Origin of the sequence: Pseudomonas sp. HN2-3, assembly GCF_020691745.1 — a bacterium.
Lineage (GTDB): Bacteria > Pseudomonadota > Gammaproteobacteria > Pseudomonadales > Pseudomonadaceae > Aquipseudomonas > Aquipseudomonas capeferrum.
The window spans coordinates 5,745,441-5,803,111 of record NZ_CP085704.1; the positions used below are offsets into that span (position 1 = coordinate 5,745,441).

Genomic DNA, 57,671 nt, shown 5'->3' on the forward strand with positions numbered 1-57,671 from the left:
TGCCCCCTCAATCGCCTCGTAAAGCACAGATTCAGTGGAATCCAACTCAGCCGCTAGCCTAGGCGGGCATCCATCAGAAAGGTCATGAACGAAGCGCTCCTGCGCGACCAGAATTCTCTCGACGTCGGCGTAATTGTATTGGCGAACCACCTTGAGGCCGCGGTCGATCACCTTGGCAACCTCCTGCAGATGATCGCCCATGATCAACGAATCAGAAACCAGGTGGTTGCATGCGTAGCAAGCCATTGCTAAGTCGCCGCTGAGGTGCCCTGTATCGAATGCCTCTGAAGCTTTCTGCTTGGCATACTCCATCGGGGCCGTCCAAGCGCTTACCTGATCAAGCGCAACCAGAGCCCCAGTGAGATCAGCCTCAAACCCATAGCGTTCGATCATTTTGATGGCGACTAAGCAACACGAATACCCGTCGTGATACTCGCCGAACCGCTCAGCGATCATGACTCCATACCAGGACAGACCATAAGTACTGCCAGGTGCAATGCCGTACTGAAGTGAGAGCTCAATGATCTTGGCAAGGTGCAAGAATCGGATATCGTCCTCAACGAAGAATGATGAACCGAGAGTAGAGAGGAGCTCGATGGCAGCCTCGGCTTCTGGGTCCGCGATTCTCGGTAGAGACTCCAATCCAAACAATCCGCGCTGGCTGATCAGCTTCTGAAGCTTGGCGTGCTCGGCAGCAGCGAGATCGGGATGGATTCCGCGGGGTATCCTAATTCCAAGCTCTGCGAGTCCTTCGAGCGCTTCGTCGATTGCAGATTCATAATCCGAGTGAAGGGTGAGGAGCTTGGCTTTAAGTTTGCGCCCCCGAGCGCGCTCAATCACATTGCCCGCACGGCGCATGCACTCTGCAATTTTTTGTTCAGCACTGACCATTTCCGATAGCTGCATGTCGCATTCAGCGGCTTGATACATAATCGCGAACGAGAACTTGCTTCGGAGGTCATCGGAGCTGCTCGACTGCTGTAATTGCTCGGCCGATACAAGGTAACCCGCCGCCTGATCGAACGCTGCCGCATCACGCGCTCGCGCAGCCGCTTCAAGAAGCAACGTGATGAAGTCCTCAGCCTGGTCTGCCTGATACGCACCTTTTTCTGACAGATGCACCTGATTGGCAATTTCGAAGGTGGCTTGAGGAAGCTCATCTCGCCAAAGTTTATGCATGCTGATGGCAATTTCTGCGTGCTGCTTCGGCCGCTGCGCCGGCGGAGTCAAGTCGTATGCTGCTTCAAGCACACGGTCGTGAGTAAAGAGAATGCCCCCCTGGTCCAATGAAACGAAACCGGCGCTGCTCAGACTTTGAAGTCGAGTACTTAATAGCTCTGGATCAATCTTGGCCAGTGCTGCCAGCAGCACCTCATCGCATTTCCCTCCCACAGCAGCAATAAGCCGAAGGATCTCATGGTGTGTGGGCGGCAGCCGCCGCAACCGCTGGATCATAAGATCGGCCACGTTATCCGCATAGCGGTGCTGCGCGACTGCCTCTAGAGACCACGTCCAGCCCATCTGATTACTGTCGAATTCGACCAGCTTGTCTTCGATCATCACCTTCAAGATCTGGTTGACGAAGAAGGGGTTGCCGGCGGTTTTCTCATGAACGAGCTTGGCGACTTCGACGACGCTCTCGCCCGGGGTATGGAATCGTTGAGCGATCAGCGCTGTCACTGCCTCTACCGAAAGGGGGGGAAGTGAAATGTGATAGGAAAGAATCGAGCAAGCGCCCAATTGCAGAAGGCTCGAGTCCAATACCTGCAATGCGTTCTGGTCTTCTGTACGGAAGGCCAGCACCAGAAGCGTGTTGCGCAGCGGCCGGGAGAGATACTCCCTCAGCAAGCAATGGGTTGAGTCATCAGCCCACTGCATGTCATCAAGAAAAATCACCAACGGCTTGCCTGGCGTGCCGAAGAATTCCAAGAAATCTAGAATCGCCCTGTTCTCTCTTTCAAGCGCGAGCCGCGTAGGCTTTTCAGGGAGTTCGGCCATCGGGCCGATGATGAGCTTCAAGTAAGGGGCTAGCTTCGCGAGTAGCTTGCCACGGCCTTTGAGTCGGCTCGTGATATCAGCTCGGATTGAGTCGAGGTCACTGCTGTTTTTGACCAGCAGCTGGGTAGTCAGAGATCCCAGGATCTCTCTCCATGGGCCATACGGAATCGCCTGGTCAGAGGTGTTGCACTTCCCTGCGGCCCAGTAGCTTTCCGTATGCGCACGTAGCGACGAGATCACCAAAGAGGACTTTCCGCTACCGGCAGGACCAGAAACGGTTAGCACGCGAGGACCGCTGTCGCGCCGCAAGACACGAAGGGTGCTTTCTACCTTCGCCTGTTCTTCACCTCGACCAAACAAAACATCGCCGCCCATCGATGTGACATCGGCAGTCCCCAGGACGAACGAGGATATATGCAGATTTCCTAACCACTGACGCAGACAGTGCTCGAGGTCTACTGCCAACGCTTTAGCTGACTGATACCGTGCGTTCGGCTCTTTGGCCAAGGCCTTGAGCAGAATGTCACTCACCATGGGAGGAACGTCAGTTTTGATCTCGGCAGGTGGCTTGGCCTGCACGCCTGCGTGCAGTTGTCGCCAATGCGATTTGTCCCGGCCCTCTAGAGGCAATTCACCAACCAGCAATTGGTACAGCGCTGCACCCAACGCGTAGATGTCGCTTCGCTGATCAGTTAAGGACCCATGCGGACACACCTGCTCTGGAGCAAGGTAGTTCCAGTGATCTGTTGTGGCGCTTTCCGTGTTGATCAGCTCCAGCGTGTCGGCCCTGAAACAGCTGAGTCTGACCGAGTCGTCATCCCTCACAACGATATGCTGAGCTTGCAGAGAACCGTGCGTTACTCCCTTCTCGTGAGCAAGAACCAGAGACTTTGAGGCGTTAGCGGCTAGACGGAGGAAACGCTCATGAGATACGCCTCCTGCGCTCACCAAGTCTTTAAAGGTTAGGTCGCTCGACGGCGGATAGATCATCAATGGTCCCTCCGCGGAACGGACGAACCCCACCGGAAGGATGGCCCAGTCGGGCTCTAGTCGGATGCGGTAGTCTCGCTCGAGCCGCTGACAAGCGGCAGGAGATTCAATCGGTGCACGAACTGCTATCCAGACCTTGGAGGTCTCTGGATCAAAGAAATCACAATAAGTGAGCTCACCCTCATGCCTCCGAAGAGAAACGCTGCATCGATTCAGCCAATCCTCATCAAGCATTATTTCTTCGCGCAAAAGCATGTGAGGGAGACGTTCTTCTAGCATCGTGCCACCATTAATGAACCATTCATTTCGTTCCGCGGTCGAGTATACGCACGGCGTTGTGGTTGTAGGACGACACTGGTAGGTTTGGCTGAATGAGATCCCCTGATGACCGTCAAGTGCCCCTAAGGGGGTTTACACTATGGCGGTGGTTACAGGTGCAGATGGCAATTCATAAATGAATACTATCCCCTGGCATAATTGTATTAAGGAAAGATTAAGCTTACGGTCGCGTGGTCTTGCTCCGGCCGACGTCGGTTAATCAAAAATGTTGAGAACATCATGATCCGATTAGGCAACGCGACAATTTACCTAGAGCGCCGGGAAGCATTCCTAAACGGCAAGCCGGTCCGCATCGGCGGCCGTGCATTTGACATCCTCGCCGCCCTCATCAGCGCGAAAGGTCGGATCGTTGAGAAGGATGATCTGATCAACCAGGTATGGCCTGACACCGTCGTTGAAGAAAACAATCTTCAGGTGCAGATCTCCACGCTCCGTAAAACGTTTGGTTCTCAAGAGCTGATCCAGACTGTGCCGCGGCGTGGATACCGCCTGTCAGCTGAGATTGATATCGATGAGACACCACTGCATCGGGATGAAATAATCCTGCCGACCGAGACAGGTTCGGCTTTGGATGTGTCTAGCGTGAGGGTTTTCGTCATCGACGACGACGTTTCAGTCAGCGGCGCGCTGTCCCGCTTGCTGCGCGCTGAAGATATTCCACACACGCTTTTTGGATCTGCTGAAGAGTTTCTGAACGCTAAATGGGAAAGCCCATACGCGTGTATTTTGCTCGACATTAACTTGCCGGATAAGAGTGGCTTGGATCTGCAAGAGGCCTTGAGGAAAATTAAGGCACCTTGGCCAATCATATTCATGACCGGTAACGGCACAATTCAAATGACTGTACGGGCAATGAAGGCAGGAGCTCGGGAGTTCCTGACGAAACCATTTGATGATGGACACCTACTTGATGTGCTGGCAGGTGTACGTCAAAAAGCAGTAGAGAGCGGTGATGCATATCTTTACATGAAAACGGCAATCGAGAAGTACGCCAGACTGACAAGCCGTGAAAAGGAGGTTTATTCGCTAGTGGTGAGCGGCCTGACCCACAAAGAAATATCCAAAGAGATAGGCACTAGCGAAGTTACAACGAAGGTCCATAAAAAGAATATCATGTTAAAGATGCAGTCGAGATCAATAATAGAATTGGTATCGATGTACAACACGATCAAATTGAACCGCCATCCTGAGGATCAGGAACCTGCATGAATAGACACTCTGAGTGCGGAGCATTCAGTCCTAATACGTCAGATTTGATTGTCGTCTGCATCGTTGACGATGACTCATCCGTACGAAGGAGCCTTTCGAACCTGCTGCGCTCTGCCGGCTTTGACACCTTGTCCTTCGCGTCTGGGGAAGATTTTCTTGCCTCGCCGCAAGCACTCGGTGCAGGTTGTGCTTTGCTCGACTTGAAGATGCAGGGGCTGTCTGGTGCGGATGTCCAGAGAGAACTCATTCGCCTGGATAACCCATTGCCGGTGATCTGCATGTCCGCACACTGGGACGATAGTGCTCTGTCGGAGTCGATTCGCCAGGGAGCCGTTGCCTGTTTGTCTAAGCCCTTTACTGAAGAAGCACTGCTCGATGCTGTCGATGAAGCCACGAAGGGCACCAAGCACTGAGCCGTAATCCGCAGTTGACCTCTGTTCTCAGAGCACAGCTCTGCAATAAATATGACCGATGGCTAGATACCCTCATAGGCTCATCCGTTACTCCCAGAGCTGAAAATGGCTAGCCTCCGAATCCTTTGCATTTCTGCTGCACTCTTGAGTGCAAACATCTCCTGGGGCAAACGAGAGGCTGTGACCCTCACCCCAGTTCCAGCATGGGCTGTATACGAGTGCCGTTGAATCATCTTTGCTCGAATGCGCCAGTCCAGCGCCTCCACATCTCGATAAGGTCCGATCGGCTTTCAGGCCGAGACTTGTGGCGAAACCTAGCTGCAAACGAAAACAGCCCGTGCATATCCGCAGGGGCTGTTATGGGGGCGCCGTCGAAAAAATTAGGACAGGGTTCGCTGAGGCGCCTTGTGCACCATGGTGTAGGCGTAGTCAACGCCCATGCCATATGCACCACTGTGTTCCCGGACCAGGTCCATGACCGGCTGGTAGGTGTCCTTGTGAGCCCAGTCACGCTGATACTCGAGCAGAACCTGCTGCCAGGTCACCGGAATTGCGCCGGCCTGAATCATGCGCTGCACCGACATGTCATGAGCCTCTTGGGTGGTACCGCCCGATGCGTCGGTGACTATGTACACCTCGTAGCCAGCTTCCATGGCTTCCAGTGCTGGGAAGGTCAAGCAGACCTCGGTCCACAGCGCCGCCATGATCAGTTTCTTGCGGCCGGTGGCCTTCACAGCTTCTACCAGCTTGGCGTCTTCCCAGCTGTTCATCGAGGTGCGTTCGATGGGCTGAGCACCTGGGTTCACCGCCAGCAGCTCCGGCCAGATGTAGCCGCTGAAGCTCTCGGTTTCGACCGAGGTGTAGATGGTCGGAACGTTGAAGATCTTGGCGGCTTTGGCCAGACCAACAGTGTTGTTCTTCAGCGTCTGACGGTCGATCGACTGAACACCGAAAGCCATTTGCGGCTGGTGGTCGATCAGGATCAGAGCGGAGTTGGATGGGTTCAGCAGTTCACGTTTGGACATGGTCGTAATCTCTTCAGAAAGGTTGAAAGCATTGAGTTTTAAAAGGGTCACCGCTCTGAGCCGGTGGCGTTTGTCTGCGGTATGGGTGCCATTCTGAAGTTGGTGCTGACTCAAGACAATTAGGCAAAAACAAGAATCATTGATTCAAAAAAAGGGACAATTTCGTGGATCGAATTGAATGCATGCGGACCTTCATCGCCACCGTAGACGCGAGCGGATTTACCGCCGCGGCTAGGATTCTGCATGTGCCACGTTCAAAGGTGAGTAAGCAAATCCAAGCTCTGGAAGAAGCGCTTGGCGTTCAGCTGTTGCACCGTACGACGCGAAGCCTGCATCTGACTGAAGCCGGTTGCGAGTACTACGAAGCGTGCCGAGAAGTAGTGGCTTCGCTTGAGGAAGCAGAGCAACGAGCACGTAGTGGCTTGGCAGAGGTTCAAGGCGTTCTGCGTGTAAACGCCCCAATGTCCTTTGGGCTGTGTCGCCTAGGCCCATTGCTGCCTCAGTTTCATGCCCTCTACCCCAAGGTGGAGCTGCAGCTTGTATTGAGTGATCAGCAGGTCGACCCTATCAAAGGGGGATTCGACGTGACGATCCGAATTGCGAGCCTTACGGACTCATCGCTTGTTGCCCGGCATCTCTCCCCGGCACCTAGGGTGTTGGTCGCGTCGCCAGGATACTTGGCACAGCATGGGGTTCCAGAAACCCCCAAAGATCTTGCGTGTCACCAATGCCTAAACTACGGCTACCTACAAAGTGGGGCTAGCTTGCAGTTGTGCAATGGTAAAGAGACACAGCGGGTACACGTGACGGGGCCTCTGCATGCGAATAACGGCGATCTGCTTGCGCAGGGGGCTGAGGCTGATATGGGGATTGCCTTGCTGCCTCTTTTCATTGTCGAGAAGGCTTTAGCTGAAGGGCGGTTGATCCAGGTCCTGGACGAGTGGGAGGCACCTCCAATCTCGATCAACGCTGTTTATCCAACGGCTCGTCGAGTACCTCTGAAGACGCGAGCGTTTCTGGACTTCCTCGCTGCGGAGCTACGGATTCCCGAGACAGCCGCAGTTCCATAGAAATCAGATAGAGGAATCGCTGAGATTACCTGAAGGGTTTCTGAAGGCAGGCGCAACAAATAAGCGTAAAGCCGTTAGTCTGAGCAAGGTCGTTGCTCAGACTAACGGCTTTACGCATTTCGGTCAGGATAGGTGAAGGCCATGCCTCAACTCAGATGTAACAGACGAACAACCTATCTCTATAAACGGCAGAGCCTTTAAAGCTCTGCCACAAGGTTGCTTGGTGTTATCGCAAGTTCACTTTCAGTTCAGCCGCTGCCTGACGCATTGCGGCCTTGACCGCCGGCACTTGGCTCAACGGATTGAGCAGACCATAATCATGGATCATCCCGTTGTACCGCACCGAAGTCACGGTCACGCCAGCCGCATTCAACTTGCGGGCATACGCTTCACCTTCATCACGCAGTACATCGAACTCGGCTGTTTGGACCAGCGCTGGCGGCAGGCCTTTGAGCTGTTCGCTGCTGGCCCGCAGCGGCGAAGCGTAGATCTGCTCCCGAGCCTTGGCATCGGTGGTGTAGTTGTCCCAGAACCACTTCATCATACCGGTGGTGAGGAAGTGCCCCTCGGCGAACTGCTTGTACGAGCCGGTTTCGAAGCTAGCATCGGTCACCGGCCACAGCAGCAGCTGGAAGCGCAATTTCGGAGTACCGGCCTCTTTGGCCTTGAGCGCGACCACGGCCGCCATGTTGCCGCCGACGCTGTTGCCGGCCACGGCCAGGCGCTTGCCGTCGACGCCGATTTCCTTGCCGTGCTCGGCAACCCACTGGGTCGCGGCGTACGCTTGGTTGATCGCGGTCGGGTAGTGCGCTTCAGGCGACGGGGTGTAGTCCACGTAGACCGCTACCGCACCCGAGCCGACCACCAGGTCACGGATCAGCCGCTGGTGGGTTGGGAAGTCGCCGAGCACCCAGCCGCCGCCGTGGAAGAACATGAACACCGGCAAGTCGCCTTTGACATTGGCCGGGCGCACCACCTGCAGCTTGATCGACTGGCCGTTGGCCTGGATGGTGCGTTCTTTGACCTCGATACCGGACAGGTCGACCTTCACCGAGGCCTGGGCGCCGGTCAGCACCGCACGGGCGTCTTTCGGGCTGAGCTGCTCGAGCGGCTTGCCGCCGCCTTGTTCCAGCGCTTCCAGGAAGGCCTGGGTGTGCTGTTCGACGCCTGGGCTGCCGGCCGCAAAGGCGCTGGACACGGACAGAGCGAGAAGAGAGGCGGTAAGGGTTTTGTGGACAATGTTCATGAGCGAATCCATTTCTTTGCAAGTATTGGTAGTGGGCGTCTTGCCTGGCCTTCAGGGCCATCGCTGCGACTTGTGCGTAGATTAAAGAGATACGCAGATGGGAAAAAGCCGCCAAACATGGTTTCACTGTCGCTTTTAAAGAGACAATCGATAACTACGAAGTCATGCGCCTTGTATTGCGGGGTCTTGGTCGTCTCTGTTGGGGAGGACATACATGAGCTCGGGGGCACGCCGATCTCATCCATGCGGATCACTGGAGAAGCTCAAGAACTCAGTCCAGTGGCATATACAGTTCTAAATGCCTGCCTTGGAAGACGCCCGCCTCGCCGCTAAATACAATCATCTGGAAGAGCAGATAACAGCCAAGCTTCTGATCATCACCGGCTACCAGGAGAAGGATTGCTGCTCTGCAGTATTCGTCGCAAAGAGAGTTTGCGCGCTTGCAGTTGGTGAGCCAGTCAGAACTTCCCAACTGCTCGGGTGCGTTGATTCGCAGAAATCATCCAGGCAGAACACCCCTGTTTTCTCGGGCCGTTAGGCATGACGTCCTTGCCCTGGCGCAGGTACCGGGCAATAAATCGGGGCTGAGCGCTGCACTGACAGCGCCCGGGGTAGTCGATCAGGCTGGATGAATCATTACGTTGATGCGGCGACGTTCGATGACCTTCTGAGCGCCGGGCGCACCGGTGAGCTTGTCGAAAGTGACGGTGGTGTCGGCGTTGACCGAAGGGTTTGGCACGACGCGTATGACCTGATAGGCCTGGCCTTCTTGAGCTTGTGGCTGAAGTTCGACGGTGCCGGCGTCCGGGGTGCTGGCGACCCAGGTTTCTCCGCGGGCCACTGCGAGCCTCGCGGCATAGGTGTCACCGGCCACGCTGTGGAAGGTGCAGCCATCGACGACCTGCGGCTGCGCTGGGCAATGGGCGGCTTTGGCGCCGGGGCGCAGCGGGTTTTCGATGGCGTAGGTGATGGCTTGAGTGTCGGCGAATGCCAGCGAACTGAGAGTGCTTGCCAGTAAGGCGACGGCGATTTTTCCACGCATTGCAGTGCTTCCTTGTGCGCAAATTTGTAATGTATACAGACCGTATAATCCTCCGCAGTTCTGCGTCAACGGTCCGCACAGACCAGCAAGCACTGCCCTAGTCGTATCTATTTTGATAAGGATCCATCGGAATAGGGAATACTCTGAAACGCCGGGAAAGCGTGAACTGGTTATGCACTCCAAGGGCTTGCCCACCGGGGTTTGCTAGCCCTTAAAGAGGTTCATTCCGCCTGTGGCTTTCATGAAGCGAGATCATGTGCCTCTGATGGGTCATGCGATAGTGCGTTTTGCAAAGAGCGCAGGAGTCTTGATGGCCCAGGCTCCTGGACCAGTAATGGCTAGCCCCGCATACAGCACAGCGAACAGCCATGCGAATTGAGCTTCTTCCAAAGTCCATTCAGGATGAACCACCACCAGCGCAATCCCGAGCACGGCGAGTACAGGTAGGCAGGCGAGTCGTGCAAACACGCCAAGGATCAGCAACACCGGGCAAACCACTTCAGCGAACACCGCCATTGCTAGCGTCAGAGTCGCCCCTAAGCCAAATGGATCTTCGATCCGCTGCAGTTCCGTACTCCAGTTGAGCAGTTTCGGAAGGCCGTGAATTTGGAGCAGCAGTAGAGCGGCAGACACGCGTAAAAAAAGCAGGCCGAATGGCACTGAGATGTCAGCCAAGGTCTTTGGCCTGTGTTGAATTTCTGGAGTAGCCATGTCGCGAATCCTCTTTCCTAGATGTTAAAAATCCTTGGATCAGTCATCGCCATACGGCGATGGATCGTTGTTTTCGTTTCGGGCGTGATGCCACAGACAGCTATTTGATAATCGGACGCCGCATCGCCTGCTTCAGCGCAGAGAGCGCGGCTTTGAACGCTAGAAGCGTTAAGACGCCAACACCGATACCTGCCAGTCCGAGCACCAGGTACTCTTTCATGCTGTCAAAGGCGTACAAGATCGGTCCACCGAAGCCAGCACCCAGCGCAAGTGCACTGCTACACCAGAGCAGCGAACCCAAAATGCTGTAGCCAACGAAGTGTGCTTTGGGCATGGCCATTTGACCGGCTAGCAGTGTTGAAACTGCTCCCGCTCCGGGAATGAATTTGGCGAAGACCAACACCACCGGCCCATAACGTAGGTAGGCTTTACGCCCCTGAGCAAAGGCAGCACTCATCTTTGGTGAGCCTCGGCAAATCCTGCGGGTCAGGGCATCGCCGAATCGGGCGCCCATGAAGTACCAGATGCAGTCAGCAAGCAGACAAACGACCAGAGCCATCAAAACGACGAGCCCGGGATCCGGTGATCCATGCTTACTGGCAAATGCCCCCGCAAGAACAAGCGAAGGGTAAGACGGAATGGGTAAGCCAATTTGATCGCCGAATACGTTCAGGGCGAGCAGGACCAACGGGTGATTTACTGCAAAGCTCTCAACAGGACTCATGGCGGCACCTCTTCTGGGCTCGACTGTAGTCGGATCGCTGAAGGCAGGGTGCGACGAGTGAGCGTAAAGCCGTCAGCCTGAGCGCAGTCATGGCTCAGGCTGACGGTTTACGTCTAACGGTCAGGACACCTTACGTTGGGGGGCTTTGTGCACCATGGTGTAGGCGTAGTCGACGCCCATGCCATAGGCACCACTGTGTTCCCGAACCAGGTCCATGACCGTCTGGTAGGTGTCCTTGTGAGCCCAATCACGCTGGTACTCGAGCAGAACCTGCTGCCAGGTCACCGGAATTGCGCCGGCCTGAATCATGCGCTGCACCGACATGTCGTGAGCCTCTTGGGTGGTACCGCCCGATGCGTCGGTGACGATATACACCTCGTAGCCAGCTTCCATGGCTTCCAGTGCTGGGAAGGTCAAGCAGACCTCGGTCCACAGCGCCGCCATGATCAGTTTCTTGCGGCCGGTGGCCTTCACCGCTTCTACCAGCTTGGCGTCTTCCCAGCTGTTCATCGAGGTGCGTTCGATAGGCTGAGCACCTGGGTTCACCGCCAGCAGCTCCGGCCAGATGTAACCGCTGAAGCTCTCGGTTTCGACCGAGGTGTAGATGGTCGGAACGTTGAAGATCTTGGCGGCTTTGGCCAGCCCAACAGTGTTGTTCTTCAGCGTCTGACGGTCGATCGACTGAACACCGAAAGCCATTTGCGGTTGGTGGTCGATCAGGATCAGAGCGGAGTTGGTTGGGTTCAGCAGTTCGCGTTTGGACATGGTCGTAATCTCTTCAGAAGGTTGAAAGCATTGAGTTTTAAAAGGGTCACCGCTCTGTGCCGTTGGCGTTGTCTGCGGTATGGGTGCCATTCTGATTTGTACGACCTATCTGCACAATTACCTCAATCTTGACTTATCTGTTTCCAAAAAAGGGACAGTGGATAAGTTAGATGAGCATTGGCGCCAAAACGCCTGGAGTCTGCGCTCCGAACACAACAGTGTCTTTGATTCGGAATGAAGGAATAACACGCCCCGCCCATGACGCAACCTTGGCTTCAGTGTCCAGCAGTTCCTCACTAAAGGTGTCACTCAGCATGAATTCATGAAAGTCGTTGAAAGACGCCATTTCTCTGCTCAGCAGCTTTTTCATAACGGCCACATCACCGATGTCCTGGCCATGGGAATACAAGGCTGCAAATACGCTTTCTATAAATTGTTGAGCGGACTTCCCGCTGCGCTGCAGCCAGAGCACAGCCGCAAGCGCGGGAAGTACATCCGGAAGTGTGACGATCTTGCTGAACGCCGGTTCGATGCCAAGCTTGCGCATTTCTGCCGCGACGAGTGATTGATGAATTACAGCTTGTGTCCCGAAGCGGCGCTCTAAAAAATCACGGTAGCTCATGCCAGTTGCTGATTGGCTCAGCGAGGAACGGCACGGTTGAAAGCTCACGTCCAGTTGCTTGCCGGCCTGGTTCATCGCGATTACTAGCCGGCGCTCTGCTACCCAACCCCAAGGGTCAAAAAAATCGAACGCTAATATGGGTGGCGGATGCATAATATTTACCCTCAAGAAGACCTTAATCTTAAGGGTACGAAGTTATATACATTGATAGAAGCCATGAGGTGCGCAACAGAGCATTGCGTGTAGTGCTACGCAATGCTGAGCAACTCTTTCATGAATTGCGTGAATGCCTTAATTCGTGTTGATTCGCGGTTAATTGGCAGATAGATGATATTGATCGATGAGTTCACCGACATGGGATTTACCTCATACTCTGGTAGCAAGCGAGTAAGTCGTCCGTGTTGAACATCTTCCGCGACCAGCCAGTCCGCCAATAGCGCTATGCCCTGTCCAGCGACTGCCGCTTGCATGAGAACGTCTGCGTTGTTGCTCTGCATCCGACCCTGAACCGAGACCGGTACGGTCTCGTCATCAACTTCAAAGTGCCAGTCCAGCAGTGGTCCACCGTAATCGAAGCGCATGCATGAATGGTCTGTAAGCTCACCGGGTTGCGTCGGAGTTCCATGCTGCTCCAGGTAGGATGGGCTCGCCACCAGCCAGCGCTGAAAGTGGCCAATGGTGCTGCAGATGACTTCTTCGCTGGATACGGTTGACCCTAGACGGACGCTCAGATCGATCCGGTCTTTGTACAGGTCGACCCTCTCATCGCTGAGATTCAGGCTCACCTCCAACGCTGGATGGGCTGCAAGAAATCGCCCAAGGTGGGGCGAGATCAAGCGCCGTCCAAACTCCACCGGAACGCTAATGCGAAGCTTGCCTTTCGCTTCAGTCCCTCTATCCGTCACCATGCTGTCAGCCGCAGCCAGAGCATCTAGGATGCTCACGGCATTATCGAAATAGGCTTGGCCCAAGTCGGTTGGGCTGTTTCGCCGTGTGCTGCGAGTAATCAGCGTAGTGCCCAGTTCCGACTCCAATGCTGCAACCTGACGCGCCACGGACGATGTCGCCACACCGAGCTTTCTTGCCGCTGCGGAGTAGCCACCGCAACGCACTGTCTCTACAAACATACTCAGGGCAAGAAATTTATCCATATGTCCGACTCTGTTGAAAATCCATGATGTGAGCGGGTGTCGTCACAACTCAGGGTTTCAGGCAGTGTGGATCATAGGCAGATGAACTGGCCCTGAGCTTGGACGGGTGTGCTTGTTCAGCGCTTGCCCATGTGTTTTGCGAGAAACATCACAAGGGCCACTGCAGGGATCACCGCAGCCGTGAAAATGGTCGTGGTCCAGCCAAATCGCTCGTAGAGCGGACTTGCGACCATCGAACCCAATGCCCCACCTACAAAGATACTGGTCATGAACACTGCGTTCAGACGTGCCCGACTATTGGGATCCAAAGCATAGACCTCGCGCTGGCCAAGGACCATGTTCAGCTGGACGGCGAAGTCCAAGGCTATCGCGGCAGCAACCAGTCCCAGATAACCCAGGCCGGGAATACCGCCAATCAGGAGTGCTGCCGGCGCCAATACCAATGCCACCAGGGTGCTCACGTGGCCATGACCGGCATCGGCCAGGCGGCCAGCGATCGGGGCCGCAATGGCACCCACTGCACCGACCAGAGCGAACAGCGCAACCCCGTTCTGACTGAAGCTGTAGTGACGGATCAACTCGATCGGAACGACAGTCCAGAAGAAACTGAAGCTTGCGAACAGCAACCCTTGATATAGCGAGCGCTCCCGGAGAACAGCATATTGCTTGGCCAGACCGAAGACAGAGCCAATCAGGCGACCATAGGTGGTGTGATGGTTCGGGATACGCTTTGGCAACAGTACCGCCACGAGCACAGCAATCACGACCATTAGCACAGCGGCACTGAAGAATACTCCTCTCCAGCCAATGTACTCCGATACGAGGCTCGACACCGGGCGGGCCAGAAGGATCCCGAGTAGCAGACCACTCATGATATTACCCACTACCCGGCCACGACTGCTTTCAGGCGCCATGTGCGCGGCCAACGGTACTAGGATCTGCACGGCAACAGAAGTCAGCCCTATCATCAGTGACGCGACCAGGAACAGCGAAGGCGATTCGGCCAATCCTGCAGCCGCTAGAAACGCACCTACAACCAGGGTAAACCCGATCACCAGGCGCTTGTTTTCCATCAGATCGGCCAAAGGCACCAAGAAAAGCAGACCGGCGGCATAGCCGAACTGGGTCAACGAAACGATCAGGCTGGCGTGTTCTGGAGACAAGCCAATGCTTGGGGCGATGAGCTCAACAATTGGCTGTGCGTAGTAGAGATTTGCAACTACGGCACCACAGCAAAATGCAAGAAAGACCACCAATGCCTTTGATAGCGTCGGTGTTGCGTCGGCATGCACCGACGTTGAAGCAAGTAGATCTGGGCTGCTCGCTGACATGGCGACATCTCCGTATCGGTTGAGATAAATCAGGAGCTAGCCTATGGGTGACGCAGAGTTGTTGGAATACGAACTTCTAGCAATGAACTTATGCAGGTAGCGCAAAACTGCCAGCGTTGCGTGAAGAGCAAAGCTTCCTTGCGCGACGGAGCCATACCCTCAAAAGCCGTGCTCTTTTAGGCTCACGCCATCAACTGATCGGCAACGAATAAGCCGATGTTGAAGATGAGGAGACCTTCAATGAATTCGGCTCAATTAGCGCTTGCCACCTCTATCACCCGCAGCTTTGGGCGTAAGTGGTCGACCTTGGCGACTAGCGAGGTGGCCATCAATGTCACGTAAGAATCTTTGGGTATCAGCCGCAGTTTCGCTTGGTTTAGTAGGGGTGGCTGTAGCGTTCGGACTGATGTGGCGGCCTACAATCGACCCGATTGAACGACCTACTGAATTCGATAGCGCCCAAATCGCTCGTGGCGCCCAGGTTATTACAGCCGGAGACTGTGCGGTTTGCCATACGCGCCCTGGTGGAAAATACCTAGCAGGTGGCCTGCCGCTCGTAACGCCGTTTGGTACGCTCTACAGCACCAACATCACGCCTGATGCTGATACCGGTATCGGAAAGTGGCCGCTGGAGGCCTTCGAACGCGCGATGCGCGACGGGATATCTCGAGATGGGCACTTTCTTTATCCAGCCTTTCCCTACAAGCACTACCGTCTCCTCAGCGACAATGATCTCGCGGACGCCTACGCCTTCCTTATGACCGGGCCACCGGTTTATGAACCTGCAACCCCAAACCGCATGAAGTTTCCCATGAACATCCGCCCTCTGGTCTCGGGGTGGAACCTGATGTTCTTGCGTTCAGAGCCGTTCCCGCCGACGGCGCAAGAATCGCAGCAGTGGAATCGCGGTCGCTACCTTGTTGAAGGCGCAGGCCACTGTGGTGGTTGCCACACTCCATTGAATTTCCTCGGTGCTGAAAAGGACAGCCACGCGCTCTCCGGTAGTGTGGTCGACGGCTGGGAAGCACCTTCCCTGCTTGGTCTGGCCGGCCGCGAGAAACCTTGGACACAAGCACAACTGGTGGGTTACCTGCAGGCCAAGGTCGTGGACAGCCACGGTACGCCGGCCGGCCCGATGCGCCCAGTCAGCCAGGAGCTTGCGCGGCTACCGGTGACCGACGTCGAAGCCATCGCGGCATATTTGCTGAGCTTACCTGCAAGCGATTCCACATCGAACGCAAACAGTGTGCGAACTGCAGTCGCTGAAGAGTCGGCCAGTCTCGGTCGCGACCTTTTCCAAGGAGCCTGTGCCGGATGCCACGGCACAGCGGCCCCCATGCGCAGCATCGACGGCAGGCCTGCGCTGACCGCCACGTCTGCCGTCCAGGCCAGTGAACCAGTCAACTTCATCAAGACCGTGCTGGAAGGCATCGCGCCAACGCCCGGGGAACCGGGTCCTGTGATGCCGCCATTCGCTGCCAGTTTGAACGACCAGCAGCTCACCGCCCTAGCTCAATTCGTTCGCAATCAGGCAAACCCGGCCCAGCCGTGGAGCGATTTGAACGCAACTATTCAGGCTCTGCGCCAGGAGACTCCATGAGCATCGTGAATCTCACAGTCAACGGCCAGGTGCACAGCCTGGATATCGATCCCGACATGCCATTGCTCTATGCCTTGCGCAACCACCTGGAACTCAATGGCGCCAAGTATGGCTGCGGGCTGGGCCAATGCGGGGCATGCACCGTCATCGTCGACGACAAACCGGTGTTTTCATGCTTGACGCCATGCTCTGGCATGGAAGGCCGTAAGGTGCGAACCGTTGAGAGCCTGGGCACTACAGAACGGCTAAGCCCCTTGCAAAAAGCGTTCATAGATACTCAGGCCGCTCAGTGCGGTTACTGCATCGCCGGGATGATCATGCGGGCCCAGGCCTTGCTGGAGAAAAATCCGCAGCCCGCCGTGGACACCATCCGTACCCACATGGCGACTAACCTGTGTCGCTGCGGTACCCATCTTCGCATCATTGAAGCGATTACCCACGTAGTTGAAAACGGTGGACTCCATGTCGTCCAAAACTGAATTCAGCCGCCGCGCATTTCTTCAGGGCAGCAGTCTGCTAATGGCATTCACATTGATGCCAGCAGCTCGCAAAGCCCTTGCCGATACTGAAGTAGATACGCTCGGTACTGTCGTACTTGCCCCGGACCTGCCTGGCAGCTTGCGTACCAATCCTTATCTAGACGCATGGATCAGAGTCAGCGCCGAAGGCATCACTGTGTATACCGGTAAAGTGGAGCTGGGTACTGGGGTAAAGACCGCGCTTCTGCAAATTGCTGCGGAGCGACTGGATGTCGCGCCGGGAGCGGTCAACTTCCTTACGGCTGACACCGCCCTTACGCCAAACGAAGGCTACACCGCCGGCAGCCACACGATCTTCGACAGCGGTACGGCTCTGTTCAACGCCGCCGCGCAGGTTCGCCAGATGCTGATGGAGTCCGCTGCCAGACACTGGAACGTTGATGTCGCATTACTGAAAACAGGTGATGCAATCATCACCGCCCCATCCGGCGCCCGTATGAGTTATGCCGAGGCGGTGGCCGGTGTGGACCTGCATCAGTATGCCCAGACCAGATCTCCAGAATCTTCGCCAGATCAGTTCAAACTCATCGGTCATGCCATTCCACGTCTCGATATTCCTGGAAAGGTCACAGGTACCGCTGCGTTCGTTCAAGACATGCGCTTACCGGGCATGCTCCACGCCCGCGTCATACGCCCACCGCGGCCAGGCAGCAAGCTCAACGGTTTCGATGTGCACGCCATTGAGCGCCTGACGGGCGTAGTAAAAGTAGTCAATGATGGCAACTATCTCGCGGTAGTAGCAAAGGATGAATGGCAAGCCATCAAAGCCATGCGGGCCGGCTACGCGGCAGCAACATGGAGCGGTGGAAACGTCATTCCAGATCAAACCGTTATCCACCAGCTATTACCCAAGCTGCAATCTAAACGCTACCCGATCAAGCATACAGGCGCCTCGACACCCTTCTCTGGAAAGACTTATCGGGCACGCGCCACCAAGCAGTACTTGATGCATGGCTCGATCGGACCATCGTGTGCAGTGGCTTGGTTTAACGACGGTATGCTGACTGTCTGGACGCATACCCAAGGTGTATTCCCGCTGCGTGACGGCATTGCAGAAATGGTAGGCCTGCCGGTAACCGCCGTCCGTTGCATCCACGCTGAGGGATCTGGCTGTTATGGGCACAACGGTGCCGATGACGCCGCAGCGGACGCAGCGCTTATCGCGATGCGACTGCCGGGGGTACCGGTGCGGGTGCAGTGGATGCGTGAGCAGGAAAATCTGTGGGAGCCATACAGTTCGGCCATGATCACCGAGCTCGAAGCCGATCTGGACACAAATGGCCGAATCAATAATTGGAAATACGAGCTATGGACCACGCCGCATAATGAGCGTATCACCAATGCGGGCCGCTTGGTGCCCGCGCGCATGCTCGCCCGGCCCTTCACGTCCACTCCCTCGATTCCTATAGCTCAACCCGAAGGGGATGGCGACCGTAACGCGATCCCTCTGTACGAAACGGGCGCTAGCAATATCGACATGAATTTCATCACTGAAATGCCTTTCCGGACTTCAGCGATGCGCTCGTTGGGAGCGCACATCAATATCTTCGCCATCGAGGCCTGTCTGGAAGAACTGGCTGATCAGGCGGGCGTGGATTCTGTCGAGTTCCGCCTGAACCATCTCAGTGATCCCAGGGCACGAGCTGTCGTCGAGCGAGCGCGGGACGAATTTGGCTGGCCACAACGATCACCCACGCCGGGCACAGGTATTGGCATGGGCTTCGCCCGCTACAAGAACATTATGGGCTACTGCGCGGTCGCCGTGCAGATTCAGGTGCACCCTCAAACCGGTGAAATCGAAATCCAGCGGGTGGTCACGGCGGTGGACGTTGGCCAGATTGTGAATCCCGATGGGCTGCGTAACCAAGTGGAGGGCGGCATCGTTCAGTCAACTAGTTGGACGCTCTACGAAGCGGTCAGTTATGAGGCTGGTGGTGTGCGCAGCTACGACTGGAGCGGCTATCCGATACTTCGTTTCCCGCAGCTTCCAAAGCACGTGGAAGTGCACATGATCGACCAGCCTGGCCAGCCCTTCTTGGGGGCAGCCGAGATCGTGCAGGGTCCAATGGCGGCGGCCCTCGGTAATGCGGTCGCGGATGCTACCGGGCACCGCCGGCTTGCCCTGCCGCTTGCACGGAAGGTGTGAATAAAGCTCTCCGTCGGCGCTCAAGCCGGTTCTTGCAAAGGTAGCGACAGATGCAACATCTTGATGTGACGGTCCTTGAACAGGCGCTAGCTTGGGCTGATGAAGGGAGAAGTGTATGGCTGTGCACGGTCCTCTCCACCTTCGGTTCGGCGCCTAGATCTCCAGGTGCAATGCTGGTGGCAGTCCAGTCCGGAGCGAACAGCGGCTCGTTATCAGGCGGTTGCGTCGAGGAAGAGTTTCTCAATGCGCTCAGCCGTGGCGAGCACTCTGCACCGGCGCAGGTCATCAGCTACGGACGTACTCCTGAAGAGCGAAGCCGCTTGCAGCTGCCATGTGGCGGTAGCCTGGATGTGCTGGTCGAACACAGATACCCAAGTGCAGAGTGGCGCGCCCACTTGAGCCAGTTGCTTGACGCGCTGCGTGGCCAACGTCGACTTACGCGGGTGATCGACTTAGAAGAAGGCCTTTTCAAAGTCAAGTGCCATGCCGAAGGTGCGGAAACCGTAGTCCGTATTGAAAGCCGATTGGAGATAAACCTAGGCCCAGCACTACGATTGTTGCTTGCAGGCGTATCACCAGTCGCCCAGGCATGCGGTCAGTTCGCCAGGGCGCTAGGGTTTGAAGTGATTGCCTGTGACCCGCGAGAAGAAGCGACTTCGATGCCGATCGAGGGCGTCACTGTGATACCAATTCTGCCCTCGATGTTCATCGCCAACGGCGGCTGCCACGAGGCGACCGCTGTCGTAGCGCTTACACATGACCCCAAAATCGATGACCTGGCATTGATGGAGGCGGTGAACACACCGGCCTTCTATATCGGTGCCATGGGATCTCGGCAAACCTCAGAAAAACGTGCTGAGCGGTTACGGCGGATCGGCGGCTTATCGTCTAAAGATGTCGGCCGTCTGCATATGCCCATCGGCCTGGATATCGGCTCCAGGACTCCTGCCGAGATTGCCTTGTCGGTAATGGCCGATGTTCTGCGGGTGTACCGAGGTAAATCCCGAACGGCACTTTGAAACACTCACCCCAAGCTTTGCGATTTGCGCAACGCACTTGCTCTAGGTCGGGTGATTATCAAATTCTGCTTCGAACATTAACCTAAAAGCTCATCACCCGCATTGATATCGCTGCAACTCCATACAGTATTCAGACTTACTTAAAAAGGAACCGAGTAATGACCAGTCATCTGTTCAATCCTATCCGCGTGGGCGCTTTAGAGCTACCTCATCGTATTGCTATGGCACCGCTGACGCGATCACGTGCGGGTCAACCAGACGATGTCCCAACTGCCATGGCTGCTGAGTACTACGGCCAGCGAGCCAGCGCAGCGCTGATCATTACCGAGGCCACGCAAATTTCCCAGCAGGGCCAGGGTTATGCATGGACTCCAGGTATTTACTCGCGTGAACAGATCGAGGCCTGGAAGCGGGTTAGCGATGAGGTACATGAACTGGATGGTCGCATCTTCATGCAACTGTGGCATGTGGGCCGTGTTTCACACAGAAGCTTCCAGCCGGATAAAGGGCTTCCCGTTGCACCAAGCGCCATCGCAGCGCCTGGCAAGACGTTCATCGTCGATGAGCAAGGTAATGGTGTATGGGGCGATGTACCGGTACCGCGCGCACTTGAAACTGAGGAGATTGCCGGGATCATTGATGATTATCGCAACGCTGCGCTCAACGCCATCGCGGCCGGTATGGATGGCATCGAGATCCACGCGGGCAACGGTTATCTGCTCGACCAGTTCATCAACAGCAATAGCAATAAACGCACTGACCCATATGGCGGTTCATACCAGAATCGAGCCCGCTTGCTCTTAGCGATCGTCCAAGCAGTGGCAAACGAGATAGGTGCGGATCGCGTCGGTGTGCGCCTTACTCCAATGGGGCGGTTCATGGGCATGGGCGACGACACGCCTTTCGAAACTTTCACCTACATTGTGGAATCGCTGAACCGGCATGGACTCGCGTATCTGCATTTGGTGGAGCCTGCGGTTGTTGGCACCGTGAAAGACGAGAACTTCGATCCTCGCTGGGACCAAATCATCTTGAAGCTACGAGGTGCCTGGAATGGGGTTTTGGTAATAGCAGGTGGATATGACGCTGTTTCTGCCGAGAAGGCGATTCGAGATGGACGTGCAGACGTGGTAGCTTTCGGCCGGCCATTCTTGGCCAACCCAGACTTACCACGCCGAATCCGAGATGGATTGGAGCTCAATGCATCTGACCCCACGACGTTCTTCGGTGGCAACGAGCGCGGCTACATCGACTATCCAATCCACCCGTAACGGGTTCGGGAACTGGCTGGGCACACCAGCCAGTCCTGCGCATAACATGAGTTTATTTTCCCTAAACTCAGTCATTTGATGGACTGAGAGCTTTCCGCTATTCGCGCACAGCTATCACCAACTCAACTTCCAGCAATCCGCTACTTGGGAGGCCTGCCACTCCCAGTGCCGAGCGAGCATGACGACCACGATCGCCGAACAAATCGATCAGCAGGCGCGAGCCGTGATCTAGGACCTTCGAGTATTGTTCATACCCGGCTTCGGCGTAGACAAAACCGCGTAAATACAGCACCTTCTCGACCTTATCCAGGTCGCCGATGGCCTGTTCCAGCGCGCTCAAAGCGCGCAGCACACAGGTAGTTGCTGCCATTGTTAAAGTTTTTTCGGGAGTGTCGGCACGAACGGGACCGGTTATTACACTATCACCCAAGCGGCATACCTGACCACTGACATAGGCTACACCTCGATGGACAACGACCGGTACGTAATCGCCCTTAGGCTCAGGCGCCTCTGGCAATGTCAGGCCTAAGGCTTGCAGTTTTTCTCGCGGTCTCATGCATGCACCTCCGCTAGGCTAACTGCCCCCCCAAGCCATAGCCCTTGGATCTCCGTGTGGTCATCGCGTCGGAAGCGAAGCGAGATCTCCGATGGACGCCCCATAGCTCGGCCTTGGCGAACATACAGAGGACGCTCGTCAGAACTGACCAAGCCATTTTCTAGTAGTCCGAACGCTAGGGCTGCCGCAGCAATCCCTGTAGCAGCATCCTCGGGATACCCCGACGATTTGGGGAATTGCCTTGCATCGAACTGACGGGCGGCGAGGTCCTTAATGGCGTATGGGTACAAACCGGTCGAACCAATACGCTCGCATAGTTGTTCAATACGGCGATAGTCGGGTTTGAGGCCATCCAACACCGCTACGCTCTTGAGGGGAATGAGGGTCTTCACGCGACTAGTCGAAGCGTTTTGGATTGGAAGTGGAGCGAGCTCGTTGGTGCTAATGCCTAGCACGGACACAATCTCCGCTTCTATGTCCGGTGACGTGAGTACTTCGACATGGCCCTTAGGCTGAGTGATCTCGACCTTGATAGCGCCATCTGGATCATGGCTGACTTGAGCCTGTACCCGCCCGCTCAATGTCCAGAGGTTGAGAAGGTCCTTCTGCAGCAAGCCAAGGTGCTTCAAAAGCCAGACTGCACCGACCGTGGCATGCCCGCACATTTCCATCTCGTGATTGGGCACCCAAAAACGTAAGGCATAATCATAGTCGGAGTCTGCGGGCGGGCTGCAGACAAAGCCGCATTCATGGCCGTAGGTAGTGGCGACGGTCTGCATGTCGAGGTCACTCATGCCGTCGGCGCGAGCGACCGTGGGAGCGAGATTACCGCCGTTTCGTGAGGCCGGGAAAACGTTGATCAAGTGAACTTCGGGGGACATCGTTGCGCTCCTCGCGCCTTCGATATTTGGGGGAAAAACCGCCTCTACGACTGCGTCAGATAGAACAATCGAGAACCAGGGCTGACAGGTTCGGACTTAACGAGAAAGCGAGGCAGGATCGGTCATTCCTGCGATGTCTGGCGCAAGGCGTTGCCATAAGTCGGCGCGGAGCTCAACGTAATGAGGATCTCCGCGCAGTTGCCTGAGGTTGCGCGGCTGAGTCAGCGGGACATCCATGACGTGGTCGATAGTCCCTGGGCACCCGGCGAAGACTACACAGCGGTCAGCAAGCCCAATCGCTTCGTCAACGTCGTGAGTTACGAACAGAACTGTTTTCTTTAACTGCTTGCACAGCCTAAGCAGCTCAGCCTGGAGTGGCAGGCGCATCTCTGCGTCGAGTGCTCTGAAGGGCTCATCCATCAGCAGAGTTTCTGGCTCACTGGCTAAAAGGCGTGCCATAGCTACACGCTTGCGCATGCCACCAGAGAGTTCATTGGGGTAGCTGGAGCCGAAACCGCTCAGCCCAACCAGCGCTAGCAACTCCTCGACGCGTCTGTCGATGTCGCTCTGGGAGCGCAGTCCAATTTCTAGAGGGGCTGCAATATTGCCAGCAACGCTGCGCCAAGGAAGCAAGTGGTCAGTTTGTGTCATGTAGCCGACGCAATTGTTGACGCCTTTGACCGCAGCTCCGCCGTAGTGCAGCACCCCTTCGCTGGGGCCGTACAGTCCCGCAATCATATTCAAGAGGACGGACTTGCCGCACCCAGCGGGGCCAACCAAAGTAACGATCTCACCGCGCTTAATATCCAGCGAAACGCTGTGAACGGCCACGACCTCGTTTCCGTTTACTTTGAAACGCTTCTGCACACCGTCAAAGCTGATGAAGGGCTCACTCTCCATAGCTCCATCCTCCTGTTATTTACAGGGGGCAGAATGCCGGGTAGTGAAAATCGCCGCGCTCGCTATCGGGCCCGATCATGCGCGGGATCGGGCCATGCAAGCTTACCGATTCAAGGTCGAGCTTTGCGGCGAAACTCGTCTGGCGAGCAACCGCGGGCGCGGCGGAACAAGTGGGCCAGGTGTGAAGGCGATTCGAGCCCCAAACTATTGGCGATCTCAAGGACCGACAGCCGAGTATGCAGCAGCAAGTGACTCGCCCGTTCCAGGCGCAATTGCTGTAAATAGGCCAGAACCGATAGCCCGGTATGTTGGGCAAACAAGCGGGTCAGGTGGCGGCGGGAGATATTGAAGGCGGCTGCGAGGTCATCGAGCCCAATGGATCTCTCAATGTTGCCGCCAAGGTAGCGCTGCACATCTCGCACCAGATCAGCACCATGGCGCTCGGTCGAGGATCGTTGCAGGCTGGGTTGGCTGAGAGAAATCGCCAAGCACTCAAGCAGCAGTAGGTGGTTGGTCTGAGTCATCTGCCGGCTTCGATCAATGAAGGGCTCTGGCTGACTGAAGGCTTTTTTCGTCATCAGCAGATGGTTAAGTGGCGCCGAGGCGTGCCAGATGCCGAGAGTTGGCATGCGCAGCAAGCGATTGGCGTCGCCCGAAAGGTCGCGCAGTGCGAAGGCCATGTAGTCCGGGTCGACATAGAACGCCACATGGCTTTGACTCGCGGTCAGTGACGATGAAGAGTGGCTCCACTCTGGTGGTACCAAGACGAACTGCCGATCGACCACCGAGGTAGTGCGGCCGCTCTCTTCGTCCTTAAAACGCAGCAATCCTTGTTCAGGCACCATGAGCATGAACTCATTATGCTCATGCGCTCCGGTTTCGTAGGCCTCCTTGGAATTGAAGACACTGTAGATTTCACGCATTTGGTACACCGTAGGACGCCAGCCTTAGACCGCAATAGTAATCATGCCGAGGTGTTGAAGGAAGCCGTAGGTCTGAGGGCCTCCACGTGGGTTACTTCGTGTCCTAACGACCTGTCGTTGGTGATTGGCTGTGCTTGGTAACGTCCTTGGGCATAACCTTCTGACGAGACGACAGTTAGCCCAAGCAGCTGATCAAATCATCGTTCCTAAAATAGAACGCTAAAGCCAAAAACCACTATCTACCGCTCCTAAGGTGATGGTTTTAATCTTCTCCCATCAACGCGAAACACCCAAATTACTGAAAATTAAAACCCTTAGGAGCTAGCCCCATGACCAAATTCAAATACAACCGCCTGAACAAAGACGACGCCGCCGTTCTGCTGGTCGACCATCAGGCTGGCCTGCTGTCCCTGGTCCGTGACATCGAGCCGGACGCGTTCAAGAACAACGTCCTGGCCCTGGCCGACCTGGCCAAGTTTTTCAACCTGCCGACCATCCTCACCACCAGTTTCGAACAAGGCCCCAACGGCCCGCTGGTACCCGAGCTGAAGGAGCTGTTCCCGGACGCCCCGTACATCGCCCGCCCTGGCCAGATCAACGCCTGGGACAACGAAGACTTCGTCAAGGCGGTGAAGGCCACCGGCAAGAAGCAACTGATCATCGCCGGCGTGGTGACTGAAGTGTGCGTCGCCTTCCCGGCCTTGGCGGCGCTGGAAGAAGAGTTCGACGTGTTCGTGGTGACCGATGCCTCCGGCACCTTCAACGCCATGACCCGCGATGCCGCCCACGACCGCATGAGCCAGGCCGGTGCGCAACTGATGACCTGGTTCGGCGTGGCCTGCGAGCTGCACCGCGACTGGCGCAACGACATCGAAGGCCTGGCAGCGCTGTGCTCCAACCACATCCCGGACTACCGCAACCTGATGACCAGCTACAACGCCTTCAACGCCAATAAGTAAGCCGGGCGCCGGGCACCGCCAGTCGGTGCCCGGCAAGGGCTGCACACCCACCCAATCCTCCGCTCCCTCACGCCGACCGCACATCCATCCAATCACTAGCCAGGCCTTAACCGGCATGCTCCGCAATTGCGCTTACCGCTGCCGCACCCAGACGGAGAACACCATGTCGCAGGACCGCAACGATAAGACCCGTCGCCAGATCCTCGCCACCGGCACCGTGCTCGGTGCCGCCGGCGCACTCTGGTCCGCATTGCCCTTCACCGGCCAGACCGGTTCCGCCCACGCATCTACTCAAGGAGGTTCCATGACCGCCGACCTGATTCTGTTCAACGGCAAGCTTCACACCGTTGACCGCGAAAAGCCCACCGCTACCGCCGTCGCCATCAAAGACGGCCGCTTCATCGCCGTGGGCAACGACGCCGAGGCCATGGCCCACAAGGGCGCTGCCACGCAGATCATCGACCTCAAGCAGCGCACGGTGGTCCCGGGCCTGAACGACTCGCACCTGCACCTGATCCGCGGTGGCCTGAACTACAACCTGGAACTGCGCTGGGAAGGCGTGCCTTCGGTGGCCGATGCCCTGCGCATGCTCAAGGACCAGGCCGCACGCACGCCGACCCCGCAGTGGGTGCGCGTGGTCGGTGGCTGGAACGAATTCCAGTTCGCCGAAAAGCGCATGCCGACCCTGGAAGAAATCAACCAGGCCGCGCCAGACACCCCGGTGTTTCTGCTGCACCTGTACGACCGCGCGCTGCTCAACCGCGCCGCGCTCAAGGCCGTCGGCTACGACAAGACCACCCCGAACCCACCGGGTGGCGAGATCCAGCGTGACAAGTTCGGCAACCCGACCGGCATGCTGATCGCCCGCCCCAACGCGATGATCCTCTACGCCACCTTGGCCAAGGGGCCGAAACTGCCACTGGAATACCAGGTCAACTCCACCCGCCAGTTCATGCGCGAGCTGAACCGCCTGGGCCTGACCAGTGCCATCGATGCTGGCGGCGGCTACCAGAACTTCCCCGATGACTACTCGGTGATCCAGGAGCTGGCCGACAACAACCAGCTGACCGTGCGCATCGCCTACAACCTGTTCACCCAGAAGCCCAAGGAAGAGCTGGACGACTTCCGCAAGTGGACCTCCAGCGTCAAGTTGCACAGCGGCACCGACTTCCTGCGCCACAACGGCGCCGGCGAGATGCTGGTGTTCTCCGCCGCCGACTTCGAGGACTTCCTCGAGCCGCGCCCGGACCTGCCGCAGACCATGGAAGAAGAGCTGGAGCCGGTGGTCCGCCACCTGGTCGAGCAACGCTGGCCGTTCCGCCTGCACGCCACCTACAACGAATCGATCACGCGCATGCTCGACGTGTTCGAGAAGGTCAACCGCGACATCCCGTTCAACGGCCTGCCGTGGTTCTTCGACCACGCCGAAACCATCACCCCGGAGAACATCGAGCGCGTGCGCGCGCTGGGCGGCGGTATCGCCATCCAGGACCGCATGGCCTTCCAGGGTGAATACTTCGTCGACCGTTATGGCGCCAAGGCTGCCGAACAGACCCCGCCGATCAAGCGCATGCTCGAGATGGGCGTGCCGGTGGGTGCCGGTACCGACGCCACTCGAGTGTCCAGCTACAACCCCTGGACTTCGCTGTACTGGCTGGTCAGCGGCAAGACCGTTGGCGGCATGGAGCTGTACAAGGAAGGCCTGGACCGCGAGACCGCGCTGCAGCTGTTCACCCAGGGCAGCGCCTGGTTCTCCAGCGAGCAGGGCAAGAAGGGCCAGATCAAGGTAGGCCAGCTGGCTGACCTGGCGGCACTGTCGCTGGACTTCTTCAGCGTCGATGAAGAAGCGATCAAGGGCATCGAGTCAGTACTGACTATTGTCGATGGCAAGGTTGTATACGGTGCCGGCGAGTTTGATCGCCTCGGCCCACCGCAAGTGCCGGTGCTGCCGGAGTGGTCGCCGGTGGCCAAGGTGCCAGGGCACTGGCGTGTGGGCACGCCGTCATTGGCAGCAGCCGTGCACCAGTGCTCGGGGCCGTGCGGGGTGCATGCGCACAGCCATGACAAGGCACGTAAATCGAGTGTGCCGGTGAATGACTTCCAGGGCTTCTGGGGTGCGCTGGGCTGTTCGTGCTTTGCTTTCTAAGCTGATGTGATGTCGAAGAGAAGGGGCCGCGATGGCCCCTTTTTTACGTCTACCCCAACCTCGATAAGGATGGCCCCTACGCTGAAAGCATGACTTTAGAAACTGCCTTTGAGCGGGTATTCGATGATGAGGTAGATACGGTCAATGTCGTCACCCGCCTGGGCCTGATTGGCTCGGTGACTGACATGGGAGAATGACAGGCTAAGGTCCTTTGCCGCACCCGACTGCACCACATACTTCAGGTCGATATCGCGTTCCCAATGCTTCCCTCCTTGGCTTTGCTGATCGACATAAACATTGCCAGCCGGCGCATGTGATCCGTCAATACCGCGGCCGCTGACGTACCGGCCCATCAGGCTTAAGCCGGGCACACCGAGGGTAGCGAAGTTAAGATCGTAGCGTAGCTGCCATGAACGCTCCCCTGGGCCGTTAAAGTCAGCGTACTTGATCGAGTTGGCCAAGTAGATAGAGTCGCCCCCGACAAAGTCGAATGGGGTATTACCCTCAACCTTCTGGTAGGCCACGCTCAGCGCCTGAGCGCCGAAGCTGTATTTAGCCAGCACGCTGTACGCAAGCGTGTCGATTGCCCCTGCGCTGGCTTTGCCGGTATCGCGGGTCTTGTAAATGTTGCCATCCAAGCGCCAATTACCTTCAGCCATGTTCAGGTTGAGGTAGGCCTGACGCCACGTATCTTCAAGCTCCCCAGCGTACAATGCCCCTCCAAATGGACCCGCCGGCGCGAATGTAGCGCCGGCCAGGCTGATGGCTCGATTTTCAGTGGTTGCGCCATAGCCACTGAAGTCATCATGCGTTGAGCTATTGTCTTGATTGTTGAAGGCAGTGAAACGGCCTGCCTGCAAACGCCAATCGGGAAGATCAGTGTTCTCCAGGAACCAGCCGGTGGCGTATTCAGGGTGCAGGCGTTTGTCGCCTGTGTCGAACACAGGGGTTTCTACCATCATTTCGCCGTAACGCAGCTGAGTGTTGCCCAGACGCAACTTGAGTGCGGCGCCCGCACTGGAATAGTCAGACTCAGCTCGGCCGTCGCTGTCACGCGGCAACAGCCCGGTACCGGCATGGCCACGCCCCCCGTCCAGCTTGAGACCGAGGAACCCGTGGACATCAATACCGACGCCAATAGTGCCCTCGGTAAAGCCTGAGCGGACCTCGCCGATGAAACCTTGAGCCCATTCTTGGCGATAGTTCTGGCCACTTCCGGACGGTGAGCGGAAGTCGCTGTGCAGGAAGTAGTTGCGACTGAGCAGCGACCAGCCAGCTTCCTCGGCCTGGCTGAGCAGCGGGCAAAGGGTGAGCGTAGCGAGCAGGATGCGGCCTGGTCCGTGAGGTGCGCGGATCATGGTGGCTCCGGGTGAGATGATTCGGAACTTTGGAGATCGCTGGGCTTGTGGTCTTGTAACGGTGTGCTAGGTGCTGAGTACGCGGCACAGGTGCATTTTCCCGGTATGCAAGTGTCCAGTAACTAAAAGCCCATCATCAGCAGTGAGGCCGAAGCCAGCTCAGTGCTCATGATGGGCTTTAACGGTATTGCGGGTGCTCGGAGCGGCTCAAATGGCATGGCTGCCGGAAGCTGCCGCGGTTCAATGGCTGCCGGAGCGATGATGCTTGTGTGTTTCAGCCAACAGATGACGGATTTTCACGGGTACACCTTCGGTTTGGAACTTGCGCACTCGGGCTTCAATTTTCAACTCACCACGGGTAACTCGATGGTGATGCCGCAAGTGTTCAAGCCAGGATTCTTCAAAGAAAAACTCCTGCCACAACGTCGGCTCCGAACTGTCCTGCATCAGCCCCCAGGACAACGCACCGTTTCGCTTGCGCATGGTTTCCAGATCTCGAGCAGCCTGGGTGAAAGCCTCTGCGTGGGCAGGATCGATGTGGTACTCGACTGTCACCATCACAGGACCGCGCTCTTTATCCAGCTCCTCGCCGATCAATGGCGTTGGCCAGTGAAGCGAAGGCGCGAGCTCTTCAGCTTCAGTTTCAGGTAGCGCTACTTTGCAGGTAACGAGGGTCGCCAGGGCAAGTCCGCCAGCGGCCAACAGCAGACTCAGAGTGATCGAGGCATGGCTGGCTACGGTCCCCCACAGAAGGCCACCACCCGCCATGGAGCCGAAGAAGACCAGAATGTACACCGACAGTGCCCGGGCTCGCACCCAAGCTGGCACAGAGGTCTGAGCAGCAACCTGCATGTTAGAGAGCACGGCAATCCACGCGGCTCCGCTAATCAGCATCGCAGGCATCAGCACATAGAAACTGCGAACCGATGCGAGCACAAGCAGGAAAACGGCGTACAACAAGCTCGCAATCATGACCATACGGTCCCGGCTGACCCGCTCACGCAGTTTAGGCAGCAGCGTTGCACCACCTACGGCGCCGATACCAATCGCAGCGAGAAGCAAACCGAAGTCGGCCGCGGTACCATGCATCTCGCCACGTACGATCAGTGGCAGCAGTGAAGTGCCGGCACTCGCAAACAGGAAGAAGGCCAGTGCACGAATCAGTACAGTTTGAAGCGGTTTAGAGCTTCGAGCGAATCGCATCCCTGTACGCATTGCGCCGATGAAGCGTTCAGCAGGCAGCAGCGGCTCTTTCACCTCGCGCTTCCACATGAACAACACCAGGATTACACCCGCAAACGAAACAGCGTTGAGTGCGAATGTCAGCCACGGGCCGACCAAGCTCACTACAACACCTGCCAAGGCAGGGCCGATAGCACGCGAGACGTTTATGCCGACACTCGAGATGGCCACCGCATTGGACAGATCTTCCTTTCCAACAAGCTCAGGTGTAAGAGCGCTCCACGCCGGCATCATCAACGCGGTACCAATGCCCAACGCCAAAGTCAGTACCAGAAGCAATGGAACGTTCATCAGCCCTAGCAGCGTGAGGCTTGCCAGTGTCACTGCGACTGCCGACATCCAGAGTTGCACGAGTAGCAGGTAACGCCGTTTATCGACAATGTCAGCCGCAGCTCCAGCTGGAAGAGCCAAGAAGAACATAGGTAGCGAACCCGCCACCTGAATCAGTGCAACATGCAGCGGGCTGGCGGAAAGGGTGGTCATCAACCATCCAGCGCCAACCTCGTGCATCCAAGTGCCGATGTTGGAAGCGATTGTTGCGATCCACAACATGCGGAAGGTGGCATTACGCAAGGGGCTCCAAGCGCCAGATGTTGATGTGCTCATTCCATTGCTGCCTTTAACAAAATTGGTTTGATCCAGGTCGGTAACCTGGGGCGTCATAGCGAAGCCATGCACACCCTAGGGAGCGAGCACGACTCATCCAGCTAGCATCGGGCCGGCCAGAATCAGTTTGTGGGGTGGTTGAGGTCTTAAGGGTGTGAGTGCCAAATTCGGCATTCCTTGAACCATCAATAGGCCTGCTTTCTTACCCCTCGTCGAGGAGAGGCAAGACAGCCATCCTGTTGCATGTGTTAAGGCATGCGGGGCAGCTCATTAGGTCGCAGATCAAACACGAGCACTTCTGCATCACGGCCATTGGAGAGCTCGATCACCTGCTCTTTCCTCATCCGAACACCGTCCCCTTCGCGGAGCAACTGGCCATTCAACTCGATGCGCCCACGAGCTACGTGCACATATGCATGACGGTTGTCCGCCAGAGTCAGAGTGGCATGCTCATCGCCGTCGAAGAGGCCCGCATAAACTCGCGCGTCTTGGCGAACCTGGAGCGATCCCTGCTTGCCATCTGGCGAAATGATCAAACGGAGCTTGCCGCGCTTTTCATCATCACTGAAATGCTGCTGCTGATAACGGGGAGTCGCGCCACGTACATTGGGCACAATCCAGATCTGCAGGAAGTGAACCGGCTGCGCTTTGCTGTGGTTGAACTCGCTGTGAGCTACACCACTGCCTGCGCTCATGAGCTGCACGTCCCCAGGTTTAATTACCGACCCGGTACCCAGGGTGTCTTTGTGCTCCAGGGCGCCTTCGAGGACATAGGAAAAAATCTCCATGTCACGGTGAGGATGCTGGCCGAAACCTTTGCCTGCGATCACCTGGTCATCATTGATGACCAGAAGGTCAGAAAAGCCTTGCTCGTCAGGATCCCAGTAATTGGCGAATGAGAAGGTATGGGATGACTTCAACCAGCCATGATTGGCGCGGCCACGTTCATCAGCGTTACGGACAGTGATCATGATTCTTCTCCTTGAGGCGACGGCGCCTCCATGTGATGAACCAACTTTACTGTCAAAATCTGAGCACAAAAAGACGTGTTAAATAGAATCTCTGTCTCGCAAAAAGGGACAATTTGACAGAAAGTATCTGTGCTCTAGGTGAACCTGGCTGGAGCCTCGATGACGAGGCCGACAACTTCAACTCTTAGCTATCTCTCTCCGGAAGCAAATCTGTGATGAGTGCGGAAGGCAGCTATGGGTCCAGGCTGTGTGAAAACGCCAGCGATTATCTAACCTTCTGATCGTCGAGATCGTGGCGGTGACGATCATGAAGCGATTCATTGAAGGTGAGTCTCGGACGCAAGTCACGTTGCTGCCGGAGTGCCTGGACGATTACATCACCGATGAAAACTCAGTTCGGGTAGTCGACGTCTTCGTGGATGAACTCGACCTTGGAGCACTCGGATTCGAAGGTGTCGATCCTGCGACAACGGGCCGTCCGGCTTCTGACGCGGCCCATATAGCACTGTAAACGTCTTTTTCGCTGGGTAAGGTTATTCGCGCTCTCGCCTGCTGATTCCAAAGGCAGTCAGCTCGACTATGGGTTTCGATGTATTTACTGCGTTTTCACACAGCCTGGGTCGAAAGCGGACATCAACGCCCATACGATCTTCCACGCACTCATCTCTCAGTGAATGGTTCCTCTGCCACGTCCAAAGGCCCTCATTTGGTAGTCAGTAACAGCCTGAAACAGCGACTCGGCAATCAAGCGCAACCGTTCCACCTCGCTTGCAGGCGCGCCAGTATCCAATGCTTCGTGGTAGAGCCGCATTGCCTCTACTGCCGCGGTGTAGCATTGGTGATCAGGTGGCAAAATTTTAGGCGTATTGGACATCAGTGCCTCGATTTCAGTGACCCGACGCGGACAGAATTCCGGCCTCCAGTAACTGGAAATCCACCACATCGAAATACAAGGAGTCCGCCAATAATTTGAGGCGCTCAGCTCCTCGGGGGAAGCCCCGCCATCCTGACCGTTTCGAAGAACCTTCATAGCTTCAAGGGTTTCGCGCAGCAGCTCCCCTGCTTTGGCCATGTCTTCTATCGACTTAATGCTGCCCTGGTTGGAGGTTTCTCGAATGAGCAACTGAAGCTAGGACTAACTTGTTTGCGCAGAATATTGGAGGTCCCTTCGCCGCGTTTATCGCAGCGGCCTGGCACCAGAAATTGTCTTTGATTACGAAGGCTCAGGAAAGGGCTGGAGCTGACTGTTTGACTGCCGCCTGCAGCGCCAAAACCTGTAAACACGACTGGAACGCAAGGAGACTAAGCATAGCGTGGTGACCGTGTGAATACCAAGGCTAGGTCGCGACGTATTTGTTTGAGCTTGGATCTTTCAACGCCAGCAGGCACGAACTGGAACACGTCGGCATGGCGCGTATTATCCGCAAGGCTGGTATCGTAGACAGCCATCACTGCCTGATCATAAGGAGTGACACCGGTCTCAATGGTTCTCAGCATGCGCACGTCATCGCATTTTGCTGTCACGACCCCAAGATAGGATCGCTCAGGCTTTTCCGGTGCACGATTCGCATTGAACGACTCGATCATAGCAGCGCCGATTTCATTGGTTTCGGCGTCAGGTACGTCGACGTCGCTGCGCTGACATGACAAGCCAAAAGTCGCACAGTCCGCAAAAAAAGCGGCCGTTAGCTCACCTTTTTCATCAATGTGGATGGGTGAGAACACGAACCTATGCAGAAATTCGTTACCTGCAACTACGCCAGGAGAATGACCGCTTACGGATTCCACTTGGCAGAACCCACCCGGATACGCCTCATCGATCATTTCTGATCGTTTTTTGCTCTCCGGGCCGTCCTCGGGCAGGCCGTCAAAAAAATTACGACACGACATTTCAAATGGATGCCAAATACGCTGCAAATTTTTGATCGATTGTGGGTGTGGTCACTGGGATATCATCCGCACCAACCCTAATGCCCGGAGCGTTGAAAATATAGTGGTACGTACCGTCCCCAGGGAACGACGCTTCCAGATAGCCATCTGACGTCTCCCAGAACAAGGACACCTCACCGTCCGAAGCGAGCATTGGGCTAGGTACCGGAAGGTTCTCTGGCAATGAGCTCAAAAACACCCGTGCGTCGACGATAGAATCCCTGTTGGCTGGCTCTGCGCAGTAACCATCCCAACCTTCTTTCAACGATTTATAGCTATCAAGTTTCCTGCGAAGCTTTTGCATCGCAGATTCCTTGGCTCCTACCAGGCTGGCGGGCACATTAATCGAATCGTATGACAGCTCAAGGTATGAGGCAGGTGTCTGCTTGCCAAGCCCGCATGCAATCCCAGACGCTAGGTTTTCCAGCTCAAAGGCCTGTGATTCGGACGTTGCACTATAGAAATCGAATTCGTTCTCGAAGTGAGCAAGAAGCGCCATCATACCGTCCTCCCTGAATCGAGCTTAATGATCTTCTGTGCCTGGTCAGTAAGCAATTTCCGCATGACTGTCTTGTTTACCTGGTGCATATATTCATACGCACCCGCGAGCAGTGGCGAGAGATCGCCCTCTTGGTCAACTATCTCCAGGACCGCGCTAGCGTCGTAGCGGTGGATGGTCTGGATCTGAACAATCGACGATTCTCGGTCAGGTGAGCAGTTGACGCCAATGTTCACGTTGTTGAGAAGACGGCCCTCGATTCCGAAATCTGGCTGTGTAAAGAAGCCATGGTGGGAATGGAATTCGTGCTCAAGCTCGCAGAAATTTCGAACCAGATATGGGGAATCCAACGCGAACAAGTCTACCAAGGTTCGATTGCCGTTATCGGCAAAATAGACGCGGAACTCATCCAGATACTGCAACGTGAAGGCGGAAGTCCTCACTTCATGCGTGATCAGCCAAGCAGACAGCTTATGGAGAACCTCGCTGATGCTAGTACGCACCGCTTCCCAGCGCGTGTACTCACCGCAAACGATCGACATTTTGCTGGGCTCCACGCTCAGTCCAAGCGAAATCTCGCCTCGCTCGTTGAAACGCTCAAATTTACAGCCAACCAGTTTTTCTTCCGTAGCAAGGGACTTCCCTTCCACGATCGTCATTTTCTGACTTTTTTGCTGGGCGACCTTTGGAAGCAGTGCCTTCAGGTCGTCGTGGATTGAACCCTTGCTCAGTTCCATGACCGCCGACACAGGCAGAGGCGTGCCAAACGTGAAGATAAACAGCACGTTACGGATCGCGTTACCGATCTGGTCATTGTAAGGAACAATCGTTGCAGTCATGTCTCGCTTCTTAGCCAGGTTTGGTCAAGGCGCCTAGTGTCAAAATGCTATCACTCAGGCCTTTGGAATGGAAGGTGATCACAGGATAGACCCATTACCGGATTGCGGTGTTCCTTCCCCAGAGAGAACAGCTATCCCCTGTGCCGGAGGAGTCGGGCAGGTCATCGATCGTGAGTAACCGCAATCCCAAGCGCAGCGCTCGGGTGGTCGCAATGGTATCCCAGTGTGTGTGTGTGCGTAAGCTGGTAACGGGATGGAATCACGATAAAACAAATAAAAACGACAGAATGATATGGCCGTTCCTGCCCGATTGGTCCAGCGCTGGCATCTGACGCCTCCATTTGATGGTCGACTGGAGATGGGGATGAGTTTGTGCGTTTTGACACAGCCATCATCTGTCGCGCGCATGCGATATGAGCACGCGGAACCGCTGCTCCTCGACGACAGTCCATTTCCCAAATGCACTGGCTCGTCGAAGGGCAGAGCCGCTCGGCGCAAGGTCTGTATTGGCCAGGCGATCAATACAAGAGAAGCTGGTGGGCTTTAGGCGGTGATACAGCGTGCAACCAGAAGATCGTCGATGTAGATTTGAGTTCACGGTGTAGCTGGGTGCGATGGTAAGGCATCATAGTGAAACAAGCTGAACTACTGGGCGGGTCAAACGATGGCGGAAATCGGAAAGCTGACTGAGCTGCAGTGTGCAGTGGGACTGCGCGCAGCAATTCGAATCATCGACGGATGGCAAGCCACCCAAAATCAAGCATGCAAAATCCTTCGGATCTCAGCATCGACCTACCGGCGCGCGCGCCGAGCGGGCGGCTTCGCTCCAAGACTTGATCGGGATCAACAGCAGCGTCTGGGGCTGGTCCTCGGCATCCATTCCGCGCTTCGAACAGTCTTCGATAACCCTGAGAATGTTCGTGGCTTTCCTCGATTCCAAAATGAAAACCTTTTTTTCGAAGGTAGATCGCCGCTAGAAGTTATCAGCCAGGGCGACATGATCTCGCTATACGAAACCTTTCGGCGGATTGAGCAAATGCAGCTGGGAACTTAATAATTTCATAGAAAGCTTAGAGCGACCATGAATGATCGCCGCGCAATTGACCTCTATGCTCAATTCCTAGCGCATTAAGCACACGTGAGTCCTCTGGCGATAATTCAGGCTTCCATTTTGTCAGACGGACGAAACATGACGGGTAGCATGATCCCGCTCTAAGAAAGCGCTGCCGACTTGTCGCATGAGCTGTCCAACTCGATCAGAAAAAGGAGAGTCTTCCCGCCCATCCGTTTTTCGTGACCTACCAATCGCCGATAGGAATGATCGAGACGAGTGCTAGAAGTGGCTCCGGATTGGTACGTGACCAAGCCTGATACTGTATGTCATTCAACGCGCACTGCGTCGCAACCGGTCGAAACCTTTGCGCCGCTTGTACGTACACGGACACATTCAAGCCTGCCTCAATGGCCCGTGATACCTGACGGTGCCAATAATAGTTCCCGTTACCAAATATCTCGCCGTCAGCGAGCAGTAGGTCGTAGTGCTGGGCAATGTAGCCGAAAAATACCTTCTGCGAGATATCGCGTAAGGCTAGAGAATGAGGGTTGCTTGCAGATCGCCACACTCGATTGCGTACCGCGGGGCGGTTACCAGTTTCCGGTATACACACGATTATGGCCTTAACGTAATAGGCTACGGACAACTGGGCATCATCGATCAAAGCGATTTCGAATTCAGTGTTGCCGAGGGTTTTCAGCCGGTCATCAACACGGATCAACCGGTACCCAGGCTGAGCAACATATCCCGCCAGCTCGCTAATCTCCCGCATTTCTTCAGCTCCCGTGAGAGCTGCGTAAAGAGCGGCATTTTCTGCAGTGCGAGCGAGGCGCTTCCACTCCACGGCGCATTGATCAATGGCAGGGGTCATAGCGGTTTCTCAGTGAGAGCGGTATTGCAGTCACCATCAACGCTATCGGAAGTCCCAAGACTCTACAACCGTTCGCAACGAACTGAGCCTCGGGGCCTATCATCCTCAGCGATTAACAACCTTGATGGGCACGCGCAGAGGCAGTGGCGTATTGATCCAGTTCCTCTGCGCGAGCGCGCGCATGCCTGCAGCACGTACGCGCAGATCGCCATCGAGCGACCGTACGGTGACGATGATGTGCACCGGCAAGGCTTCCGTGAGCGCAGGTTCGTAGGCACGCAAAAGTGCAGACGCCTGCAACCCCCAGACATTACCAGCTACCCCTCGTGGGAAGGCCTTACGATGGACCTTCACCGGAGACCATTTACTGCCGCTTGAGATTTGTGCGCTTTCATAGCCGCTTTGGCCTTCCTCGCTCTCCATCGGCACTTTGCCGGTGATGTTGTCGCCTTCAATCGTGCCGAAGCTCAACTCAACGTTTGCTCGTACGTACTCGCTTCCTGCGTTAGGGTCCAGGGGCGGCGCGTAAACGGCAGTCATGATGATCTCGCCCCGGAATTTCCCGTCCTCGATCAGGACATCTGGCATGGGATAAGGCGACTTTCTCCAGCGCATATTTCCAGGCACCAGATTCGCTTGGAAAACCAGGGTGAAGCCGTCGTCCGAATCATAGAGGGCCCTCAAGACATCATCGGGGCGACCAGCCCCAAAATACCGACGCTGGTAGGAGTCATAGTCCGGTGACGCCAGTTGTGCCGAATGGATCATGAGCGCCTTGACCAGCGATGGCGAGGGGCTGGGGTTGGGACGCCCCGCCAGAGCCTGCCAAGCATGGGCAGCCATGCATGAAGCCAACGGCGCGGCATAGCTTGTGCCGAACGAGGAGTACAGGTGTCCCTGCGGAGCCAGGACTTTGAGACTCGATGTACCCGCGGCCCAAGGGGCGTGGACACCACCGCCCACATGAGCTAGGTCTGGCTTAGGTGTGAACACAGGGCCAGGACCACAGCGTGAATAAGGGGCCGGATGCCCGGCTGCGGTTAGGCCGTCGATAGCATCAATATGCGCGACCGAAGCCACTGTCAGAGAGCGCACGGACTCACCGGGTGTGGAAATCCTGTCCTTGAGTGCCGCTGGAGCCGGCCAATTACGACGGGGAAGGTCGTTGTAATTTCCCGCTGCCACAACGAAGAGAACCTGATACTTGTCGCTCAGCTCATCAAGCGTCATAGACAGGTCGCTAAAGTTGCTTTCGTCGCATGGATCCCCACCAACGGACAGGTTCCAGATTTTCACGTCAGGCCGTCGACGTACGGCCTCCTGCAGACGCAGCTCCAGATCGCTCATGTGGGAGCCAGTTGCCTCAAGCGCGCAGACGTCATGTATGAAAGCCGGAGTCGTCGGAATCCATGAATGTTTGTCGTTATAGAAAGAGCCCGCAGCGATCAGCGAGGCCACCGCAGTGCCATGCTCGTAGTTGGTGTCTGGCGGGAGGACGTAGGTGTCGCGTGACTTCACGAACGACGCAATCGGCGATCGGTCTTTGCTGACGCCAGTGTCGAACACCGCCACGGTCGGCAACTCTACTTCCTGAACAGAAGCTTGAGTGGCACTTTTACCGCTTTGGGGGACAACGACCGTGTTCCTCGGACTATAGAACGGCTCGGCGTAGATGGTACGAATGCCCGGCAAGTCCAGCAGCACATCAAGCCCGCTGTCGCCGACACCGTCCAGGTCCTGAACGGCAATGATGGGTAGGCCACGGCCTTGAGCGATCTCGATAAACGGAAGTGAAAGCGACTTCAGCGCGACCAAAATGGACTGATAGTTGAGCTCGTTCAGGCTGTCCTGCTGATACTGAAACAGCCTCATGACAGCTCGACCGTATTCAAGCAACTGCTGGCTACCCTCAGGGTTTCGACGCTTACGATCCCAGGGTTCGATCGACTCAATCGCGCTTAGATTGCAGCGGATGGCCTGGGTATTCCGCTTGAGAATGACTCGATTGAACTGGGTCAAGCTGTTGGCAGAAGCACCGACTAGCATCTCATCGATCCTGGCATGACCAGCCGGTTCCAATTCAGCCTCTTGGGCAAGCTGAACAGGCCGGTGGCTTTTGGCGATGCCGGTATCTCGGAGCTTGAGGACCAAGTGCGAGAGCGCTTGGGGATGAAGCATTTGCTCGTGAGAAAGTGCAGTGGAGGCTTGAGTCAGTGCTTTCGAAAGAGCGACGCGGTATGCCTCATCGACGACTACGAGCTCTTTGCCGCCGCCTCCACCAGCCCGCTCAATCGAAGAGAGATCTTTTGCCTGAAACGGAATGTGTATGAAAGGGTTCTCAACCCTCGCATTCAACGACTCCCGAGCGGGTACATTCTTGCGAGCCACTGCCGATCTCCTCCTTGAGGATCTTTCTTATTTGCCTAGTCGACAGGTCGTACAGTCTTCCAAGCGTCCTCAGAGAGAAGTACCTGGGCGCCCATCCATTAAGCCACCGAATTTCTAACTCGACAGTAGATAGCACTCGGCCAGCACCTAGCGCAAGATTCAAACCCAGGCGGCGAAGAAGTTCGTCCTCATCAATGGCTGACTGATTCGAAAGAACGACCGATCGCTTGGTGTCGAGGCATACCTGCTCGATATTAGCCCCGGTTATCCCCTTCGAGACCTTGGCTAGGTTGTCCAGATCCAAAGTTTCCGAACTGAATGGCTCCAAGTATTGCTTCCAAAGCAATTTGCGCAGGTATCCATCCGGCTCAGCCATGGGAATGCGGAAGCTGAAGCGACGCCAGATAGCAGGATCGAGTAGCTGGTCATGGTTGGTAGCCGCCACGATGATGGTACTCTCCGGGACCGCATCGATGTTCTGCAACAACGAAATCACCACACGCTGCAGCTCTCCGACATCCCTCTCGTTGCCGCGGGCACCGGCCAACGCATCGAACTCATCCAGGAAGAGGACGCATGGCTGCTGCTGCGAATACTCGAACACCCGCCGCAGATTTCGGCTGGTCTGGCCAAGGAGGCTGCTCACCAAGGTGTCACAACGCACTGTCAGCAAAGGCAGCTCCAAGTGCGCAGCGACATAACGCGCAAGCCTGGTTTTACCGGTACCTGGTGGGCCATAAGTCAGAAGCCGGCTGGCCGTCGCAGCTCCCACACGCGCCAAATCGTCAAACCGGCGAATATTGGCCAGAAACTCATCCACTCGGCTCGCTACCGCGCTCGAAAGCAGCAGCGACTCCTTGTCCAGCGTGGGACGACTCACATCCACCGTGTGCAAATGACTTTCGCCATCGGTGGGCAAGTTAGAGAAGCTGAAACCATTGGCGGCATCCTGGGCGGTTGCAAGCGCAGTGGGTGCACGTGCCAGTCGCTCTCTAATCATGCGCGCCTGGCGTTTGTCGCCATCGCTTTCAAGCTTGTCGGCCAGAAGGCCGGCATAGTTCGAAGCCATGCTGGCATTCGCCTTGAGGGCCCCATCGAGGATCTTCAAGATTTCAGAGAGGTATTCCACGGAATGATTCGCTCACGGGGTAAACTGTTTCGGAATTGCGCAAGAGTGTAGCGCATTAGGCAGAAATCGTTACGCTTTTATACATTAGTGATTCGCATAGATCCTGCCCATTTTGAGCTTCCCATCCCGCTCTGTGCCGTGAAGCCTCACGTACTGGAGCTTTGAACATTTGTACCTTTGGTAGACAGCGGCATACGGCATTCATGACAATCCCGCGCCTCGCCAGAGACCAGCGCGGCACGACACGACAGTGACTTCACATCAGCCACGCGAAAGAACCCAGTCATGCACTACCTCATCGACGGCCAACCTTTTTATTGCCCCCAATGCGGCAAACCTATTGCCCCCCGGCTTCGTGGCTGGGAAGCCCAAGACCGGTTCCACAACAGCGATCACCCTTTCTCCTGTGACTGCAATGCACGCTATCTCATCGCCAATCAAGCCGTGAATAGCGCATTCGATGATGGAGAGGCAGAAGACGGCAGCACAGACCGCCGTCGGGAAGCCGAAACAGAACTGCTCTCTGAGTTGCACGTCATCCTCGGCGCGCTGGATGCCCCGGCCACAGTGCTAGAACAGGTGTTAGCGGCGATCGACGGCGAAGAATTACCTCACCCGACATTAATTCCCTTTGAGAGAGACCAATGAGCAGTATTCAGTGGTATGCAGTGTCCAACCCCGATGGAAAGCGCTCTCCCGAATGGCGACGCTCATTTGGGGTGAGTGACATGGGAGTCGTGTTCGTCCCAGCGGCGATGGCTGGAGATGAAACCGAGATGAATGTGATGCTCTGCGCCTGCGGCGATGGACAGAGCACTGCGGTGCACCTGGATCATCACTTTGTGCCGAGCGGTTGGCTGAAAACAGAGTTCCCCAAGCACGTTGAACTTATCGAGCTAATAGAAGGCTACGCGCGTGATCTCCCAGCCGAAATATCCATGTAGTAGGAACGACTGGCTGTACGAGGCCTGGTGAGGCAGTTGCCTCGCGTTACACTTCTGGCCCTGGAGTGGCACTCCTGAGCGGCCTCAACCGAATCACGCCGTCGACCACTTCAATACTGAGCTCGTCGCCTACACCAACACCGACTGCCTGGAGCATTTCGTCAGGGATATCGATGATCAGGTCACCGGTGCCGTCTTTCGGGTCTTGGCATTTAACCGTCGTACGATTGACTTGAGGCCTGCCTACGACTGACATCATCACTTCTCCTGTCGGAAACTACAGGGATCGAGGGAAGCATGGCATGGGGCCCGTGGTCCCGGACAAGCGCTTGGTGCTTCGGGCTGACATTCTTTCCACTGTACAAATGCCCTGCGGGCGAAATCCCTCTTCAAGCCTAGCAAAGCACCGAGAGATGAGCCGGAGACGGCCATCCCAGCACCCTGCAGATAGCTAGCTGCAGATGCGACCTCCTCAAGGGGGGGGAGGTACGGACGGGTATCAAGATATTGGTCCACCTCCATGCGCAACCAGTACGGCATTGTCGAGAATGAGTCTGTAAGGCGTGAGCGAGTGAGCTTCGCCCGGCTGCAAGTATCATGAAAGAGCGCTGGCCAATGGACCAAAAGGGCCGCTGCGGCGTGTAGCAAAGCGTATCGCACCTCCAGTGACTGATACTCAAAATCTAAATGTGCCACCGGGGCAATTTCTATCCCGATAGTCCCGCTCAACGCGGCGCGCAATCGTCCGCCGTGTCTTCCGCATAGCAAGCCTAGAAGGACTCGAAGGCCTGTAAAAAATGACAGACTCAGCGGCAGCCGTCGGAAGAAGCCGTTCCATTCTCCAAGCTGAACCGCACGGGTGATGGTGAGGAGCATCCGGCCGGCGGCCTTGTCTGCGCAGCCCGTGAGCCTGGGCTGGGTATCGCCTAATCTGAAATCGCATTTGCTACAGATGCTCAAGGCACTTCCGGCGATTAGTTTCGCGCGACCTATCCCGTGCTGATGGAAGACTACCGGCGCCCCACAAGAGGGGCACGTCTGCTCCAGAAAGCAATCATGCGCTGTGCACACAGTAGAGAGTGCTAAACGCCAGTGGCGCCGATAATACGGTGCCGGATCGAGCCTTAGGCAGATGGGACAGAACTGTATGCCCGCCCTACGACGGATGCGATGATAAAGCCCGGTGGGGAGCAGAAATGGGACATCTCCACTGACGAAAAAATGTTCAAAAATAAATCCCTCGTAGCAGCCCAAGGTCAAGCCTCTTAGCTCCTCGACCGGCCGCCCCGTCGCGGCGGATAAGCAGTCGAACAGAGCTGACGGAGGATGGCGATCAGAATCGCGATTCCAGATAGCCGCCCTGTACCCCAGCAGATTGGAGTAAAAAGTGTGCAACGCAAAACCATTAGCAAAAGCCAGCCGCACCATCCAAGAGGTCAGAAGCTCATCCGACAACGGCTGTGGATGGATTGGGAGCATATGCTAGATCCTCGATGCCATTCGCGTCCTATCACTGGGTGAGAGATACCCACACTCGTTCATTACCTCCGCTGTGATTTTTTCCTCACCAGACTCAATTGCGTACTCTGCCGCGGCGTTGAGCAACAGCGAGAGCTCCCCTATGTAACCTTCACACATGGCCAAAGCCTTAGCTGCCAAGGGCCGCTCATGCAACGCCGACTGCTGCCGCAATGGCAGCAACCGTTCGAAAGACATCAAGAGCTGCAGGAATTCCTTGTTCATTTCCCACTTGGGTAGAAACTCCGGAGGAAACCGGTTCTGGATCTGCGGATCGATGCTGACTGCACGGAGCAGATCACCAGTGCCGCAACCTACTATGGATATTTGAAGTTCATTACCCAAGTATTTCAACATATTCAGAGACTGCTGCTGCCTTACGGACGTACCTGCGAGCATGTTGTGAAGATCATCAATAACGAGAACCTTGAGTTGAATTTCCCTCAAAATCTTTATAACCCGCATGCGCTTAGCATTGGTAGATGATGCAGGATCCTTCTCAAAAAGCTTCCCAAGTATTTCCGAATAGATGCTGGCCTCCGTCGGGCTCGGAGGGGTTTCTATTTTAAGCACTGGACAGACGATGTGCTCACCACTCGGATTTTCGTCGGGCAAATTGCGCCCTACGAATTTATCAACCAAGTTTGATTTGCCGTTATTAGTATTACCTACGACGAGCATGTTAGGCATGCGTGTTTGCCGCGGATGTACGAGCAAACGGTCGAGCTTTTTGAGGATGGCATTAGCTTGTGGATACCCGATCCATCGTCGTTTGGCAATCCATAGACTTCGCGCCTCCGCATCCTGCTCAACGAGTTTGAGGGCTTCAGGGTGTAGATATTGATAGCTTGTCATGGATCACCCCAACTCTATGTCGTCAAACGGCGTGATCACATCGTCGAACGGATCTAAGTCCTCCGAAACTTCGACGCGGGAATCAGCCTTAGATATCTGATGCACACCCAAAGATTGTCTGCGCCTTTGAGCATTCCGAAGACTCCTCTTTTCTCTGGTCCGTTGAGCCTTGGCTAACCGCGTACTTTCAATAGCATTTTCCTCAATTTTTCGCATCAACGTTACCCCGTGAAAAATCTTGTCCTCATCGGGCTCATTATTAGGATCGTTTTTTATACGCTTCAGCGCGGCCTTGAGTTCCCAATAACTGATCGCTGGCCGAGCACTATTCAGGTATGGGATCGGAACGTAGGTTTTTGTGTCTGGATCTAGGAAGTGAACAACACTGATATCTCTAGGATCGTATGCAAAGATAAATTTTTTGACTTTGCTTGTTTCCTGATCTATCGCTTTTATCCATTTACGCAAAACTGGCGCGTAGTAATGGATGTAGTTAACCAGCGCGCCAGTCTGCTGTATGGTTCTTTCGAGGTATGGCGTAAAATCCAGGCGGAAAGTCTCCTCATCCTCGATCCTAGCTGGTAGTCCAACCCCAAGCTGTGTATCCGATCCATACACGAGCTGAGCGAATTTCTTTATAGGAGGAATACCACCATTACCTGAATGCTTAGCATTATGGTAAGAGTAAACAAAGAAAATTGTGAACCAAAGCTCCAACTCATCCAAGGTTAAGCACGCTTTTTGTTCCGAGTTGTAATCGGCCTTGGCTTTGACGTTTGAAAAGGTCGTCCCTTCCAACGTATGACATTCAGTCATAAAGGTCCGGAAAGCCCGCTCTACATGTGGACCATAGTTCGGCTGATGCCTAGGCCTGTATTCTAAAACAATATCATGCAGCGCACATGCTCGTTGCAGCATCGTGCCACGGAATTCTTTTGCATTATCCACATGGATTTTAGCCATTTTTCCATGAATCGGCCATTCAGCGAGAATATCCCTCTTAGCTAGCCAGTTGGATTTTTCTTGTACAGCATGCGCGATACACAGACCTGCCGAAAGCGCGCTGGGCGGATCCAGTGTCAGACAAAATCCAGTCACCATCTTTGTAGCAACATCAATGGCTATCGTAAGGTATGGCCTGCCTATGGGTAAGCGGTGTTGTTCATCAACTATGATTACATCTACCGGAGTGTGATCGATTTGTACAACCGCGTTTGGATAATGGCCACCTGGAAACTCACCCACCGAGGGAAGTATATTATCACGGTAGGCTTTTGAACCATGTCGCCTCTTGACTTTAACACCATTTTCAATATTACTAACTCGCCCGTAAATAGTATTCAGATGCGGTTCGGGCAAGCCGCGAGATTTACAAACTTCTCTAATACGTGTGTGCAGCTGAGTGACATTTCGCCGTTCTTTTTTAAGATAGTACGTCTCTATTTGCTCATCTATGACGTCTTGGACCTCTTTGGGTAAGCGCCCTTGACCTTTATCGAAGCGAGTAGACTTGGATAGGGAAGATACAAGATTTGTTTTTTCAAATCGCTTTAGCCACCTATAGATGGTGGGTACACTCTTACCCGAGCGCTCCGCAGCATTCTTGACGTCCTCCACACTTCGACGCCCCTGCAGCAGCGGTTTGATGATTGCAAACCGCTCAAGTGTCTCATCCCAAGCCGCGCGATCCTGGGTTAAATGAGATGAATCCCTCACCGAGTCGACTTCGGGACTGGATTTAAGGTCCGCACAGCGCACCACCTCGATCGAGGAATCCTCAATTCTTCGAATTACCGCCTCGATCAGACCTTTGAGCTCAACAACAATCGAAGCCGAATCTCTCCAGTAGACCAACTGGCCTGGTCTGATGGTTTTCATTTCAATTCCTCCCCAATCGAGAGCACGCTCGTCATACTTAACGGGATATTCAGGTCACAACAAACGACGCCATTGGCGATCAGGTGCCACAAGACAGGGATAAGCTCACCGCGCTGTTTGGGATCAGGGGCAAGCATCCCAAGGAGGTTGCTCACACTGATGAAGCTGCAGCTTTCAAACACACCCACGACCTGGGCGCGCTGGAGGGGGCCAGGCTCTCGGTTTAGAAATGGCCACAGAAATTTGACGTTATCCAGATACGGCGTGCGGATTTCCCGCTCCGTGTAGACCTCAAAACGCCACCCGCGCTGAGCGCAGTACGATTTTGCCGCACGAAACTTGGGCAGCAGGTTTCGCCATTGCTCGCGAAAATTTGCTCGGTATTTGACCTCATAGAGAATTGGCTCCTGTGATAAGGCCGATTCCTGGAAGGTGATGAGGCCGTCGGGGGTGTACGACCGGTCTTCACCTGTATTGCCCTTGTATTCGATCTTAACGGGCTGGGGCAGGAAGCTGCTGACGCGGCGATCGAAGCGGACAAGCTCCATTAGGTCGCGCTCAAGAGTCGATTCGAACCGACCCATAAGCGGTACGATGCCTGTGACGCTACGGCCGCTAACGCCGATGCTACGGACCGGCAAAGTGGGCAGAGCTTTCTTCATTCTCATTGATCTCTAGAAGCTAGCCGTATTTTCTCATTTTACGATGTGTTTTACAGCGGCAGCAGCCGGCCACAGCCGGGCGAAATCACCCTGGCTCATCATGGTGTGCTGTTTCTCGATGAGTTGCCGGAATTCGAGCGGCGCGTGCTGGAGGTACTGCGCGAACCGCTCGAGTCCGGCGAGATCGTGATTGCCAGGGCGCGGGACAAAGTGCGCTTCCCGGCGCGTTTTCAGCTGGTGGCGGCGATGAACCCCTGCCCTTGCGGCTACCTCGGCGACCCGAGCGGCCGCTGCCGCTGCAGCACCGACCAGGTCCAGCGTTATCGCAACAAGCTGTCGGGGCCGCTGCTGGACCGCATTGACCTGCACCTGACCGTGGCGCGCGAAACCACCACGCTGAACAACCAACCCAGCGGCGACACCAGCGCTGCGGTCGCCGAGCGGGTGGCCGAGGCGCGCGACCTGCAGCAACGTCGGCAAGGGTGCGCCAATGCGTTTCTCGACCTCAACGGTTTGCGCAGCCATTGCCTGCTGGAGGCGGCCGACCAGGCTTGGCTGGAGACTGCCTGCGAGCGATTGAACTTGTCATTGCGCGCTGCCCATCGGCTGCTGAAAGTGGCGCGCACGCTGGCGGACCTGGAGGGCGTGGCGTCGATTGCCCGAGGGCATCTGGGCGAGGCGTTGCAGTATCGGCCTGGTAGCTGACACGGGCTTGGGTTTTGGGGGCCGCTTTGCGGCCCATCGCGACGCAAGGCCGCTCCTACAGGTCGGTCATTGCGGCCTGTACCGCCGCCAGCAACGCCTCTTCGGAAAACGGTTTGGCCAGGTAGGCGACCGCCCCCTGGCGCAGCGACGCTTCTAGCGTCGTATCATCCCAATGCGCCGACATGCAGATCACCGGCAAACGCCAGCCCAAGTGTGCCAGCTCCCGCAGCACTTCCAGCCCAGTCAGCCCGGGCATCCTCAGATCGAGCAACGCGCACCCGGCGTCACGCGCCAGCGTCGAGGCCAGAAACTCTTCGCCCGACCCGAACAGCAGTGCGCCAAAGCCTGTCGCCCGCAGCAGGTTGGCCAGGCTTTTACGTACAGACGCATCGTCATCGACGATGCACACCCACACCCTGTCGTTTGCCCCCTGTGGCTTCATGCGGCGCCCTGGCCCTCGACACGCGCCTCTAGCACGTTGTGCATGGCCACCAGTTCGACCAGCGAGCGGGACTGCAACTTGTTCATGATGTTCTTCTTGTGCACCTTGGTCGTCACCTCGCTGGTGCCGATCTCCTTGGCAATCTGTTTGTGCGACAACCCGCTGACCACCAGCGCGAACACCTGGCGCTCGCGTTGCGTGAGCCGCCCGTACTTTTCCCGAACCTGCCGAGCATGCCGCCACGTGCGCCCGGCCGCCAGCGCGCGGGCACGCAGTGCCGTCAGCAATGCCAGCAACTGCGCTTCATCAAAAGGCTTGGTCAGAAACTCCACCGCACCTGCACGCATGGCCTGAACAGTCATGGGGATGGTGCCGTGGCCGGTCATGAACACGACCGGCCATGGCAGGTCGAGCCGACGTAATATCGCCTGCAGCTCCAGCCCACTGGCCTCAGGCAGGTTCATGTCCAGCAACAAGCAGGCACAGGGCACGTGCGAATCGGCTTCAAGCAGCGCCTCAGCCGAGGCGTACAGCCGATGCAAAATGCCGTGCGAGCGCAACAGCCGGCCCAGGGCATTGAGCACCGAAGGGTCGTCATCTACCACCAGCACGGGCACGGCCGAGCAGTCACCCGCTGCGTCAGCGGTATCGAGGTCGACAGGTCGCAACGCGCGCCCAATGTCCTTCGCCGGTAGGTCGAGCGCGACTTCAGCCGCCAGCCGATAGCCCCGGCGAGGCACGGTCTGGATCAGGCCGCGGTCGCCAAACGCCTTGCGCAACAAAGAGATCTGCACCTGCAGGTTGTTGTCCTCGACCACGGTGCCGGCCCAGACCTGGCTGAACAGCTCGTCCTTGCCGACCACCCGGCCTTTGGCGCGAATCAGCGTCGCCAGCACTTCGAAGGCGCGCCCGCCCAACGTAATCGGCTTGCCGTCGAGAAACGCTTCTCGTCGCTCCAGCGACACCTGGGCATTGCCAAATCGGATCATGGTCGTCTCGAATCTCACGGGTCCGGGCGGTTGCGCAGCCCCATGCAATCTAGGCCACCGTCCACATTCATACAATTATCCCGAGGGATAGGTCGGCCCTTGGACTATACAAGCACCCGCCGCAGCCGAGGGGGCGATAACGGTCAAGATGGTTCCCGTTCCTGCCAAGCCGTCTGGCCCGGGCATGCGCACGGTGCTCGCTGCGTATACTCGCGCCCTTGGATGTCGTTAGCAGGGGGTGCTTGATGCTCGATGAACGCCTCGCTTGCAGGCCCATCGATTATGACCCGTCGATCGACGAGGGCTGGTTGAACCGGTGCGACATCACGCGCCTGGGGCAGGAAGGTGATCTGACCTACTTCCGCCTGCGTGACCCCGGCACAGGTCAGTCGTGGCTCGCCGTACGCGCGCCCCTTGAGTCGCCTGCTGCCTGCCAGCACCTGGAGCGCGCTTATCGTCTGCGCCTCGACCCACAGTGGGCGGTGATCCCCTCGGCCTATCTGCGTTCGGCCGAAGGGCCGCTGCTGGTCTATCCGGCGGGCCGCTCGGTCGCCGACCTGATTGCCCAAGGCCCCGCAGCGCTCCCCAGCTTCCTCGACATCGCCGTCAACGCCGCCTCGGCACTGGCGCTGGCACACGAAAGCAATGTTCTGCACGGTGCCTTGCAGCCCGCGCACATCTGCGTGCAACACGCGCATCGGGTCAGGCTTGGCTGTTTCTGCGCCGATGTGCCGGCGTTGATCAGCGAACCAGGCACCCCCCTCGGCACCTGGAGCTACCTGGCACCGGAACAGATCTGCCCACACGGCTCCAGCTGCGATCAACGCAGCGATATCTATGCGCTCGGCGCCATCCTGTACCAGCTGTTGCTGGGCGAGCTGCCGCTGGCCGGGCGCGACAAACCGCACTGGCGCCAGCTGCATGCCGGCGTTCAACCGCGGGCGGCCATCGACGTCGACAACCGGGTACCGCAGCCGCTCAGCCGCATCCTCGCCAAGGCCCTGGCCAAAGAGCCCGATGCCCGCTACCAGACTGCCCGCGCGCTGGCGGTCGACCTTGGCCATTGTCAGCGGCAGTGGCGTGCGGGCCAGGCCATCGCAGATTTCCAACCCGGCAGCGCCGACCCCCTTTCCCCCAGCCACGACCGCCTCTATGGCCGCTCTGCCGAGCAGAAGGTCATCACCCTGCTGCTCAAGGCACTGCGCCGGGACAGCACATCCCAGGCCCTGTTCATCAAAGGCGCCACGGGCATGGGCAAGTCGAGCCTGGTTCAGGCGGCACTCAAGGGCAGCGCCGAGGGATACTGGGCCAGCGGCACGTGCAACAGCCTGGAGCGAGCGGTGCCCTACGGGCCCTGGATCGAAATCCTCGGGTCACTGACCACCCAACTGCTGGCCAAGAACAGTGATGACCTGGAGCTGCTACGCCGTGAAATTCTGCGGCGCATCAAAGGCCGTGGCCGGCTGCTCGGCAAGTTGGCCCCGGACCTCAAGCTGGTGATCGGCCCCACGGCCGAGCTCCCCGACAAACCCACGCGGCTGGCACTGCAAAAAGAACTGCGCGCCGTGGTCGAGTTCCTGCAGGTGTTCAGCCGCCCCGGGCGCCCATTGGCACTGTTTTTCGATGACATGCAATGGGCCGACGACGCCACGCAGCACCTGCTGGACGAACTGCTTGAGCAAGCCCCCGGCAACCTGCTGCTGATTTTCGCCCGGCGCAGCGACGCAGCACCCGACAGCAAGCCCTGTGTGCCCCCTGTGTCCATCCGCAGCACCACGCTCGACCTTCGCCCCCTTACTGTCGGCGCGGTGATGGAGATGATCGGCGAACGCTACCACGCCGCACCTGAGGCCGCGCTGCAACTCGCCGAGCTGGTGCACGCCAAGACCGCTGGCAACCCGTTCTTCATTCACCAGATCCTCGGGGCGATGGTCGAGGACCGCTTGTTCACCTTCGACACCCAGACCATGCGCTGGTCCTGGTCACTGTCGGCGGTGGCGCAACACCGCTATGCCGACAACGTCGCCGACCTGATGGTCCATCGCCTGGCGCGCCTGCCCTCGGCCCAGCGCGATGTGCTGCGCGTGGCCAGCGCGGCGGGTGGCCGATGCGATGAGCCACTGCTGCGCAGCATGCTGCCACTGCCCGCCACGCACCTGGCCGAACAGCTCAAAGCCTTGATTGCCGCAGGTTTCCTGCTGCCGGGGCAAAAGGGCCTGAGGTTTTCCCATGATCGCGTACTGCAAGCCGCCTACGCACTCACGCCCTCACGAGAGCGGCCGGCCTTGCATGCGCACATTGCCCACGCCATGCGCGAAGCCTGGCAGGCGACGCTGCACGAGGCCGTGTTCGAGATCGCCAACCAGGTACAACGGGCCAGCCCGCGAGCATTCGAGGCCTGCGACTGCGAGGTGTTTGTGCTGCTACTGCAAGAAGCTGCGCTGAGGGCGCGTGACAGCGCCGCCTACGAGCAGACGGCCGGCTACCTGCATGCCGCCGACGAACTGTTGCGCCTGAGCGCTGCACCTGGCACCCAGGCAACCCATGCGCTTGCCATCGCCTGCCTGGCGGCGGAGTGCGACATGCAATTGTCGCGGATGCCGCAGGCCGAAGCCCGCATCCGCGAATGCCACCTGCGTGCGCAATCGGCTTTGGACAAGGCGCGTGTCTGCAAGCTTGAGGCCCGCTTACATACCCTGCGCTCGGATTACCCGACGGCCATCGCCTGCGCCATCAGTGGCCTTGAGCTGCTGGGCGTCACGCTGGTACAGGGTTCCAACCCCGATCTGGTCGAGGCCGCCTATGGCCGCGTGCATGCCCTGATCGAAGACAAGGGTCAGCACTGCCTAGAGTCGCTGCCCAAAACCGACTCGGAAGAAGTGGCCGTGGCGATCGCGTTGCTGGCGACGCTGTCGTCATCGTTTTTCGTCAAGGACGATATCTGTTTTCTGCACCTTGCCAAGATCATGGAGCTGTCGTTGCTGCACGGCGTGGCCCCTGGCAGCACCTATGGTCTGGCCTGGTTCGGTGTGATGGCTGCCGAACGCTTTGGCGCCTACCACGATGGCCATGCCTACTGCCTGGCGGCGCTCAAGCTGATCGAACGGCACGCTTTCGAGGCGGACCTGACCAGCGCCCTGCTTGCCCTGGACCAGGTCAGCGCCTGGACCGCCCCCATGGAGTACGCCCGACGCACGGCACTGGAGGCGCTCGACTCGACGCGCCTGAGCGGCGACCTGGCGATGGCCTGCTATGCCCGCAATCACCTGGTTTCCGACTCGCTGTTCATGGGCCACCATTTGCAGGAAGTCGGCGGCGAAGTGGCGCAAGGTTTGCTCACCGTTCGCGGCTACGGCTACAGCGATGTCGAACATATCCTCCTGGCCCAGCAGGCATTCGTCGCCGCCATGATCGGCAGCGGCGGCAGGAGCGGCCTTGCCTCGCGGTCGGCGTGCGAAGCGCCTGCCGACGCCACCGTACACGCCATAAAATCCTGCACAACATTGTTCTTCAAGCACCTCTTCACTGGCATGTCGGCCTTCTACCTGGGCGACATCAAACAGGCTGTACGCCAACTCGCCAGCGCCGGCAGCCATGCCTGGGCCGCCCCCGCCCACATCAACCTGGCCGACTACCACCTGTTCTGCGGCCTGACCCTGGGCAGCCCAGAGGCCCCCGGCACCGCGATGGGCAAATTGGCCGCACTGCACGAACTGCGCGAACGCTTCGCGGCATGGTCGGGCTTCAACCCGGTCACCTTCCGCAGCAAGCTGCTGCTGATCGAGGGTGTGATTGCCAAGCTCAGCGGTGACGGCCTATCCGCCATCCGCTGCTTCGACCAGGCCCAGATCGCAGCTACGGCCGCCGGGTTCATCCATGAGCAGGCCCTCGCCCACGAGCAACTGGCCGAAGTGTGCATCCCCAGCGGGTTGATCTCCGGTGCCAACCTGCACCTGCGTATAGCCCGCGACTGCTTCCACATCTGGGGCGCCACGGGCAAGGTACGCCAGCTCGAAACCCTGCACCCCTTCCTGCGCACTCAGCCCGTGCAGGAGACCTACCGCTCTGCCAGCCAGGCCCGGCTGGACTTGGAAGTCGGCCTCGAGGCCGCGCGCGCATTGTCCGAAGAAGTGCTGCTGGAGGGCCTGATCGAAACCCTGATGGGGCACCTGACCCAGCACTCCGGTGCCGATCACGGCGCCTTGCTGATCGTCAGCGGCGCCGAGTTCCAGATGGCTGCGCTGGCCTACATCGACGACGCCGGTTTACAAGTGCGCATGGACAACTGCCAGAAGTTCATGACCCAGGCCCCGCTGTCGATCATCAACGCCACCCTGCGCACCAAGAAGCCACTGGTGCTCAACGATGCCCAGTGCGACTGCCCGGAAGCCTTCCGCCAGGAACTGCACGCGCGCAACGCCCGCTCGGTGCTGTGCCTTCCGCTGCTGCTGCAAGGCGTGCTTATCGGCCTGGTCTACCTGGAAAACCGCCTGGTGCCCAATTTGTTTGGCAAGCAGCGCCTGGCCATGCTCGAGATCCTCGCTTCGCAGGCTGCAGTGTCGCTGCAAACCGCCAAGTTCTATACCCGCCTGGCCGAAGACAATCAAAGCCGTGCGCAGATGGAAGCCGAGCTGCGTCGCTCACGGGCAGAGCTTGCGCGCAGTGCGCACCTGCAGGTGATGAACGAGTTGTCGGCCTCTATCGCCCACGAGATCAGCCAGCCGCTGCTGGGTATCGCCGCCAATGCCTCGGCCAGCCTTCGCTGGCTGAAACGCGACCAGCCCGACCTGCAGGAAGCCATCGATGGCCTGGAGGATATCCGCAGAGACAGCGAGCGCGCGGCCAACATCGTTCGCGCGCTGCGTTCGCTGGCCAAACAGTCGCCGATGCAGTGCAAGGCGGTGAAGCTTGATGCGCTGATCCTGGAAGTGGTGCGCCTGACGTCCTCGGAGGCCTTGAAATGCGGCGTGAACGTGCAAACCCGGTTGCAAGCGGCGACGAGCATGATGGCTGACCCGGTACAGTTGCAGCAGTTGATCTACAACTTGCTCACTAACGCTCTGGAAGCACTGGCGGGGTTTCGCAACGACGGCGTATTGCGGATCACCTGTGCCGTTGTCGAGGACGAGGTGGAGATCTGTGTCGACGACAATGGGCCGGGCATTGCGCCAGAGGAACTGGAACGCGTGTTTGGCGCCTTCTACACCACCAAGAGCGGTGGGCTGGGAATGGGGCTGGCGATATGCAGCTCGGTGATTCAGGCCCATGGCGGGCAGCTGCAGGCGCAGGCGTCAGAGCTGGGCGGGTGCAGGATTCGGGTAACTGTGCCGGTTCGGGCAGGCGATTGAAGCCTGTGTAGCCTGGTGCGGCCTTTTCGCGGGTAAGTCGGATCGCCGCACCGCCGCGAAGAGGCCCGAGCAGGCTTACATCAACGCGCGCTCAACACCGCATAACTGTTCATCAGGTTGCGGTAGTTGGGGATTCGCTGGGACAGCAGATTACCCAGCCCTTCGATATCGTTGCGCCAGTCGCGGTGCAGCTCACAGGCCACCGAGAACCAGTTCATCATCTGCGCGCCTGCCTGGGTCATACGCACCCACGCAGCCTGCTGTACGGTCTCGTTGAAGGTACCGGACGCGTCGGTGACCACGAACACTTCAAAGCCTTCGGCCAGCGCCGACAAGGTCGGGAATGCCACGCACACGTCAGTCACCACACCGGCGATGATCAGTTGCTTGCGGCCTGTCGCCTTGATCGCCTTGACGAAGTCTTCGTTGTCCCATGCGTTGATCTGGCCTGGGCGGGCAATGTACGGCGCGTCCGGGAACATCTCTTTCAGCTCGGGTACCAGTGGGCCGTTCGGGCCTTGCTCGAAGCTGGTGGTGAGGATGGTCGGCAGGCCGAAGAACTTGGCCAGGTCGCCCAGGGCCAGTACGTTGTTCTTGAACTCGTTGGGTGAGAAGTCCTGTACCAGCGAGATCAGGCCGGTCTGGTGATCGACCAGCAGCACCACGGCGTCGTCTTTGTTCAGGCGCTTGTAATCGGGTTGGCTCATGGGGTTTCTCCTTGGATGATTTGGGCTTGGAAAACGGGGGCGGTACTATCCGGAGGTGGTATACCAACGGATAAACATGGTTTAAGAATGAGCGCCGGACGCGGCGTTCTGGCTGGTCCGCCGCCATGCCTTGGGCGGCTGGCCGACCAGGCGGCTGAACGCCCGGGTGAAATGTGACTGGTCGCAGAAACCACATTCGAGGCTGACATGGGTGATCGGCACCTCGGTGACCAGCAACCGCTTGGCCTTCTCCATGCGCGCCAGCAGGCGCCAGGCCTGGGGCGACAAGCCGGTGTTGACCTTGAACGCGCGAGAAAAGTGGCTGCGGGTGAGGTTGCACAGGCCAGCGATCTCGATGATCGACAAGGGGCTGTGCAGCATCAGTTCCTTGGCCTGGCGCAGGCGTGCAGGGGTCAGCGCGCCCGGCGCCTGTGAGGTACTGCAGATCGTCAGAGGGCTCATGGCGACTCTCCTGTTCAATGAGGAAAGTCTCGCCCCGAGGACATGACAAAGTCCTGAGCCAAACCTGAATAGTTCTTAATTGTGCATTGCTGGCCCTGGCCGCTATACCGATACCTTAAGATGCGCGCCTGTTCAGCTTCACGCCGCCAGCGGCGGCCCGTACTAAAGGCGAAAGTGGTATGCAGGAAAATCGCGCTCACCGCACCGTGGCGATGGTGCTGTTCAATGATGTGCTGTTGCTGGATGTCACCGGCCCCATGGATGCCTTTGCCATTGCCAACCGCTTCTTGCCCGCCGAGCGGCGATACCGGCTGATCACGTTGGCCGACGGCGATGGGGTGGTGCGCGGCTCATGCGGGCTGAGGGTCATCGCTGACCTGCGCCTTGAGGCGCTGCCGGAAGCCGTCGACCTGTTGCTGGTACCCGGAGGCCCAGGCGCCTACGACGTTGCGCTGCCGGGGCTCGAGCACTGGCTGACGCAGGCCGTGCGTGGGGCCAAGCGTTTCGGCGCGATCTGCACTGGCGTGTTCTTGCTGGGCCGGGCGGGGCTGCTTGGCGGTTATCGCTGTACCACCCACTGGAACTACGTCGAGCGGCTGGCGCGGGCCTTCCCTGAGGCGAAAGTCGAAACCGAACAGATCTATGTGATCGACCGCTGCCTGATCACCTCGGGCGGGATCACGGCAGGTATCGACCTGGCCCTGGCCGTAGTTGCCGAAGACCATGGCAAGGCACTGGCGCTGGAAGTGGCCAAAGTGCTGCTGGTCGCGCGCCATCGCCAGGGCGGGCAGACACCTTACGGGCCGTTGCTGGCGGCCGTGCCGCGCGACGACTCGCCGACCGCGCGGGTGCAGGCCTATATCGTCGACCATATCGACCAGCCGTTTACCGTGCGCAAGATGGCCGACCTGGTGGCGATGAGCAGCCGCAATTTTGCCCGGACCTTCCAGCGCGAGGTCGGCATCACCCCGCTGCAGTACCTGCAGAATGCGCGTATCGATCAGGCACGCAAAGTGCTCGAGGGCAGCGACCTGCCGTTGAAGGTGGTGGCAGCACAGTGTGGGTTTGGCAGTGATCGGCATATGCGCAAGGTGTTTTGCGAGCGCATCGGCATGACACCAGCGCAGTACCGGGCGCAGTTTGGTGGCGGCTGACAGATACACGTGTGGAGGATCATCACTGTCCCGCCTGGCGAGACAATGTTTCTCCTTCCAGCCAGATTGTCTAACACCCCCTCCACCTCCAGAATTGTCCGCCACACTGTTCTAACGCTGCCCCGGCAGCTCATGGAGTTCGAGCCAATGCCACACGAAGGCAGCCTTCTGCAAACCGCGGTGATCTTCCTCTTCGCCGCCGTCCTTGCCGTCCCCTTGGCCAAGCGCCTGCAACTGGGCGCGGTGATCGGCTACCTGCTGGCTGGCGTGGCCATCGGCCCGCAGGCGCTGGGGCTGATCCGCGATACCGAGAGCGTCGCGCACATTTCTGAACTGGGCGTTGTTCTGCTGCTGTTCATCATCGGCCTGGAGCTGTCACCCAAACGCTTGTGGCTGATGCGCAAGTCAGTGTTCGGCGTGGGGGCTGCGCAGGTGTTGCTGACCGGTGCGGTGATCGGCGCCATCGCCCTGTTTGGCTTTGCCCAGTCATTGCCGGCGGCCCTGGTACTGGGCCTGGGCCTGGCGCTGTCATCGACCGCCCTCGGCCTGCAGAGCCTGGCCGAAAGCAAGCAGCTGAACGCGCCGCACGGTCGCCTCGCGTTCGCCATTCTGCTGTTTCAGGACATCGCGGCCATCCCGCTGATCGCCCTGGTCCCGCTGCTGGCCGCCAGCGGTCCGGATACCAGTCACGGTGACAGCCTCGAACATGCACTAAAGGTATTCGCCAGTATCGCCGTGGTCATCGTCGGCGGCCGTTACCTGCTGCGCCCGGTGTTTCGCATCGTCGCCCGTACCGGCCTGCCGGAGGTTTCCACCGCCACCGCGCTGCTGGTGGTGATCGGTACCGCCTGGCTGATGGAAGAGGCCGGCATTTCCATGGCCCTGGGCGCCTTCCTCGCCGGCCTGTTGCTGGCCGACTCGGAGTACCGCCACGAGCTGGAGTCGCAGATCGAACCGTTCAAGGGGCTGCTGCTGGGGCTGTTCTTCATCAGTGTCGGCATGGGCGCCAACCTGAGCCTGCTGCTGGAAATGCCGCTGGTGCTGTTGGGCCTGACCCTGCTGCTGATCGCGGTCAAGCTGACCTTGCTGATCGTGGTCGGCCGACTGGCCGGCGGCCTCAACAGCGCCAGCGCCCTGCGCCTGGGGATGGTGCTGGCGGCGGGTGGCGAGTTCGCCTTCGTGGTGTTCAAGCTGGGCAAGGACCAGGGCTTGTTCGACACCCAGACCTACGACCTGCTGATGATGACCATCACCCTGTCGATGGCCCTCACCCCCCTGCTGATGCTCGGCTGCGCCCGCGCCCTCAAGCGCCCGCAGCCGCAGCGTGAAGTGCCGGAGCAGTACAAGCAGATCCAGACCGACGCCCCGCGTGTGGTCATCGTCGGCATGGGCCGCATGGGGCAGATCGTCTCGCGCATCCTGCGCGCCCAGAAGATCCCCTTCATCGCCCTGGAAACTTCGGTGGACGCCATCGAGATGACCCGCATGTTCGAGCAGGCTCCAGTGTTCTACGGCGACCCCTTGCGCGCCGAGGTGTTGCATGCG

General features: G+C 57.4%; 49 protein-coding genes and 2 pseudogenes (2 of these 51 cut by a window edge). 18 read left to right on the plus strand and 33 right to left on the minus strand.

Translation table 11 applies throughout. The features are described from left to right. A protein-coding gene (locus LJX93_RS26045; protein WP_227696545.1) for an ATP-binding sensor histidine kinase crosses the window boundary here: on the minus strand, nt 1-3,267 show its 5' portion. Its footprint begins 1,866 nt before the window's first position; 3,267 of the gene's 5,133 nt are visible here — the first part of the coding sequence; it begins with the start codon at nt 3,265-3,267; its stop codon lies off the left edge, out of view. A gap of 279 nt (nt 3,268-3,546) precedes the next feature. Between LJX93_RS26045 and LJX93_RS26050 the strand changes: the two genes are divergently transcribed. Together LJX93_RS26050 and LJX93_RS26055 are read left to right on the plus strand one after the other, a co-directional pair. Beyond that, nucleotides 3,547-4,536 carry a response regulator gene (locus LJX93_RS26050; protein ID WP_227696547.1) on the plus strand — a complete coding sequence of 330 codons (990 nt, stop codon included), beginning with the start codon at nt 3,547-3,549 and terminating at the stop codon, nt 4,534-4,536. After that, complete coding sequence (locus LJX93_RS26055; protein ID WP_227696548.1) at nt 4,533-4,949, plus strand: response regulator transcription factor; 417 nt, start codon at nt 4,533-4,535, stop codon at nt 4,947-4,949. Before LJX93_RS26050 ends, LJX93_RS26055 begins: the two co-directional genes overlap by 4 nt. Before the next feature lie 380 nt (nt 4,950-5,329). On the opposite strand, the gene LJX93_RS26060 is transcribed toward LJX93_RS26055, so the two are convergent. After that, entirely contained in the window at nt 5,330-5,974 is a 645-nt protein-coding gene (locus LJX93_RS26060; protein ID WP_227696549.1) for a hydrolase, read from the minus strand. A 164-nt stretch (nt 5,975-6,138) separates the two neighbouring features. On the opposite strand from LJX93_RS26060, the gene LJX93_RS26065 reads away from it, so the two are divergent. Then, on the plus strand, nt 6,139-7,044 hold the full coding sequence (locus LJX93_RS26065; RefSeq protein WP_227696550.1) for a LysR family transcriptional regulator: 906 nt from the start codon (nt 6,139-6,141) through the stop codon (nt 7,042-7,044). A 226-nt stretch (nt 7,045-7,270) separates the two neighbouring features. On the opposite strand, the gene LJX93_RS26070 is transcribed toward LJX93_RS26065, so the two are convergent. The 8 genes from LJX93_RS26070 to LJX93_RS26105 form a co-directional block, all read right to left on the minus strand. Then, nucleotides 7,271-8,290, minus strand: a complete 1,020-nt coding sequence (locus tag LJX93_RS26070) for an alpha/beta hydrolase (protein ID WP_227696551.1) — start codon at nt 8,288-8,290, stop codon at nt 7,271-7,273. Nucleotides 8,291-8,909: 619 nt separating this feature from the next. Then, nucleotides 8,910-9,332, minus strand: coding sequence for a hypothetical protein (locus tag LJX93_RS26075; RefSeq protein ID WP_227696552.1), 423 nt, complete (start codon nt 9,330-9,332; stop codon nt 8,910-8,912). A gap of 270 nt (nt 9,333-9,602) precedes the next feature. Continuing rightward, the gene (locus LJX93_RS26080) at nt 9,603-10,043 is read right to left on the minus strand and encodes a DoxX family protein (protein WP_227696554.1); all 441 of its coding nucleotides are present in this window, start codon (nt 10,041-10,043) and stop codon (nt 9,603-9,605) included. A gap of 100 nt (nt 10,044-10,143) precedes the next feature. After that, nucleotides 10,144-10,767, minus strand: a complete 624-nt coding sequence (locus LJX93_RS26085) for a DedA family protein (RefSeq protein ID WP_227696555.1) — start codon at nt 10,765-10,767, stop codon at nt 10,144-10,146. Between the two features lie 120 nt (nt 10,768-10,887). After that, entirely contained in the window at nt 10,888-11,532 is a 645-nt protein-coding gene (locus tag LJX93_RS26090; protein WP_227696556.1) for a hydrolase, read from the minus strand. Between the two features lie 166 nt (nt 11,533-11,698). Further along, nucleotides 11,699-12,229 carry a DsbA family protein gene (locus LJX93_RS26095; protein WP_265106049.1) on the minus strand — a complete coding sequence of 177 codons (531 nt, stop codon included), beginning with the start codon at nt 12,227-12,229 and terminating at the stop codon, nt 11,699-11,701. Nucleotides 12,230-12,402: 173 nt separating this feature from the next. Then, on the minus strand, nt 12,403-13,305 hold the full coding sequence (locus LJX93_RS26100) for a LysR family transcriptional regulator (protein ID WP_227696558.1): 903 nt from the start codon (nt 13,303-13,305) through the stop codon (nt 12,403-12,405). A 116-nt stretch (nt 13,306-13,421) separates the two neighbouring features. Beyond that, a complete protein-coding gene (locus LJX93_RS26105) occupies nt 13,422-14,636 on the minus strand; it encodes an MFS transporter (protein ID WP_227696559.1) in 1,215 nt (404 codons plus the stop codon). 331 nt (nt 14,637-14,967) lie between these two features. Here LJX93_RS26105 and LJX93_RS26110 point away from each other — a divergent pair, with 331 nt between their 5' ends. The 5 genes from LJX93_RS26110 to LJX93_RS26130 all read left to right on the plus strand — a co-directional run bounded on the left by LJX93_RS26110 (nt 14,968) and on the right by LJX93_RS26130 (nt 21,211). Continuing rightward, nucleotides 14,968-16,236: a c-type cytochrome gene (locus tag LJX93_RS26110; protein ID WP_227696560.1), complete on the plus strand. Its 1,269-nt coding sequence runs from the start codon at nt 14,968-14,970 to the stop codon at nt 16,234-16,236. Then, the gene (locus tag LJX93_RS26115; protein ID WP_227696562.1) at nt 16,233-16,715 is read left to right on the plus strand and encodes a (2Fe-2S)-binding protein; all 483 of its coding nucleotides are present in this window, start codon (nt 16,233-16,235) and stop codon (nt 16,713-16,715) included. Before LJX93_RS26110 ends, LJX93_RS26115 begins: the two co-directional genes overlap by 4 nt. Beyond that, complete coding sequence (locus tag LJX93_RS26120; protein WP_227696564.1) at nt 16,699-18,921, plus strand: xanthine dehydrogenase family protein molybdopterin-binding subunit; 2,223 nt, start codon at nt 16,699-16,701, stop codon at nt 18,919-18,921. The genes LJX93_RS26115 and LJX93_RS26120 overlap by 17 nt, the downstream gene beginning before the upstream one ends. 50 nt (nt 18,922-18,971) lie before the next feature. Continuing rightward, the gene (locus LJX93_RS26125) at nt 18,972-19,940 is read left to right on the plus strand and encodes an XdhC family protein (protein ID WP_227696565.1); all 969 of its coding nucleotides are present in this window, start codon (nt 18,972-18,974) and stop codon (nt 19,938-19,940) included. Nucleotides 19,941-20,098: 158 nt separating this feature from the next. Continuing rightward, the gene (locus LJX93_RS26130) at nt 20,099-21,211 is read left to right on the plus strand and encodes an alkene reductase (protein ID WP_227696566.1); all 1,113 of its coding nucleotides are present in this window, start codon (nt 20,099-20,101) and stop codon (nt 21,209-21,211) included. A gap of 97 nt (nt 21,212-21,308) precedes the next feature. Here the strand turns inward: LJX93_RS26130 and LJX93_RS26135 are convergent, their stop codons facing one another. The 4 genes from LJX93_RS26135 to LJX93_RS26150 form a co-directional block, all read right to left on the minus strand. Beyond that, nucleotides 21,309-21,767 (minus strand): RidA family protein, encoded by a 459-nt coding sequence (locus tag LJX93_RS26135; RefSeq protein WP_227696567.1) that lies wholly within the window; start codon nt 21,765-21,767, stop codon nt 21,309-21,311. Further along, a complete protein-coding gene (locus tag LJX93_RS26140; RefSeq protein WP_227696568.1) occupies nt 21,764-22,648 on the minus strand; it encodes a PhzF family phenazine biosynthesis protein in 885 nt (294 codons plus the stop codon). Before LJX93_RS26140 ends, LJX93_RS26135 begins: the two co-directional genes overlap by 4 nt. Nucleotides 22,649-22,744: 96 nt before the next feature. Then, the gene (locus LJX93_RS26145) at nt 22,745-23,548 is read right to left on the minus strand and encodes an ABC transporter ATP-binding protein (protein WP_227696569.1); all 804 of its coding nucleotides are present in this window, start codon (nt 23,546-23,548) and stop codon (nt 22,745-22,747) included. 110 nt (nt 23,549-23,658) lie between these two features. Beyond that, nucleotides 23,659-24,471 (minus strand): AraC family transcriptional regulator, encoded by an 813-nt coding sequence (locus LJX93_RS26150; RefSeq protein ID WP_227696570.1) that lies wholly within the window; start codon nt 24,469-24,471, stop codon nt 23,659-23,661. Between the two features lie 329 nt (nt 24,472-24,800). Between LJX93_RS26150 and ycaC (LJX93_RS26155) the strand changes: the two genes are divergently transcribed. Together ycaC (LJX93_RS26155) and LJX93_RS26160 are read left to right on the plus strand one after the other, a co-directional pair. Next, nucleotides 24,801-25,430, plus strand: a complete 630-nt coding sequence (gene ycaC / locus LJX93_RS26155; protein WP_227696571.1) for an isochorismate family cysteine hydrolase YcaC — start codon at nt 24,801-24,803, stop codon at nt 25,428-25,430. 304 nt (nt 25,431-25,734) lie between these two features. Then, nucleotides 25,735-27,576 carry an amidohydrolase gene (locus LJX93_RS26160; protein WP_227697319.1) on the plus strand — a complete coding sequence of 614 codons (1,842 nt, stop codon included), beginning with the start codon at nt 25,735-25,737 and terminating at the stop codon, nt 27,574-27,576. 95 nt (nt 27,577-27,671) lie between these two features. On the opposite strand, the gene LJX93_RS26165 is transcribed toward LJX93_RS26160, so the two are convergent. The 3 genes from LJX93_RS26165 to LJX93_RS26175 form a co-directional block, all read right to left on the minus strand. Then, nucleotides 27,672-28,934, minus strand: coding sequence for an OprD family porin (locus LJX93_RS26165; RefSeq protein ID WP_227696572.1), 1,263 nt, complete (start codon nt 28,932-28,934; stop codon nt 27,672-27,674). A 240-nt stretch (nt 28,935-29,174) separates the two neighbouring features. After that, nucleotides 29,175-30,782 carry an MFS transporter gene (locus LJX93_RS26170; protein ID WP_227697320.1) on the minus strand — a complete coding sequence of 536 codons (1,608 nt, stop codon included), beginning with the start codon at nt 30,780-30,782 and terminating at the stop codon, nt 29,175-29,177. 248 nt (nt 30,783-31,030) lie between these two features. Further along, nucleotides 31,031-31,753: a pirin family protein gene (locus LJX93_RS26175; protein WP_227696573.1), complete on the minus strand. Its 723-nt coding sequence runs from the start codon at nt 31,751-31,753 to the stop codon at nt 31,031-31,033. Between the two features lie 307 nt (nt 31,754-32,060). Here LJX93_RS26175 and LJX93_RS26180 point away from each other — a divergent pair. Further along, nucleotides 32,061-32,237: pseudogene (locus tag LJX93_RS26180) on the plus strand (IS5/IS1182 family transposase); the annotation flags it as partial. 183 nt (nt 32,238-32,420) lie between these two features. Here the strand turns inward: LJX93_RS26180 and LJX93_RS26185 are convergent. The 4 genes from LJX93_RS26185 to LJX93_RS26200 form a co-directional block, all read right to left on the minus strand. Beyond that, entirely contained in the window at nt 32,421-32,627 is a 207-nt protein-coding gene (locus LJX93_RS26185) for a hypothetical protein (RefSeq protein WP_227697321.1), read from the minus strand. Between the two features lie 428 nt (nt 32,628-33,055). After that, nucleotides 33,056-33,670, minus strand: coding sequence for a hypothetical protein (locus LJX93_RS26190; protein WP_227696575.1), 615 nt, complete (start codon nt 33,668-33,670; stop codon nt 33,056-33,058). Next, complete coding sequence (locus LJX93_RS26195; protein ID WP_227696576.1) at nt 33,645-34,184, minus strand: hypothetical protein; 540 nt, start codon at nt 34,182-34,184, stop codon at nt 33,645-33,647. The genes LJX93_RS26190 and LJX93_RS26195 overlap by 26 nt, the downstream gene beginning before the upstream one ends. After that, nucleotides 34,181-35,020: a TIGR04255 family protein gene (locus LJX93_RS26200; protein ID WP_227696578.1), complete on the minus strand. Its 840-nt coding sequence runs from the start codon at nt 35,018-35,020 to the stop codon at nt 34,181-34,183. The genes LJX93_RS26195 and LJX93_RS26200 overlap by 4 nt, the downstream gene beginning before the upstream one ends. Nucleotides 35,021-35,684: 664 nt before the next feature. Here LJX93_RS26200 and LJX93_RS26205 point away from each other — a divergent pair. Next, complete coding sequence (locus LJX93_RS26205) at nt 35,685-36,074, plus strand: antitoxin Xre-like helix-turn-helix domain-containing protein (protein ID WP_227696580.1); 390 nt, start codon at nt 35,685-35,687, stop codon at nt 36,072-36,074. Between the two features lie 244 nt (nt 36,075-36,318). Here the strand turns inward: LJX93_RS26205 and LJX93_RS26210 are convergent, their stop codons facing one another. From LJX93_RS26210 to iteA, 3 genes are all read right to left on the minus strand, one after another. Next, complete coding sequence (locus LJX93_RS26210; RefSeq protein WP_227696581.1) at nt 36,319-36,945, minus strand: hypothetical protein; 627 nt, start codon at nt 36,943-36,945, stop codon at nt 36,319-36,321. A gap of 105 nt (nt 36,946-37,050) precedes the next feature. Next, nucleotides 37,051-39,333 (minus strand): S8 family anti-phage peptidase IteS, encoded by a 2,283-nt coding sequence (gene iteS, locus LJX93_RS26215; RefSeq protein ID WP_227696583.1) that lies wholly within the window; start codon nt 39,331-39,333, stop codon nt 37,051-37,053. Next, the gene (gene iteA / locus LJX93_RS26220) at nt 39,284-40,462 is read right to left on the minus strand and encodes an anti-phage ATPase IteA (protein ID WP_227696584.1); all 1,179 of its coding nucleotides are present in this window, start codon (nt 40,460-40,462) and stop codon (nt 39,284-39,286) included. Before iteA ends, iteS begins: the two co-directional genes overlap by 50 nt. Nucleotides 40,463-40,747: 285 nt before the next feature. On the opposite strand from iteA, the gene LJX93_RS26225 reads away from it, so the two are divergent. Together LJX93_RS26225 and LJX93_RS26230 are read left to right on the plus strand one after the other, a co-directional pair. Continuing rightward, complete coding sequence (locus LJX93_RS26225; protein WP_227696585.1) at nt 40,748-41,110, plus strand: hypothetical protein; 363 nt, start codon at nt 40,748-40,750, stop codon at nt 41,108-41,110. After that, a complete protein-coding gene (locus LJX93_RS26230) occupies nt 41,107-41,406 on the plus strand; it encodes a hypothetical protein (protein ID WP_227696587.1) in 300 nt (99 codons plus the stop codon). The genes LJX93_RS26225 and LJX93_RS26230 overlap by 4 nt, the downstream gene beginning before the upstream one ends. A gap of 46 nt (nt 41,407-41,452) precedes the next feature. On the opposite strand, the gene LJX93_RS26235 is transcribed toward LJX93_RS26230, so the two are convergent. Genes LJX93_RS26235 through LJX93_RS26255 form a run of 5 tightly spaced genes read right to left on the minus strand, consistent with a single transcriptional unit; the run spans nt 41,453 to nt 46,319 of the window. Further along, on the minus strand, nt 41,453-41,665 hold the full coding sequence (locus tag LJX93_RS26235; RefSeq protein ID WP_227696588.1) for an AbrB/MazE/SpoVT family DNA-binding domain-containing protein: 213 nt from the start codon (nt 41,663-41,665) through the stop codon (nt 41,453-41,455). Beyond that, a complete protein-coding gene (locus tag LJX93_RS27580) occupies nt 41,665-42,885 on the minus strand; it encodes a TniQ family protein (RefSeq protein ID WP_227696589.1) in 1,221 nt (406 codons plus the stop codon). Before LJX93_RS27580 ends, LJX93_RS26235 begins: the two co-directional genes overlap by 1 nt. Nucleotides 42,886-42,888: 3 nt before the next feature. Then, a complete protein-coding gene (locus LJX93_RS26245; RefSeq protein ID WP_227696590.1) occupies nt 42,889-43,779 on the minus strand; it encodes a TniB family NTP-binding protein in 891 nt (296 codons plus the stop codon). A 3-nt stretch (nt 43,780-43,782) separates the two neighbouring features. After that, complete coding sequence (locus LJX93_RS26250) at nt 43,783-45,657, minus strand: Mu transposase C-terminal domain-containing protein (protein WP_227696591.1); 1,875 nt, start codon at nt 45,655-45,657, stop codon at nt 43,783-43,785. Beyond that, a complete protein-coding gene (locus tag LJX93_RS26255) occupies nt 45,654-46,319 on the minus strand; it encodes a TnsA endonuclease N-terminal domain-containing protein (protein ID WP_227696592.1) in 666 nt (221 codons plus the stop codon). Before LJX93_RS26255 ends, LJX93_RS26250 begins: the two co-directional genes overlap by 4 nt. A gap of 57 nt (nt 46,320-46,376) precedes the next feature. Between LJX93_RS26255 and LJX93_RS26260 the strand changes: the two are divergent. Further along, nucleotides 46,377-47,024: pseudogene (locus LJX93_RS26260) on the plus strand (ATP-binding protein); the annotation flags it as partial. 55 nt (nt 47,025-47,079) lie between these two features. Here the strand turns inward: LJX93_RS26260 and LJX93_RS26265 are convergent. Together LJX93_RS26265 and LJX93_RS26270 are read right to left on the minus strand one after the other, a co-directional pair. Then, nucleotides 47,080-47,466: a response regulator transcription factor gene (locus LJX93_RS26265; RefSeq protein WP_077068701.1), complete on the minus strand. Its 387-nt coding sequence runs from the start codon at nt 47,464-47,466 to the stop codon at nt 47,080-47,082. Next, nucleotides 47,463-48,455, minus strand: coding sequence for a response regulator (locus LJX93_RS26270; RefSeq protein WP_033702234.1), 993 nt, complete (start codon nt 48,453-48,455; stop codon nt 47,463-47,465). The genes LJX93_RS26265 and LJX93_RS26270 overlap by 4 nt, the downstream gene beginning before the upstream one ends. Nucleotides 48,456-48,700: 245 nt before the next feature. On the opposite strand from LJX93_RS26270, the gene LJX93_RS26275 reads away from it, so the two are divergent. Next, the gene (locus LJX93_RS26275) at nt 48,701-53,803 is read left to right on the plus strand and encodes an ATP-binding sensor histidine kinase (RefSeq protein WP_227696594.1); all 5,103 of its coding nucleotides are present in this window, start codon (nt 48,701-48,703) and stop codon (nt 53,801-53,803) included. 80 nt (nt 53,804-53,883) lie between these two features. On the opposite strand, the gene ycaC (LJX93_RS26280) is transcribed toward LJX93_RS26275, so the two are convergent. Both ycaC (LJX93_RS26280) and LJX93_RS26285 read right to left on the minus strand, forming a co-directional pair. Beyond that, nucleotides 53,884-54,510, minus strand: coding sequence for an isochorismate family cysteine hydrolase YcaC (gene ycaC, locus LJX93_RS26280; protein WP_033702238.1), 627 nt, complete (start codon nt 54,508-54,510; stop codon nt 53,884-53,886). Nucleotides 54,511-54,591: 81 nt separating this feature from the next. Continuing rightward, nucleotides 54,592-54,972: a helix-turn-helix domain-containing protein gene (locus LJX93_RS26285; protein WP_052040632.1), complete on the minus strand. Its 381-nt coding sequence runs from the start codon at nt 54,970-54,972 to the stop codon at nt 54,592-54,594. 179 nt (nt 54,973-55,151) lie between these two features. Between LJX93_RS26285 and LJX93_RS26290 the strand changes: the two genes are divergently transcribed. Further along, complete coding sequence (locus LJX93_RS26290) at nt 55,152-56,126, plus strand: GlxA family transcriptional regulator (RefSeq protein WP_033702240.1); 975 nt, start codon at nt 55,152-55,154, stop codon at nt 56,124-56,126. A 147-nt stretch (nt 56,127-56,273) separates the two neighbouring features. Further along, nucleotides 56,274-57,671: the 5' portion of a monovalent cation:proton antiporter-2 (CPA2) family protein gene (locus tag LJX93_RS26295; protein ID WP_033702242.1), read on the plus strand. Its footprint extends 390 nt past the window's final position; only the first 1,398 of its 1,788 coding nucleotides appear in the window; the start codon lies at nt 56,274-56,276; the stop codon falls past the right edge of the window.

Bases quoted from the DNA above. Each gene is read 5' to 3' on its own strand.
- LJX93_RS26050 (WP_227696547.1), top strand. From the start codon at position 3,547: ATGATCCGATTAGGCAACGCGACAATTTACCTAGAGCGCCGGGAAGCA.
- LJX93_RS26055 (WP_227696548.1), top strand. From the start codon at position 4,533: ATGAATAGACACTCTGAGTGCGGAGCATTCAGTCCTAATACGTCAGAT.
- LJX93_RS26060 (WP_227696549.1), bottom strand. From the start codon at position 5,974: ATGTCCAAACGTGAACTGCTGAACCCATCCAACTCCGCTCTGATCCTG.
- LJX93_RS26070 (WP_227696551.1), bottom strand. From the start codon at position 8,290: ATGAACATTGTCCACAAAACCCTTACCGCCTCTCTTCTCGCTCTGTCC.
- LJX93_RS26075 (WP_227696552.1), bottom strand. From the start codon at position 9,332: ATGCGTGGAAAAATCGCCGTCGCCTTACTGGCAAGCACTCTCAGTTCG.
- LJX93_RS26080 (WP_227696554.1), bottom strand. From the start codon at position 10,043: ATGGCTACTCCAGAAATTCAACACAGGCCAAAGACCTTGGCTGACATC.
- LJX93_RS26085 (WP_227696555.1), bottom strand. From the start codon at position 10,767: ATGAGTCCTGTTGAGAGCTTTGCAGTAAATCACCCGTTGGTCCTGCTC.
- LJX93_RS26090 (WP_227696556.1), bottom strand. From the start codon at position 11,532: ATGTCCAAACGCGAACTGCTGAACCCAACCAACTCCGCTCTGATCCTG.
- LJX93_RS26095 (WP_265106049.1), bottom strand. From the start codon at position 12,229: ATGAACCAGGCCGGCAAGCAACTGGACGTGAGCTTTCAACCGTGCCGT.
- LJX93_RS26100 (WP_227696558.1), bottom strand. From the start codon at position 13,305: ATGGATAAATTTCTTGCCCTGAGTATGTTTGTAGAGACAGTGCGTTGC.
- LJX93_RS26105 (WP_227696559.1), bottom strand. From the start codon at position 14,636: ATGTCAGCGAGCAGCCCAGATCTACTTGCTTCAACGTCGGTGCATGCC.
- LJX93_RS26110 (WP_227696560.1), top strand. From the start codon at position 14,968: ATGTCACGTAAGAATCTTTGGGTATCAGCCGCAGTTTCGCTTGGTTTA.
- LJX93_RS26115 (WP_227696562.1), top strand. From the start codon at position 16,233: ATGAGCATCGTGAATCTCACAGTCAACGGCCAGGTGCACAGCCTGGAT.
- LJX93_RS26120 (WP_227696564.1), top strand. From the start codon at position 16,699: ATGTCGTCCAAAACTGAATTCAGCCGCCGCGCATTTCTTCAGGGCAGC.
- LJX93_RS26125 (WP_227696565.1), top strand. From the start codon at position 18,972: ATGCAACATCTTGATGTGACGGTCCTTGAACAGGCGCTAGCTTGGGCT.
- LJX93_RS26130 (WP_227696566.1), top strand. From the start codon at position 20,099: ATGACCAGTCATCTGTTCAATCCTATCCGCGTGGGCGCTTTAGAGCTA.
- LJX93_RS26135 (WP_227696567.1), bottom strand. From the start codon at position 21,767: ATGAGACCGCGAGAAAAACTGCAAGCCTTAGGCCTGACATTGCCAGAG.
- LJX93_RS26140 (WP_227696568.1), bottom strand. From the start codon at position 22,648: ATGTCCCCCGAAGTTCACTTGATCAACGTTTTCCCGGCCTCACGAAAC.
- LJX93_RS26145 (WP_227696569.1), bottom strand. From the start codon at position 23,548: ATGGAGAGTGAGCCCTTCATCAGCTTTGACGGTGTGCAGAAGCGTTTC.
- LJX93_RS26150 (WP_227696570.1), bottom strand. From the start codon at position 24,471: ATGCGTGAAATCTACAGTGTCTTCAATTCCAAGGAGGCCTACGAAACC.
- ycaC (WP_227696571.1), top strand. From the start codon at position 24,801: ATGACCAAATTCAAATACAACCGCCTGAACAAAGACGACGCCGCCGTT.
- LJX93_RS26160 (WP_227697319.1), top strand. From the start codon at position 25,735: ATGACCGCCGACCTGATTCTGTTCAACGGCAAGCTTCACACCGTTGAC.
- LJX93_RS26165 (WP_227696572.1), bottom strand. From the start codon at position 28,934: ATGATCCGCGCACCTCACGGACCAGGCCGCATCCTGCTCGCTACGCTC.
- LJX93_RS26170 (WP_227697320.1), bottom strand. From the start codon at position 30,782: ATGAGCACATCAACATCTGGCGCTTGGAGCCCCTTGCGTAATGCCACC.
- LJX93_RS26175 (WP_227696573.1), bottom strand. From the start codon at position 31,753: ATGATCACTGTCCGTAACGCTGATGAACGTGGCCGCGCCAATCATGGC.
- LJX93_RS26185 (WP_227697321.1), bottom strand. From the start codon at position 32,627: ATGTCCAATACGCCTAAAATTTTGCCACCTGATCACCAATGCTACACC.
- LJX93_RS26195 (WP_227696576.1), bottom strand. From the start codon at position 34,184: ATGATGGCGCTTCTTGCTCACTTCGAGAACGAATTCGATTTCTATAGT.
- LJX93_RS26200 (WP_227696578.1), bottom strand. From the start codon at position 35,020: ATGACTGCAACGATTGTTCCTTACAATGACCAGATCGGTAACGCGATC.
- LJX93_RS26205 (WP_227696580.1), top strand. From the start codon at position 35,685: ATGGCGGAAATCGGAAAGCTGACTGAGCTGCAGTGTGCAGTGGGACTG.
- LJX93_RS26210 (WP_227696581.1), bottom strand. From the start codon at position 36,945: ATGACCCCTGCCATTGATCAATGCGCCGTGGAGTGGAAGCGCCTCGCT.
- LJX93_RS26225 (WP_227696585.1), top strand. From the start codon at position 40,748: ATGCACTACCTCATCGACGGCCAACCTTTTTATTGCCCCCAATGCGGC.
- LJX93_RS26230 (WP_227696587.1), top strand. From the start codon at position 41,107: ATGAGCAGTATTCAGTGGTATGCAGTGTCCAACCCCGATGGAAAGCGC.
- LJX93_RS26235 (WP_227696588.1), bottom strand. From the start codon at position 41,665: ATGATGTCAGTCGTAGGCAGGCCTCAAGTCAATCGTACGACGGTTAAA.
- LJX93_RS27580 (WP_227696589.1), bottom strand. From the start codon at position 42,885: ATGCTCCCAATCCATCCACAGCCGTTGTCGGATGAGCTTCTGACCTCT.
- LJX93_RS26245 (WP_227696590.1), bottom strand. From the start codon at position 43,779: ATGACAAGCTATCAATATCTACACCCTGAAGCCCTCAAACTCGTTGAG.
- LJX93_RS26250 (WP_227696591.1), bottom strand. From the start codon at position 45,657: ATGAAAACCATCAGACCAGGCCAGTTGGTCTACTGGAGAGATTCGGCT.
- LJX93_RS26255 (WP_227696592.1), bottom strand. From the start codon at position 46,319: ATGAAGAAAGCTCTGCCCACTTTGCCGGTCCGTAGCATCGGCGTTAGC.
- LJX93_RS26265 (WP_077068701.1), bottom strand. From the start codon at position 47,466: ATGAAGCCACAGGGGGCAAACGACAGGGTGTGGGTGTGCATCGTCGAT.
- LJX93_RS26270 (WP_033702234.1), bottom strand. From the start codon at position 48,455: ATGATCCGATTTGGCAATGCCCAGGTGTCGCTGGAGCGACGAGAAGCG.
- LJX93_RS26275 (WP_227696594.1), top strand. From the start codon at position 48,701: ATGCTCGATGAACGCCTCGCTTGCAGGCCCATCGATTATGACCCGTCG.
- ycaC (WP_033702238.1), bottom strand. From the start codon at position 54,510: ATGAGCCAACCCGATTACAAGCGCCTGAACAAAGACGACGCCGTGGTG.
- LJX93_RS26285 (WP_052040632.1), bottom strand. From the start codon at position 54,972: ATGAGCCCTCTGACGATCTGCAGTACCTCACAGGCGCCGGGCGCGCTG.
- LJX93_RS26290 (WP_033702240.1), top strand. From the start codon at position 55,152: ATGCAGGAAAATCGCGCTCACCGCACCGTGGCGATGGTGCTGTTCAAT.